Below are 57,671 nucleotides of genomic sequence, written 5' to 3' on the forward strand. Positions count from 1 at the left end.
CGGAGGGGTTTTTGCCAATAATCCAGCGGCTTGTGCATATGCAAGTGGTAAGAAATTGTTTCCAAATGATGATATTGTACTGTTATCGATAGGTACTGGTAGAACAGATAGAAGCATAGCTAATTCAAGGAGATTTGGAAAAATAGGATGGATCAAGCCACTACTACATGTGATGTTTGCTTCAAGTTTAGATGCAGTAAATTATCAGTTGGATCAAGTTATAGGTGATAAATATATACGAATACAATCGCAATTAAAAATAGCATCACCTGACATGGATAATATTACATCAAAAAATATCAAATCTCTTCAGCAAGAAGCAAATGCAATGATAGAGGAAAATCAAAAAGTAGTCGATAAATTCTGTGATGTTTTATCTTGATACGTAGAAATGCAAAAAAAATTCTGCAGAGCTAAATAAGGGTTTAGAATAGATAATATATTAACTATTTTTACTTATATCTTAAACACAATTCAATTTTCACACTCATCAGCAGTTAGGCCACTTGCTCGCACAATAACATCACTAGCAACACCTGCCTCTGCTAGATTTTTCGCAACTTTGATTTTTTCTATTTTTTTAACTTTTTCCTTACTATTCTTCATATCCCTAGATAAAAATTTCTTCACTAATTCTTGCTCTTCAGTTTTTCTGAGTAAATTGAGTAGTTCACTATCTTCATTTGTTTCAGGTAGCAAAACTTTAATATTCACTGATAATGCTTCTGCCATTTCATATAATTTATCAAATGTTATAGCAGTATACCCTCTTTCATAGTCGTGTATTTCCTTGAGTGTTAAACCAACTTTATCCGCCAAATCTTTTTGAGCATATCTCCTTATCAATCTCCATTCTCTTATTCTTTGTCCTATTCTGTAGTATATAGAATCAGTGCAGATTTCTCTCTCTGTATTATCATACTCGTAAATAGATAAGCCGGTTGCTTGGGAAATTATGTCAACTGAAACCCCTTCTTTCACTAGATTTTTTGCTATTTCCAACCTTGCCTCTTCTTGATTAATTTTTTCGCTAATATGAACAAACCTGACTAATGAAGGTACTATTTTGCCTAACTTTTGATTCTCGTATATTTTCGTTAGATAGAGTATTTCCTCGTCTTCATAGCTGTCTTCCCTTACTATTACTGGTTCAGGTAATAAATCTACAACGTCAACTGATAATACTCTTGCTATTACATATAGTACTTCAATTGGAATAGGAATATACCCATCTTCATAGCTGTTTACCTCTTGGTATGTTAAACCTATTTGACCTGCTAATCCTATTTGAGTATGACCTCGAATTAACCTGCTATTTTCCATTTTTTGCCCTATTTTGTAACTTATAGGACTAACATCTCTTACAGAAACAAACATATATACCTTATTTAGAAATAAATTTTCATCCAATTTGATCAGCAGATAAACCAACTATTTGCAAAATAATATCAATAGGAATTCCCCCTTTTACTAAATCCCTTCCAACTTTAATCCTTTCTACCTCTCTTACTTTCTCCTCACAAATCCGTATCTCTTCAAACAAAGACTTTATTAGTGCATACCGTAGTTCTTGGCTCTCAATTTCTTTGTATTCTTTTATCAAATCAGGTAGCTCATTTTTCACTTTACTCCCTTCCTCTATTAGTAGATCCGTAATATTAATCGATAACGCCTCTGCCATTTCATATAATTTATCAAGTGGAACAGCAACCCTTCCTTGCTCATAGTTACTTATTTCGTCACGGGTTGTACTCATTTTCTCTGCTAAATCCTTTTGAGTATACTCTCTCACTAGCCTCCATTCTTTTATCTTCTTCCCTATTTTGTAGTAGATAGAACCAACTTTTTCTTCAACACATTCATTAGCAGGAAGGCCAATTGTTTTTGCAACAATATCAACAGAAACTCCTGCTTTAACCAAACCCTTTGCAATTTTTATTTTTTCCGATTTTTTACTACTTTTCTCACTAACTTTGACAAATTTGGTTAATAAACAAAACATCCTACGTAACTCATGATCGTTAATCTTTTTATATTCTCTTACTAGATTTAATATTTCTCCTTCCTCATTTTTAAAGCCGATTTTCTCCTTTGATGCAGGAATGAGATCGGTAATACTTACTGATAATGCTTCTGCTATAGCGTACAACCTTTCAATTGGAACTCTACGATTCCCTTTCTCATATTGCAATATCACCCAGTATTTTACACCAATTTTCTCTGCTAAATCTTTCTGAGTGTACCCTCGCTCTAACCTCCAGCTTTTTAATTTTTCTCCCACTTTATAATCTAGACTTTTTTCCACAAAAAGAACCTTGCATATAATATTTTCTATTATAGCTCAAAGGCTCCAGATATAATAGCCAGACTCTGGAACCTTTAAATTAAAGTGCTCTACAAGTTTCTTTACTATTTTCACGTACTTTGTCTGCCCATGAAAACAATTTTTCACTTACTTCCTTCTGCTTTTCACTCCATATGCCACATCTAGTGAAATTACCTTTCTCTACTGCTTCTTGAAGTTTCACTCCTCCAAAAAGACAATTTTTTCCTATTTCTTCTCCTCTTTCTTGTAATTTAGACCACATTTCCTTATTTTCTACTCTCACTTGCACCTGATCTGCCTCTTGGTACAATACAATATTTAGCTTACCAATGCTCGTAGGAAACTCTAACATGACAGAGCTGCCATTTGACATATCAGTATAGTTTCTTATATCTCCTTTCTCGCTTTTAACCTCAACTGCATTATTGCCAATTTTTAAAATATTACTTCCTAACTCTCTCACTATTTTGGCTACTTCTATCTTGCTATCTTCGGAAAATTCTATATACGATGTTGTATTGTCTATCTCGATATCTATTAATTCTCCTTCTTGAACAGCACTTTCGCCAGCTTTTTCTAGTTCTTCTAGTTGCTTATCTATCTGTGGCTGAACTTCTGGCTGTAGCTCATTATAGATTTCACCTATCAATTTATTCTCCAATAAAGTATCATGAAACTCTGCACCGTTTAGCATTAATTTACGCATTATCTTTTTTCGATCAGTCTTATCAAATTTATGAAAATGTGTACCCAATACTGCATACTCTGCAATGCTCCATTCCCCATCGTTATATGCATTTATTCTTGCTCCTGAGGCTAGTACTTGGTCTATAGTTTTGTGCAATTCATTTACGTTTTTTGCCTCTACCACAGCACTCTTAAACCAACTCAACTTTTCGCTTTCGCTTATACTTGGCTTTATTTTTTGCAAAGCTGAAGCAAATGGATTTTTATCTTCTTGATCATTTAAAGGTTTTGTACCATATATGTAGTCAAGTCCTTTTCCATAGTTGATTTTGTTTTCGCGAACTTCTCTACCAGGGAAAGGTGCTATTTCTTGAGACTTTTTAGCCTTATTAATTTTGCTTACAAAAGTGGACTGCTCTTTAGTACGACCAATTCCTACAATAGCATTTGATATTTCACCCTTCGATAATCTATCAAGATCAATGTTTAATTCGTAAGTACCTCCCTTTTTATCATTAAAAGGTACAATTGTTTTATTAACCATATTATCCTCACTATTAAAAATACTTTTCAAAAACTTTGTTATTATACACTCTATTACTCATTATAAATTATAGTGAGTAGATTTGCAAATACTTTCTGCTATAACAATCCGTTTTCTCTAAAGCTAAAATAGCCTGCACTTGTGATAATAATATGATCAAACAATCTAACGCTTACAGTACTACATGCTGCTGCTAAGCTCTTCGTTACTGCTTGATCTTCTTCTGAAGGTTCTAAGCTTCCTCCAGGATGGTTATGTGACATTATTATTAATGCTGCATTTTTTATTAATGCTTTTCTTGTAATTTCCTTTATGTATACTGGTGCTTTTTCCATTTCACCAATATAGGATTCTTCTCCGATTAATTGGCGCCTCTTATTCAAGTACAGTATTTTTACACATTCCCTTTCTGAGTGGCCTATACTTACGTTTAAGTACTCTACTAGCCCTTGTAAGTCCATTATTGGCTCACTCTTAAGCTTTTCTCTCAGTACCCTTTCTAGTGTTTCCTTAACGCACATAATCATTGCTATTGAAGAATCAGTTACTCCTTCTATGACTTTCAGGTCATCCATTTCTCGGCCTAAAATCCTTCCTACTCCCGTATAAGTATTCACCAGATTTTTAGCAATTTCTTGAGCTTGTGGCCTTTCATGTACTGCACTTAAAAATGTTTCCATTATTTCACGATCAAGTAGTGCTTTGCCTTTGCTTTCTAATATTCTGAATTCGATTTCTTCTTTACTTTTATTCATATAATTTACCCTTCACTAACAACAAACTTTTTTTAAATATTTACTGCTGTTTTTTTATCAGCATTGGCATAGAGCCATAGCTTCCGAGTGAAGTCAAATCAATTTTTCAATCTTTTTTACTTATTTTTTCATTAAAAAGTAAAGATGTTAATAGATACTGATTTTTTTACTTAAATTTGTTGAATTTCGTCTAAAGAGATGCCTATTGTTTTTAAAATAATATTGATAGAAATTCCTTTTTTTACTAAGTCTTTTGCAATTTTGATCTTTTCTGCTCTTTTCACTTTTTCTTCGCAAATCCGTATGCCTTCAAATAGAGATCTTATTAATGCATTACGTAGTTCTTGACTTTCAATCTTTTTGTATTCTTCAATTAAATTTGGTAGTTCATTTTCTACTTTACTACCTTCCTCTATTAGAAGATCTGTAATACTAATCGATAATGTTTCTGCTATTGCATATAATTTATCAAGTGGAACAGCAACTCTTCCTTGCTCATAATTGCTTATTTCATCACGTGTTGTACTCATTTTTTCTGCTAAATCCTTCTGAGTATATTCCCGCACTAGTCTCCATTCTTTTATCTTTTTTCCTATTTGGTAGTAGATAGAACCCGTTTTTTCTTCAACACATTCATCAGCAGAGAGACCAATTGTTTTTGCAACAATATCAACAGAAACTCCTCCTTTAACCAGACCTTTTGCAATTTTTATTCTCTCCGTTTTTTTACTATTTTTCTCACTAACTTGAACAAATTTGGTTAGTAAACAAAACATTCTACGTAATTCCTGATCATTAATCTTTTTATATTTTCTTACTAATTTCCTCTCCCTCATCTTCAAAACAGATTTTTTCATTTGATACAGGAATTAGGTCTACAATACCAATCGACAATATCTCTGCTATAGCATACAACTTTTCAATCGAAATTTTACGTGTTCCTTTTTCATATTGTAGTACTACTTGATATGTTACGCCGATTTTTCCCGCTAAATCTTTTTGAGTATAGCCTCGCTTTAACCTCCAGCTTTTTACTTTTTGTGCTATCTGATACCTTATTGAGATATTTACCATAAATATTATATAGGTTAATACTACCAAATAAAGATATACAAAATGTTTGCATTTTAGTTGAATATTTCTTCAGAATTGTGTATAATTATTAATGCTTTTTTACTTACTTTCTCATGGCTCTTTCTAAGTTCCTCGATCCAAAATTAGATTTAACATTTAAGAAAATCTTTGGTACTGAAAAAAATAAGAACATCCTTATCCACTTTTTGAATGATATTTTGGGGTTTACTGAAATAAATACTATACAAGAAGTCGAATTCCTTAGCACCATTATGGATCCTGAAATTGCCTCTGATAAGCAGAGTATTGTTGATGTTCTGTGCAGGGATTTTACTGGGGCAAGGTACGTGATTGAGATGCAACTCGCTCGTGATAAAGGCTTCGAAAAACGGGCTCAATTATATGCTGCTAAGGCTTACTCAAGGCAGGCTGATAAAGGTGGTAAGTACATTGATTTAAAGAAGGTTTTCTTTATTGCTATTTCTAATTGTAATTTATTTCCTGATAAGCTTGATTATATATCTAGCCATACCATAAGAGATGAAAAAACTAATGAGCATGATTTGAAAGATTTTCAATTTATTTTCATTGAGTTACCAAAGTTTCCTAAGAGTAAAGAAGAGCAGCTAGAAAATGTAGTAGATCGTTGGCTATTTTTCTTCAAATACGCAGAAGAAACAACTGATGAAGATTTAAGAAAAATAGCAGAAAAGTCACCGATAATAAAGCTAGCATATGATGAGTTAGATAAGTTTCATTGGAATGAGAAGGATCTTGTAGCTTATGAAGAAAGGGTAATGGATTTACAGAAAGAAGCTGCTATCCTGGAACAAAAACTCGATGATGCTACTCAAAAAGGTAGACAAGAAGGTAGACAAGAAGAAAAAATCGAAGTTGCAAAAAACCTACTTAAGGCTGGCATTTCTATTGATGTCATTTCCCAGACAACTGGCCTTCCTCAGGCTAATATTACACAACTTAAGGAAGAAACTTTTTAGTCTACTACCTTCTTCCAGCGACTAATTCTATGGCATTGCCCGCAATTAACACATCATCTAACCTAGTTTTAGGTCCAGATAAACCTAAGCTTTGCGATTCTTTTATATTATCCATTTTTAATACGTTATTTTCATCATGTAGCATTTGATGTATTGATTGATTTAGTGATACATCTAGCTTATTATTAAATGTAGCCATAAACTTTTCAAATTTCTTCGGACTTAATTTACCAGCTTCTTCATCAGGACATGCTTTCTCTACATACGATTTTAAAATCCCTGAAATTTCATTGAATTTACCACTCATGACTTTTCTAATAATCTCTTTCTGCATTCCCATATAATCAATATTTAATCGATGCATTGATACACCACTTTTTAATCCAGCTTGCTCTACTACTTCCTCAAATTCCTTTGTAATATTGAGTGCATACCCCTGTGCCTCTAGTGGAGATATAGAATGATCTACTGTAGAAATATACTTTTGACCTGTAACTTTTCTAATAAACACGTCAAGTAACATTATCGTACCATTTACATCCACTCTTGCATCTACTTGTGAGATTGGACTTGGAGTGCTCTCAGGTTTAGAACTTAACAATCCACTCACAGAGCTTTTTACCCAGCCAAACAAATCATTTATCCACCCAGTTGGTCTTGTGCTGCTACTTTTTGTACTCCTACGATGACGAGCTTGCTCTCTATGTCTACTATGCCTATGTCTGTGCGTTACAGGTTGATCAGATAACATAATAACTTCTGGACTGCTTTTTGTATGATTGAAGACATCATTATAGACTTGATCCTCATGTTCTTTTTTCACAACATTCACGTTTCTTGCACTACTTATTTGTTCCTGATGCTCTTTTAGAATTATTTCCTTATCAGCAAACTTTATTGATAATGTTGCCATTTTAGGTTCTTCATAGAACTTACTCATTGTAATAGTGCAGAGATCATTCTTAGTAATACTAGAGTCAAAAGCATTTGTTATCATTAGATCATTACCATTACTACGAACAAACTTATAATTCCCTCCTTTTCTCGGTGTAATAATTTCATTACCTTCCTCCACATCTTGACCAATTACTAAAATAATTTCTTTATCCTTTTCAAACATCAAAGGCTGTGGTTTTAAACTCCACTCATTATTATCAAAGCTGATTCTCATCGGAACATTTTCTACTATTACATGCGTCTTATTATACCTCTCTACTCCATCTTTTAACCTCACAGTACAATACTCAGCTTGTTCTTTTATCGTTGCTCTCAATAACAAATCATTTTCGAATCTAATTACTTTTAATTCACAATTACCTTTTTTTACCACATTTCTTAAGTCAATCGTATCTATTGAATTCTCCTCATCAACATCATGAATAACAACCTCTCTAGTTTCAGAATCAATTACATATACATTTTCTCCTCCATTGCCTACTAAATGACTTCTATAAGCCGGATTGCTATGTATTACTTCACGATTTCCACTTCCTATTACTACCGTTTCATTACTTAAAAGTGATTGTATAAAAAATGACATTCTACTTATTCTATTCGCTACAGGTAAATAGTCTCTTATCACCTCTTCACTAGAATTATTAGTACTTTCTAGCATGTACATGTTACCTCCTCTTCCCATCTTTATTTGAGCTCCGTTACTAATTCTATAAGAGGCATCAACTGGAATATCTGAAATAGTTAAATTAAACCTTTCTCTGTTCGATTGATTATCAAACGAACTTTCTAACTTATCCTCAGCAGATAGGAAGCTAAAAGTAACACTCTTTACTGTGTGGTTGAAAACTTGACTAACATTTTGAACGTATATTCCAATAAGATCAGAAATCGTAGAATTAAAGAAGAAGTCATGTCTATCAGTTGGTGTACCATCTAACAAACTCGATATATTAACCACTGCTTCCCCCTTTCCAGGCAAGATAACATAATTAAACTCTCCTTTATGAGCTTGATTTCGAATATTAGTATTAGGTCTGACTACAATTTGTACCTTATGAGTGCAGACGTTATTTTCTACTTCATTTTTTATTATTATAACATCAGAACTATTTGCAGCGCTGCCTTGTCCATCTAAAAACTGTGTATCACATGAACTAAATATAAGTTCTGACTTAGCTTTTCTACCAAGAACCCTTTCTATTTTAACCATTCTAAGAACATCAGGTCCATTTCTAAGAGAATCCCCATATGTGATATATCCAATGCTCGCATTCAAATAAACGTTGACATTTACAGCCTCTTGAGCAAATTCACTCAGATCTAAGGTATCAATGCCACCTTCTCCGTATAACATTCCTTCAATGGTATTTCCCATTAGGATAAAAAGATCATCTTTATTACCCCCAGTAAATTTCTTATAGCCGTCATTCACCACAAAGATATTTGGACTGTTTAAAAATCCTTTTACATAATCCTTACCTTCTCCTAGATTAATTAAAGTATGATCTCCTGTTTTATTTGCGAATATACCAATTGCATTTTCACATAAATATGATCCATAATTCGGCGCAGGCTCATCATTTCCCTGTGGCAGACAAAACACTCGACCTTCATTTAAATCATCCGGTCTTGCTCTGCTCCATTTTATATCTGTTCTTTTTCTATCAAGTAGTACTATACTTTCTAAATCTATCTCAAACTTAGTTGTGCATTTTTCGGTATGACGTGTAAATGTAAGGTGTGCGCCTGTGAATCCTGCAATAGCATACGTATTTACCTCTTCTGGCACTTTACGACAAGAATCTACAACTGACTTACCAGTAGGGAACACATAGCTTTGAATATCAGCGTTGCCCTTTAAATACTCAAGTCCTTGCTTCACTAATTGGTTATAAAGCTGTTTTTTCTCCATGAGCTCCTCTATATATTGTTCAGGCTTAATACCTATAAACGCACGTAAACCTTCAACAAACTTTTCATTCCCAGTCAGATGAATAACCTGATCAATTTTATCAACCCTTTTCACCGCCATATAAATATCAGTACCAACAAATACTGTAGCGCCAATTGCGGCTCCAATAGGACCAGTAACACTTGATACTCCCTCCAGTACGCCAAAAGATTCAGCTACCTCCACACCGATCTCTGCAGCATCAACCCCCAAATAAATGCTATCTCCTACTACACCGACTAGTGCTTCTTCGGTACCATTTTTAAAAGCTTTTATCTGATTTACTAGATCATAGACAACAAAAGCAGAAGTACCGCGAGCAAGGAAAGGAGAAGCTGCTCTTAGAGATTGACCAATCAATAATTTTCCCTCTTCAGCTAGTTTTAGTCCTTTAAGAGACGCAGCTTCAGCAACTTTAGCAAACGCTTGACCACCAGCGATGAAACCAACATTGACTGCCACACCTTGATAATCAGCATTTAGAAAGTCAGCGAGAACATTTTTAGCCATCATTCCATGCATGGTCATACCTGAGATTTTTCCTACTCTAGAGAGATGATTCATGACTTTTTGATTACTAATGAGCTTATTAACCAAACTCTGAGATTCACCAGTAACTTTTACCCCACTTGCTAGCTGAATTAGCTGACTCTGCTTTTCTTCTGGTAAACCTTTAATGTAACTAACAAACCTTTCACCATCTATCTTAATCTTACTAAAATCTCTTTTTTCATCTTTCTCCTCATTAAATTCATCTACGTCTTTCCAGCTGAATAGACATTCTTCGCCACTAACTTCTCTTTTCCTCCTTTTTGCACTTGTGCTTGGTTCCCCCGATAAACATCCTCCTGCTGAAACCTCACCCCCTCCTTGCATAGTCTCTTGCCGTCCTCTCGTATATTTTTCTATTAAATCCACTATCTCTTTATAATCACTATCTCCAGTAACTTGAGTGGCATCAGCTCCATTTTCTAGTAGGAATTTCGTAATACGCTTATCCTTACCAATAGAATCCAGAGGAGTTTTTCCAGAGTTATCTTCAACATTAACCTTAGCACCATTGTTCAATAAAATCTCAACCACCTCCTTGTGACCATCTTGTGCTGCTACGTGTAATGGTGTCCAACCTTTATCAGTAGTCTCAGCATTAACATCAGCCTTGTTTTGCAATAAAATCTTAACAACCTCCTTGTGACCATTTTGTACTGCATAGTGTAATGGTGTCCAACCTTCATTCCAACCTTCATTCCAACCTTTATCAGTAGTCTCAGCATTAACCTCAGCCTTGTTTTGCAATAAAATCTCAACCACCTCCTTGTGACCATCTTGTGCTGCTACGTGTAATGGTGTCAAACCTTGATTAGTAGTCTCAGCATTAACATCAGCCTTGTTTTGCAATAAAATCTTAACAACCTCCTTGTGACCATTTTGTACTGCATAGTGTAATGGTGTCCAACCTTCATTCCAACCTTTATCAGTAGTCTCAGCATTAACCTCAGCCTTGTTTTGCAATAAAATCTTAACAACCTCCTTGTGACCATTTTTTGCTGCATAGTGTAATGGTGTCAAACCTTGATAGTCATGTTCCCAATCTTCATATTTCTGGGTTTCATCTGCAGTACTTAATAATATACCACTTCCTTGCATATTAAGATTAGGATTTGCTCCACTCTCTAAAAGGATTTTGGTCACTTGAACATCGCCTTTAAAAGCAGCATAGTGTAGTGGTGAGCCATATTCATCATCTTGACCATTAATGACTGCTTTTATGAAATCAGATTCTACATTTTGTAGTATATTATCTATCTCTTGATAGTTTTTATTTTCAATAGCCTTAGTAAGGGCTTTATATGAATCATCCAGTTTCTTTAATAATTCAAAAATTTTTGATGATTGACCAGCAAATTTGAACATCAATCCTAATATTCCCATTATTCTTTGCTGACCTATATTATTTAAATGCGACCAAGTTCGACTCAATAATTTAATACCACCACATTCATAGATTTTTGATATCAAATCTTGTAATTCTTCATTTGTATCTATGCTTTTTATAGCTAATATATCTAATATTTCTCCAGTCTCATATTTTTTATGACCTGAATTTTCTTTTAGCTTATTTATTATTTCTTTCAATCTTAATACTTCTTCTTCTACTTCTTTTAACGCATCATTAATTTCATAATCTTGTCTTATATACAATTTTAGAACCTTCTCCAGTAATTCTTTCACATGCAGATCAAGAAATTCAAATTTAAGTTCATCTTTTCTCTGTATATAACATTCAAGCATCTCTTTATAACCAATAAAAATTTTATTATGTGCCTTGCTATCAGGGTACTGTTTGAATGCCTCTATTTCTTCTTTAGCATTAGTTATATAATCACGTAATTTACCTAAGGCATTTTCTACTAGATTAACATTACTATCTTCATAAAACTTAAAAAGTAGTTCTGATATATTACTTAGTAGAAGAGTTATTCCTTTATTATATTTGGATGATTTATCCTTGTAATTAAGCAATAAAGATATTTCTTTTTTATTACTCCTAACAAATTCATAACCTTCGAAATCATTAGAACTACCTACATTATCAATAATTAGTTTTAGTATAGTGTCTAGTGGATTACTACTTTTATCAATCTTCTGAGTGTGGAATTTATGTACTCCATATAAAAGCTTATGTATGTAGTGTATTTGCTCAGCATATTGTAATGTTGATTTTGAATATTGAATATCTTTATGATTATATCCTACACCAGCTTTTAGTAACAGTTCGATTCTCTCAAATAAATTTAAAAACTCTTTATCAGAATGAAAAGAAGGCTGACTATAACTAGCATAATTCAGTTTATTTATAGGACTATCTAAGCTCTCGTAAGAATATTCAAAAAGCAATAAATTTATAACTTTAGAGAAATCAATACCCTTTTTTATAGCGAGCTCAGTTATTTCTTTATCATATTTAAGGGATTGTACGGCAATAAATTCGATAGGGGAGATCTCACCACTACTTTCAGGAAATTTAAATCTATTAACAAGGTTACTATCAGTCTTTTCTATTAACAATTTAATTACATCTGATGGAGCAACTTTACTAAAAACTTTAACTATCGGCAATTCTTGTCGATCATTATTTAAATCTTCATAAGGTTTACCATCAACTATATCTAGCTTTAAACAAGACCTAAGAACATCAAATTCACTCCTTTGAAATATACGTTGAACTAAAGTATTCCAATCCTTATCCTTCCAATTAGGATCATAAGAAAATTTTTTAACGAGAACTTCTAAAACATCTAGGTGAGCATTTTTAGCCGCTAACCATAAGGGACTATAGAACCATTTATCAGATTTTAGATCTTTCTGTAAAAATTCTTTATTAAGTTTTGTTTCTAAGATATTAACAAGTTTTATGTACCCCATTTCAGCAGATACGCATAATAATTTTAGTTGATCATTATTCTCAATAACGTCTACATTACTTTTTTCTTTTGTCGAAAACTCAACTATCCCAAATAACAGTTTGGTTGATTGTTTACCGTTACCATTATAAGCATATCGTTTTATTTGATCAAGAAGCTTTGTGAGTAGGGTTCTCAGCTTATTCTGTTTATCAGGAAAGTTGATGTTGCTTTCTAAATCTTTTTTTGCTTTTAATTGAAGAAACTTAGAAAGTTGTATACTATCATCCTCAATTAGGTTTTTAATTATAATATTCTCAACAAAGTCCTCAAATTTATCAAACTGAACTGACTTAAAACTTTCCCAAAAGTAACTGGCAACAAAATATTCAGCAAAAGTAAGATGAACGAATCTAGGCTTATCATTAATAATTCTATCAATTATTCCTGCCTTTTCTTTTGCTTGCTTTATCTTTTCAATTAATTCAGTTACTTCTACTATTTCCTCTTGAGAAAGCAATTCCTTTACTTCATCTTCGTTAAAGATTGCATATAAAGCTAATTTCATATGATCTTCTATAAATTTCTTGTGTTCTTCTTCAACTATCCCTTTCATATCTGGATCATCAATATTCATACCAGGCTTCTTCTCTCCAAAGCGAATTTCACGAAACTTTATGTTAATAAACCTCTCATATAAAGTAACCAAATCCTGCTCTTCAATTTTCCTTTTATGTTCATCAGAAAGCTCCTGCTTATTAGAGTCATAAAAACGCTTGAACATATCTTTGAAAACTCCAGCAACCATAAATGCATGTAGCGGTATACTCATAAAATCTTTATCACCTATGGATTTAGGAAGCTTATCTAGTAATTCATCAATAAAAACTCCTGAGCGTTGCTCATCTAATTCATTAAGTTTCAACTTTTCTTTCCAAAATTTCTTTAAAAAACCTTTCTGTTCTTCGAGAAGAAGTGGCTTTAATGAATATGAAAATACACTAAGTTGATCTTCTAGTTTTTCTTGAACATAATTATAAGGACGAGTAGTTATCCATAGCTTTCCTACTTTAGAATTTTCTAGAACTTGCAGTAACTCAATAACTTTTTCTGTATAATCAGGACTAATCTCATCAAGCCCATCAAACAGTAAAACAATCTTGTCCTGATTGTAAAAATTATTAAATAGTCTTATTTCTAATAGTTTAAGACCCTTAATTTCTTCCCCTGCACCTTCCAAACTGGCTTCACTGTCTTTTACAGTTATAGCACTGAGAACCTTTTCTATCGTTTGTTCCCTTTTTTCCTTCCTTTCTGTTGTTTCTTCTTTTTGCTCTTGAAAGAGTTGAAAACCTACAATCCTGTATAGGAATCTTATAGCTTCTGCCTCGTTAAGTTTTGTTTTCTTCTCTGTTTCTATTTTTAATTCAGTTGAATAATCTAACAATTTAATCCTTATAACCCATAAAGAATCTTTTGTCTTTAATGCTAAAGGATTCAGTACAGTAGACTTACCCATACCAGGTTCTGCAGAAATAATGACTACTCTGTCTTTTATATCTGTAATTTTCTCTGGTTTATACTCCTGAATAGCTTGTTCATTTGTATCTATAAAATCACGTAACTTAGATAAAGCACCATAAGATTGCTTCCATATCAAATCATCTCCCTCCTGTTTGAGCCAATGAATATTACGTTCTTTGTGATTCTCACATAAATTCTTAAAACCCTCAACTGCATCAGAAATTAATACTATATCTTTACCTTCTTTAAGGTTTTGATCATTTACTTGACTGCTATCAATCACAAGAAACTCAGATCTTTTTGCAAAATCTTGCCTAATTTTTACTTGGCGATTAAATGTTCGTGGAATATAATAATCCTTAATATCCTCATAATTTGAATCTATGAGTGCTTTGCCTATCTCTATCTTCTCCTTATTAATAAGCTTAGATAATACTTCTCCATCTATTAGATGTTTTGACACATCATCTACTAATGTACCTAAACTTACTTCTTTTCCTTGGAATATAACTTTTCCTCCTTCTAGAAGTTTTTGTTGCGAATCATCAGTAAGATCAATTAAGCTATTCTTTTCATCTCTTTTTTCAATGTATTTATCAGAACAATCTTTTTTAAATTTAGCAGCTAGCGGATCTTGCTCTCGAGTAATGAGAATAACTTTTTTGTTACTATTAGACTGCATTATTGAGGATAATTGATTGTATAATTCATCTTGGTTAGGTTCTGCTTTATTTGTATAGTCGCATTCAATTATCAGTAAGTCATTTGACTTAAAAGCTTCTATTGCACGATCTTGTATACACAAAAGAGAGCTTAAGCGTATGAAAATATGGCTATCATCTTTTTGGTAATGAGAAATGCCCTTTAAAGTTTGACATACCTTAATCGAACTTAATATAGTCTTATGCGGGTTAACTAAGTTAAAAATTTGTCTTTTGTTAAAAGCTAAGAAATTACTTAGCCCTGATGGTTCTTCGCTAAAGGCAATACCAAACTCTTCAATTTTAGCACGATATTCTAAGGTGGGACCGATTAACACTAATTTAGAAAGTTTTTGCTTTGCTTCTTTAAAAAAATTTTCACCATCTTTATAACTAAGAAAGCGTCCTCCCTTTTCTTTCATCCAATCTAGCATATCTTTCTGAAACTTACTTGCTATGATTTCACTATCAATTAAGTTAATATCCTTCTCTTCGCCCATCTCAGCTTCAATGATATTACCCAGTTCAACTTCATTAGGCTGGTTAACTGCAAATACTAATTTGTCTAGAAAGTCATCTATTTCTTCATCCCTTATTTTATCATTTGGTATAGGGAGTTCAAAGTAGTATTTATCTTTCTTATACTCTTCATAATCTTTTTCTGTGCAAGCACGAACATTGATTTCAAATTCATACTGACCAAGGTGACTAAATTGTATTCCTTTTAACAGACCTGTTTTTAATCCTTCTCTAAAATCATTGAGGTTTCCAGGTAATTCATCACCATTTAAAAACCCTTGTCTAAATTTCTTTTTACCACCATCTTCCGTTTCTACGAATATATGTCCTATTAATTTAGCAATATTTTCCTTGATAATATTAGCCCTTTGTTCAATTTTAATAGGAGTACCTATATTTCCATTAACTATCAAATTAGCAATATGTTCAGCAAGTTCTTGTGATGGATCAGGAGAGTTATTAGAAGTTTTTTTTCTGTTAATTTGAGGATTTTCTTCTATATTCAATACATTTCCAAACGTATCAGATATTTTAAGATTTTTAGTTTTTAGGTCTCTCTCAAAATCTTCTTCTGATAATCCACTTTTCTCCAATAAAACCTTTCTAAATTCCTTAACTTCTTTAGGTAAATTAGAGCTTCCACTTACAAAATCCTCTTTAAATTTTTTAGTTTGAATATCAATTACTCTCTCTGCTAATGCTCCATGGTATTTCTTGAAAAGATCATCTTTTAAACCTATAGTCTTATTGTTATTACCAAAAACATACTCAGCTAACTTTTTTGCTAATCTTTTTAAGTCTGAAACCTCTATGAATATAGAAGTCAAGCTTTCTTTTGTAAGAGAGCCACCTTTCCTGAATTTTAAGCGCTTAGGCTCTTTACTGTTATTTTCTACCTTTATATCTATAATGCCATCTTCATCTTGCACTCTTTCAAAACTATTTTGCAAATCATCGCCTAAGTCAATATTTGTACAAATAACAAAGTCTTTTAATTCATCACTTTGATCATAAAACTCTGGATTTTGCTTAATTTTACGATAAGAAATAAAATATTTTTGTAGACTAAATTCATCATCTTGTTCTGTGAGTAAATCATTAACAGTAATTTTTTTATTATCATCCTGTTTGTGCTTAGCTTGCAAAAAGCGATATACTTCTTCACCACCTTCGGTATATTGAAAGACTACATCATCAAACTTTTCGGCTGCATCCATTTCTGTTGCTAAATTAAAAGAATACCCTTGATCTAATCCACGCTTTAAAAAGAGCATCAATAGTTTTAGTTGGTAAACAGTACCATGAAAAGATGTTTTTAACCCTGAAGCACGATATCCTTCAGAAGTCTTTAGCTTCTTTACTTGACCAGCTCCTAATTCATTCTCTTCATTTTGCGTCCTTTTTCTTCCTCTAGACTCTTCTGCTGCTTGAAGAGAAGTTCTTGGCATTTTATGACTACTGTCTTCTGATTCAACTTCTTCAGAATCAGTTCTAGTTCTTTTGTGTTGTGTTGATGGTTGTCGAGCAGAAGCTTGTAGGTTTGACTGAATATGTGGTTTTAATATTTGCACAATATCTTGTCCATTAGGTGTATCATGCTTTTTAGCAATATCTAATGGAGTCTCATTATTATTATTTATGATATCAGTCTTTGCCTTTTTACTTACAAGCAATTGCACAAGTTCTTTATTACCTTTAGAAGTAGCAACATGTAGAGGAGTATCACCTTTATTGTTTTTAACATTAATATCTGCCTTCCACTCTTGCAGTAGTTTTTTAGCTATTTCTTCTTTTTCCCTTTCAATAGCATAGTGTAAAGGGGTATTATCTTTATTATTTTTATCAATAATGCTAACCTTTACTCCTGCTTTCAGCAGCTCCTGAACTTTTTGCATATTATCATTCTTTATAGCAGAAAATAGCTCCGTATTTTTTTATCTTTCATCATCACTATCAATGTCAGGAGAAGATCGCTGAGAAGAGGCTGCCTGATTAGGATCATTATCAGATCTCTTTAACCTATCACCTGACAAACCTGGTGACTGTTGTCTTGATACAGGCTGAGCATTATCTAGCTGATTACCTTGATTAGCATTTGAGGATCCTGGTTGAGTTTGACTATCAGACCTCTCAATTCTACTTTCTGATGGTCCTCGATCTGATTTAGCTGGATCCACAGGTTTTTCTCTGTTTTTCTGTTGTCCTAAGGTACTGCTTGATTGTTGTCTACTTGATGCAGATCTTTCTTCAACTTTCAGAAGATTTATGATTTCTTGATGATCTCGGGAAAATTGTTGATCATGCTTCTCCATATATTTTTTGAAATTTTCCTTTTCATCATTGCTAAGATTTTGAATGACATCATTACTAACTCCAATTTTTACAGCAAATGCCGCAATTCTTATGTAACCTTTGTCAATAGCTTTGCGGAATAATTGATCCAGCTCTTGACTGTTTTTTAAGTTTGATTGACTTGGCTGGTTAATATCACTATCACTTATTTCTCTAATATCTATATTATGACCTAATGCAAAATCTCTTATATTAGTTTTAAGTCTTTCAGAATCTTTCTTTAATTCCCCTGAAAAAGACCTACGCATACCCACCAAAAAATCACTGGGACTTTCTATTTCTCTTATAGCTCTATACACCTCGTCGAGAGGCTTGTTATCTTTTAATAATTCATTAATCTTATTAGCATTTAACAATGAGAATATTCCACAGTTATTACCATCTACCTGTTGCTTGATTTTTAAATCAAATATTTTAACGTTAGCACTAATTTTATTCCTAAGGGCTGATTCAACATTGTCCTGAATCTTATCTCCTAATGAGTTAGAGTAATATGCGTAGTAATGACCTAGTTTATGTTGAACAATTAATGTAACCCAATGTCCTGCGCTTAAATTGATAATTAAAGTTAGAGGCCTTGTTTCGCCATTAACTACGTAACCCTTAAATTGTCCTAGTTGATTATTTAAGGTGTTTAAATCACAGATTTCAAATATGGTTTCACTTTGAGTTTGTCTACCTTGCTCATCATATCCATGGTCTGTACTAGACACAACTTAATCTGACAGCAACGAATTAACTGACAGAAGAATTGAAAACTAATATCAGTCTCTTGTTTAACGTTACTAATATTTTTCTGAAAAGCAATGTGTTTGCTATCAAGAAAAGTCTGCATAGGCGTTTTACCATAGCAATATTTACCTGAGTGAGGCCTGGTCTCATTGTAAGAGCGTAACCAATGATCAACATCTATCTGCAAATCTTCTAAAGAACTGTAGATTTTCTTTCTAAAGATAATATTGTAACACTCATCTTGCATAGTTTTATGAAACCTTTCGCATATGCCATTAGTTTGTGGTGAATTGGCTTTAGTTCTTGAATGATCAATATTTTCAATTCCCAAATAAAGCTGATAAGCGTGATTTTCTGGTTTACCACAATATTCTGTACCTCTATCAGTCAAAATGCGCAATAATGGCACGTTTTGTACATCAAAAAATGGTATTACTCTATCATTCAGCAAGTCGGCAGCGGTAATAGCAGTTTTATCTGTATAAAGCTTAGCAAAAGCCACTCTCGAATATGTATCAATAAAAGTCTGCTGGTAAATGCGCCCAACGCCCTTGATATTGCCTACGTAATAAGTATCTTGAGACCCTAAATAACCTGAATGTTCTGTTTCAATTTCACCGTGAGCTTCTCTTTGCTCTTTAACTTTTTCCAATGCTGCAAGTTGCTCTTCAGTTAAAATTATGCCGTCTTGTGCAACCTTTGCTTCAAGGGCTTTAAGTCTTTTTTTGAACGTTTCAATGTCATTTCTTAGCCATACAGATCTTACGCCACCTTCGGAAATTATTACACCCCTTTTTCTCAGCTCATTTGCAGCTCTTTGTTGTCCATATGCTGGAAATTCTGTAGCTATGCCAATTATTGCCCTTTCTATATCTTCGGAAACTCTGTTTGCTAATAGGGGTTTTTTCTTACTTATTTCATGTAATGCTCCTTCTCCCCCACTTTCATATAACTCCTTAAATCGATAAAATGTATCACGCGAATAACCCATCACCTTACACGCTTGTGATACGTTACCTAATTGCTTTGCTAGTTCTAATAACCCTAACTTTGGTTTTAGTATTTTTGTTTGTATCGTACTCATATCTAACACTCCTTTCTTTTATTATTTTATAACTTACTTTTTTAAAGTGTCAGATCAAGTCTTGTTTAATACAGGTACAAGAAGATCGTTAGGTTCTGTCGCATCTATAAATCCTGGTATGTAACATTTGTAGGAAAGTAGAAAAGAAGTGATATGATCATCTAAAAAAAAAGCAAAGATGTTTCGTATTAGTTCAAAATTATTGCCATATTTCAAAGGATTTAGCTTTTCAGCAGAGATAATAATGTTATCTGTATATATGAAATGTAGATTCTCTTTGAGCTATCGAGATTTGGAAGAAATGCTGAGTATAAGGGGAGCAAAAATTGATCATGCTACGTTACAAAGGTGGGTTATCAGATTTGTGCCACTGATAGATGAAGCGGTAAGGAAAAGGAAGAAGCAGCTTGGCAGTAGCTGGAGAATGGACGAGATCTACGTTAAATTAAACGGCAAATGGGTTTATCTATACAGAGCACTATTGGTAATACTGTAGACTTTCTGTTGTGTGCTCGTAGAGACAAGTCTGCGGCACTTGCGTTCTTTCGTAAAGCCTTTAGAGAGAATAACCTTCCTGAGAAAGTAGTAATTGATAAAAGCGGCAGTAATACTGCTGCTCTTGATGATTTGAATACAGAAATTTCTGAAGATTGTAGAATCATGGTTTTTCAAATAAAATATCTAAATAATATTGTCGAACAAGATCATAGATTTATCAAAAAACGAATAAAGCCAATGCTTGGTTTTAAGAGCTTCCACTCCGCAAAGATTACCATTACCGGCATAGAAAATATTCGTATGATTCAAAAAAGACAAATTATCGGGGCTAATGATAATGTTTCTACTTTTGAGAATTTTGCTATGCTAATTGCTCTATAACTCCCATAATCCCAGTTTAACGATCTTCTTGTACCACAATTTATAGATGCGACAGAACCTTCAATTGTATTAAATAAGAGTCTGATATTAGTTTTCAATTCTTCTATCAGTTAATTCGTTGCTGTCAGATTAAGTTGTGTCTAGTACAGTTTAGCACAATCTGTTCCACTGTTCTTCATCTAAAATTTCCACACCCAATTCCATTGCTTTTTTATATTTTGAACCTGGATCTTCTCCTGCAATTAAATAGTCAGTTTTAGTAGAAAGGCTTGAACTGATCTTTGCCCCTAAAACTTTAGCTCTTACTTTTGCCTCCCCTCTACTCATAGCACGTAGCTTACCAGTAAACACTATAATTTTGTTATTCAAAAAAGAATCGCTAGAGTTGGAGCTCACGGGAAGAATTTGCAGATATGCAGTAAGATCATTTAACATTTTAATGTTACGTTCCTGAGAAAAAAACGATTTTAAAGATTCAGCTACTTTTTCTCCTATACCATCTATACCTACCAACTCAACATCATTTGATGACATCGAATTATACCAGTTATCATAAGATACATAATAATTTGCGAGCAATTCTGCTACAACTTGGCCGATAAATCTGATACCCAAAGAAAATATGAACCTATCTAGAGAGATTACTCTTCTGCTTTGTATAGCACTTAATAGATTAGCTATTGACTTCTCGCCCCAACCATGATGCTCTTTTAAGGAAAACTCTTTTAATCTTTCCTCTAAAATAAAAATGTCTGGAATTTGTCTTATTAGTTCCAGATCATAAAAAAACTTTATTTGTTTTTCACCAAGGCCAACAATGTCAAATGCATCTTTTGACACAAAATGTTTTAGTTTTTCTACTATTTGAGCCTTGCAATTAAATTCTTCAGGACATCTTACTGCAACTCCTTCAATCTGCACTTTACTACCACATTCAGGACATATGTCAGGAAACACAAATTCAGGCATATTTGCATGACGAGAACCTTCATCTACTTTGACAATTTGAGGAATTACATCTCCAGCTCTTTTAATTGTTACAACATCTCCTTCTCTTATATCTTTACGTTTTATCTCATCTTGGTTATGTAGACTTGCTCTGCTAACTAGCACTCCGCCAATATTAACTGGTACCAAATCTGCAACTGGAGTTAAAACCCCCGTTCTACCAACCTGTATAAATATTTTATTTAACTTTGTCTTCGCATAAATCGCAGAAAACTTATATGCAAGCGCTGAGCGTGGCGCTTTGTGTGTACTTCCCAGACGACTTTGTAGCACCAAATCATTCACTTTATAGACTATCCCATCGATATCATAATCCAAGTTATAACGACAATCATAGATCTCGTTATAGAACTTTAGCATTCCATTCAAACTACTTGTTAAGGAACGATGCTCATTTACGCAAAAACCAAGTTTCTCAAGTTTTTCTAGTACTTCACTTTGACTTTTCTCTATTCCACCAATTAAAGAATAAGCAAAATATCTAAGAGGCCTTTTTGCTGTAATGTTCGCATTCAATTGCTTTAAAGAACCAGCAGCTGCATTTCGAGGATTAGCGAATTCATTATTTTCATTTAACTTTAAAAAGTCGCTGTTACTGATATATATTTCACCCCTTACTTCTAGTCTTCCTTGCACATCTTGTAAAAACTTAGGAAAGCCTTTTATTGTTGCAACATTGTGAGTTACATCCTCTCCTACAAAACCGTCACCTCGAGTTGCAGCTTTAACAAATTTCCCATCTTCATAAATTGCAGAAAATGACAATCCATCAATTTTTGGCTCACATAATATCTCTATTTCATCTGCAATTAAAAATCTCTTTATTTTAGACAAAAATTTTTCTACACCTTGCTCATCATAAGCATTCTCAAGAGAAAGCATAGGTTCTTGATGTTCCACCTTAGAAAATCTCTCATCAGGCGGAGCACCAACACTATCTTGTGTTGCATAAGCTTCTGGCTCTATTGCAGCTAACTTTTTTTTCAGTTCATCATATTCAGCATCACTTATCTCTGGCTTACTTTTTTGATAATATAAGATATTATGATAATTAATTTGATTTTGCAGTTTTTCTCTCATCTTTTCCAAGTCAGTCATGATACCAATATAATGCTCTTTGCCGTCAAGTCATGAATTTTTTCAAAAGGTACTATAAATTTATACTACTGCCCTGAAAAGCAATACTAATATTAATATAATTTTTGTACTTGTATATTAATGTTAGTATAGTTTTTAAATTAAGGAGTACATTATGAAAGAATACAATTACAAAAATTTGGCTGACGAATCAAACTTCGGCTCTCAAGTGTATCGTGCAGGAATGTTTGATAAAATTCTTGGTATAAGCAAAACAGCAAAAGAAGCTGCGAATCAAGTAATATCTAAAATGGGTAACGATTTAAAACTAGAAGCTAGAAAAGCAGCTCAAGATGAAGTAAAAAAAATAGAAGGAAAAATGCTAACTTTAGCTGAAGAAAAAGCTAACAAAATAGCTAGCGAAAAAGCTAATCAAATAGAAAAAAAAATATCGACTTCAATTGATAAGACAGTAAAGTCAGTAGAAGCAAACGCTGAAAAAGCAGCAAAAAATGCAGCTGAAAAAGCAGTGAAAAAAGTAGGACCAGAAGTTGCAGATTTGCTAAAGCCAGAATTCAACCACTATGGATTAAAATCCAAAGATTGAGAGAGAGCATAGAATGCTAACTTTCGACTTGAAAGTCACCAAATTTATCTTCTTTTTTAGAGTGATTTTCAATATAATTTTTTATCATTTCGTCAGTTACATTTCCGCTAGTCCTGACAAACTAGCCTACTGCCCACAACCCAATATCTCTTTTTTAGCTCTGGAAAGTTTTGCTGGATTTTTCTGGAACTTTTTCCTTTTATTAACTGCACTAACTTACTAATACTTAAGTATGGGGGTACAGAAACGTATACGTGTACATGACTTGACGCAACTCTACCTCTGATAATTTCTACTTGATTATTTGCACATACTTCTTGTACAACTTCTTTAGCTTTCTGTCCAATATCTCCAACTAGTACTGGATATCGATATTTTGTTATCCACACTATGTGATATATATACAGAGTGACTGCTTTTTCTATAATATTCCACATTCTTTCAGATTTTTCACCTTTAAATTATATTCTTAAAAGGATGGACTTCAAGTCCAGGGTTTTTCTCCCAAATTTGGGACAATAAAAACTCAGGTAGAAGAAGCAGTAAAAAAATACACTGAAGAAAAAATTGAAAGTCTTATCAAACCTGAAATCACAAGCAAAATAGGTGATTTCCTCACTGAACAAAGTGAAAAATCAAGCAAATTTCTAGAATATGAAATGAATAAGTTAATCGAAAATGCACATAGGGATTTGGATACAAGAATAGACAAGATTGAATGCGAACTTATAGAAGCAAAATCTGAAGTTTTAAAGACTGCTGCAAATAGTTTGAATGAGAGTGCAGACTTATTGTTTTCTGCTGCACGAGATGAAACATGTGAAAACCAAGATTTAGTGTATTTTTAATCATGAAAGGGGTTTTATGGGCAAAATTTAAAAAACCCATAAAACCCTTAGCTAAACCAAGAGAAAATATACTATATAGAATTACTTTGTTAAATATTCTCTACTCCCAGGTTTCGTTATGGGTAATTGTTTTAACTCACTTGGCAGTTCTTTCTCGCTATAGTTTTGAATGTTCAGTTCAATCAAAGATATAATAGAAAAAGGTAGTTTTGTTTCACTACTTCTCTTTATCAAAGAAGCTTCAACAACAACTTTACCTCCCTTCTCTTCTGCACATTTTACTGCTTCAAGTGAAGATTTACCTGTGGTAATCACATCTTCAATTAGTAATATCTTCTCACCTTGTTTAATCTCAAATCCACGGCGTAATTCAAATTTACCATTAACACGTTCGCAAAATATTGTTCGGATTCCAAGCTGTCTACCAATCTCATAACCCACAATTATTCCACCAATTGCAGGAGATAGTATTAAGTCTATGGGTTCAACAAGCTCTTTTCTTATTTTATTTGCCAATAGCTCACAAACCTTCATTGCTCTGCTTGGATTTTCAAAAATTTTAGCGCATTGTATGTAAGTGTTGCTGTGCAGCCCTGACGAGAGTACAAAATGTCCGTGCAAAATCGCACCAGCCTCTTCAAACTCTTTTATTATCGGATTGTCTAGTATCATTCTAAGTTTTACATTCTTTATTAATTATCTGCGTTACACAGACATCAGACCAAACATTTATTGCAGTTTCAAACATATCAATGATTGTATAAATAGGTAAAATCAGCCCCATAATGTACAAAGGAACGTTCATTGATACCAAATAACTAGTTGCCATAAAATAGCACCCCATCGGCACTCCAGCGTTGCCAATTGCAGCTCCTGTAGCTAAGAAAATCCATATGAACATCTCACTTAAGGAAAATGTGTGCCCATTCATCTCCGCAACAAACATCACTGTGATTAAAATAAATGCAGCACACGCATTCATATTGATAGTTGTACATATTGGTAGAATAAAAGATGACAATTTCTTTGGCACTTTTAGCTGATTTTGCACACAGTCTATGGTTGTCGGTAGTGTCGCACTGGATGATTTAGAAAAAAATGCCAGTATGAGTGCCGGCATAACTCCCCTTAGCGTCTGAATTGGTGATATACCTTTATACCACATGAGTAGTGGTAAAATCACAAATGCTTGCACGAAATTTGCAGACATTATGCAAGCAAAATACCAAAAAAGACTATGGAATTCGCTGCCACCTTTTAACTCGTATAAAAAACATGTGATAAAAGACCATACAGCAAGAGGAATAAACTTTAACAACCCTTGAGCAATTTTAAGAAGTGTATCAAACAGTGCAGAGAATATTTGGTGTAATATATCCTGTTTTTCTTTTGAGAGCGAAATAATAGCTCCACCCATCAAAAAAGCAATCAATATGCTGCCAATAACGTTATTTTCAAGAAAAACTTGCACAAAATTTGATGGAATGAGTGATTTTAAGTATGAGAAGTAATTGTGGTTGCTGTCACTCACACTTTCTATTGTGTTACTTATGAAATTTTTTCTTACTGGATCTATGAATAAATAGAAAGATAGCGCAACAAATGCAGCTATAATGGTTGTAAGCAGCGTATAAAACAGCGTCTTCTTAAGTAATACTTTAATTTCAATTGAGTCTTTAAGCCCTGAAATTGTGGATACGATAGATAGAAAAACCAAAGGTAAACTGATTAATTTCAACAAACTGATGAATATATCACTAAATAGCTTTGCTACTTCAAATATCACTTCATTATTTAAATAGTAAGCGACAACTGCAAATAGTATAGAAAAGAATATTGCAAGTTTGCGCATCGAAAATCAAACCTCAAAATAATATTATACAATAATTTTTGGAATTAGGTTAAGATAATCAGCAGCAGCTATCTACCTAACACTCTTATCTCCCACTCAAGTTCAATGTTAAATTTATCTTTTACTGCATCTTGTACTCTGTTGCCAAGGTTTTCTAAGTCAAGTGCAGTTGCATTATTGTAATTGAGTAGAAAATTACAATGTTTCTTAGAAATTTTAGCTCTACCGTTACTTAATCCTCGGCAGCCAGACTCATCAATCAGTTTCCATGCCTTGCAGCCTATTGGATTTTTGAATATACAACCAGCAGTTTTTCCTCTTACTGGTTGACTTTTATTTTTTTTATCAATAACTTCTTTCAATCTTTGCAATATAAGCTCATACTCTGAACTTACTCCTTTAAATTCAGCTTCAATAAAAATCCACCTGCCTTTTAGACTATGTCCACGATAAAAATATCCCATTTCTTCGCTGGAGAATTCATATAAATTTCCATCTTCTAGATTCACTGCCCTTATAAATTTTACAACACTCGCAATATCACTACCATATGCACCTGCATTCATCTCTACCCCACCGCCAACTGTTCCTGGAATTCCAGCAAGAAACTCAAGCCCACTAATTTGCTGTTCTCCGGCAAAGTATGCAAGGTTACTAAGCAGTGCAGCACCACCTGCAACTATGGAGCTATTATCTTTACATTTAATATACGCAAATTCCTTACCTAATTTCACCGTTATTCCTCGAATGCCACTATCTTGCACTATTATGTTGGATGTTGCACCGATAACGCTAATTGGTAACTCCGCATCTTTTATCAAGCACATTAGATCTTCAATGTCACGTGGCTTAAATAGTACATCAGCTTGGCCACCAACATTTAACCAAGTCATTTTAGACATTAAAACATTATAACGGTAGATTCCACATACTTTAGGTAAGCTTATAAGCATTTTGATTTTAACTCTAATCCTGCATCCATACCCATTTTTTCTGCATCTTCTACAAACGAAGTGCGTTCAGTAAAGTATATAACTCTCTCGCCCGCTAACATACAATAAAGATGTAGCATGTTTTCACTCACATATTCTGCTAAAGCTGCAAGCGGCGTAAAGCATGAACCATTTACTGTCTTCATGAAACTGCGCTCTGATTTTGCCCTTATAAAAGACATATTATTATTAATTTTCTCTAAAAGATCGATAACTTTTATATCATTCTTTCGGCATTGAATGCAAATTGCCCCCTGCCCTACTGCGCTTAACATGACTTTTGGTGGCAATACCTCTGTAATTAAGTAATATTTTTTTAATCTTATCAGCCCTGCTTCAGCTAAAATCATTCCATCAAAATTCTGATTTTGCAGTCTAGTTGTCACATTTCCACGCAGTGGCACTACATTTAAGTCTGGCCTGAGATTTAACAGCTGAACTTTTCTTCTTATTGAAGAAGTTGCAATTGTAGCCTGCTGTGGCAAAGTTTTTAGGCTCTTATATTTATGAGAAATAAATACATCACATGGACTTAGCCTCTCTAAAACACAAGGAATTGTTAAGTCCTTCGAGAAAAACGCAGGTACATCTTTTAGCGAATGAACCGCCATATCTATATTATTTTTGAGTAATTCAGCCTCAATCTCCCTGAGGAACAGTCCTTTACCTCCTATTTCAGCAAGATTTACATTAACATACTTATCACCAGAAGTTTTGATTTTAATGATCTCAACGGATAGATTAGGAAAAGACTCTAATAATCTTTGTTTTGCTTCCAAAGCTTGGATGAGCGCAAGGTCGCTTCCTCTCGTACCTATTTTAACTAGCATATATCCTTCATATTATATGTCTATATTCTATGCCCATTTTTTATTATCTCCAATTTAGTTATTGAACATTTTACAATTAGCCCTTAGTATCACGAACATTTAGTAATCTAGGAGTATGTATGTTTGATATTTTAAAAGATTCTAATGGCAGATTTAATAAAAAGAATATTTTACCTCTTGTATGTACTACTGTCGCTATTATTCTAACAGCATTAAGTGCAGTAGTAGCAATTCCCAGATTTTCCTCTCATCCTTCTCTATCTAGTCCTCTCGGTTGGAAAGATTTAAGTTATAATAAATTTCTTGCTAATCACATACCACTTAGCATAGTTATTTTCTTAACACTTGGTTTATGCACTTACCTTGCAATTGACAAAATTAGACAAAACAAACAGAGAATCTGAGAGCCAACTCTGAACCTAATACATGTGTTTATACTGCTTCATTCAACCACTATGGATTAAAATCCAAAGATTGAGAGAGAGCATAGAATGCTAACTTTCGACTTGAAAGTCACCAAATTTATCTTCTTTTTTAGAGTGATTTTCAATATAATTTTTTATCATTTCGTCAGTTACATTTCCGCTAGTCCTGACAAACTAGCCTACTGCCCACAACCCAATATCTCTTTTTTAGCTCTGGAAAGTTTTTCTGGATTTTTCTGGAACTTTTTCCTTTTATTAACTGCACTAACTTACTAATACTTAAGTATGGGGGTACAGAAACGTATACGTGTACATGACTTGACGCAACTCTACCTCTGATAATTTCTACTTGATTATTTGCACATACTTCTTGTACAACTTCTTTAGCTTTCTGTCCAATATCTCCAACTAGTACTGGATATCGATATTTTGTTATCCACACTATGTGATATATATACAGAGTGACTGCTTTTTCTATAATATTCCACATTCTTTCAGATTTTTCACCTTTAAATTATATTCTTAAAAGGATGGACTTCAAGTCCAGGGTTTTTCTCCCAAATTTGGGACAATAAAAACTCAGGTAGAAGAACAAAATCAATTATAGAGATATTGGTTCTAGGCTTGTTTTTTATCTTTCACGGACCTTTTCATTTAGGTGCTTGTGATTAGCAACCATTCAGTTTACACTGTACCTAAGTATAGTTTAAATTTATGCTAAACAAGCTCACAGTTAAATCTCTTTCAGTGTTACTAATTTTTTTGCTGTCCTTATATATAATACTGCCAAATTTTATTGATAATAAGTTCTTTACCTCAAAAAAGAGAATAAATTTAGGGCTTGACCTGAAAGGTGGATCATCTCTGCTTCTAAATGTAGACTTAGATTTTTACTTCAAAGAGAAACTAAGCATGCTAACCGATGAAATAAAAGAAGGTCTGTTAACACAAAAGATTGAATTTAGCGCAAAAAACGATAAACAAGTGGTTGTAACTTTAAATAATATTGATGATTACAAAAAAGTTTCAACGTTAATACATAAAATAAACCCAAATTTAGAATTGAGTAGAAAAAATACTGCAATTTTCATTTCATATAAACCGCATTATAAGAATTCATTAATCAATGAAGTAGTTTCAGAGTCAATAGTTAATGTTCAAAGACGCTTAGATAAGCTTGGTACTAAGGAAGTAAGTGTGCAAAAACAAGGACAAAATAAGATATTAGTCCAAGTTCCTGGAGTAGAAGACACTCAGCAGATAAAATCTCTGCTTGGCAAAACAGCCAAGCTGGCCTTCCATTTGGCAAACACCAATGTAGCTAAAATGCAAGATATCGATCATGACACTACGATTATGCTCAAGGATTCTTTGGGTAATTCCTACCCGATATTCCGCAAAACTGAAATAGGCGGTGATTCATTAGTTAACGCATCAGTTAGATTTGGCAATTTAGGTAAACCAACAGTACATTTCAAATTCGACAGCATAGCAAGTAAAAAATTTGCAAAAATTACTAAAGAAAATGTAGGAAAGCCTTTTGCAATTGTTTTAGATAACACAGTCTTAACTGTACCAACAATACGTGAACCTATTCTGAATGGAGAGGGAGAAATTAGCGGTAATTTCACTGAAAAACAAGCGAGTGAACTTGCAATACTTTTAAAATCAGGTGCACTACCTGCACCACTTAAAATAATTGAAGAAAAAAACATTGGTCCAAGCCTTGGAGAAGAGTCAATAAAAGCAGGAGAAATTGCAGCAATAATCTCTATCATAGCCGTTGGTTTATCTATAATCATTACTTACGGCAAATTAGGCTTATTAGCGTCTGTTGCACTCGTTTTTAATGTAATCTCTATACTACTCATTCTTACCTTACTTGAAGCAACTCTTACTCTCCCTGGAATTGCTGGAATTGCGCTAACTGTTGGCATGTCAGTGGATGCAAATGTTTTAATATTTGAACGCATCCGCGAAGAAATAAGAGCAGGAAAAAGAACAGCTCGTGCCATTGAAGAAGGATTTAAAAACGCAATAAAAACAATTCTTGATTCAAACCTCACTACACTAATTGCTTCAGGAATAATGTTCATTATTGGTAGCGGAGCAATTAGAGGATTTTCTATCACTTTATCGATAGGAGTTTTATGCTCGATGTTTTCTGCAATTATAGTCACAAAACTTCTGATAGAATTGTGCATCAACCCACAAAAGCTAGTACTTTAGTATCTGTTCAGCAGAGTGACAAAATAAGATAGACGAGAAAAGACAACTAAATGGTTGTCATGAAAGTAGCTATCCAGTCTTTTCGTCGTCAAAAACGTTGTAACATGCTCACCAATTTAGTGAGCATAAAACCAATATATTTGTGGAAGAAAAGGAAAAAAGAAACAGAAACCATCTTCAGGCTATCACAAAGGATATGGCCATAAGATTAAAGATATGGATAGATTTATCAAATTTCTGAATGGAAATCAGGATATTAGAATTGAAAAGATATTATTACTAAAAATTAAACATCAAACCAACTTCAATATTATGAGTGGATATATCATCTGCAATAGGTATTGGGATACTAAAGTAACGATAGCCGAAAAAGGTTTTAACTTCTGGGATTATTGAGTAGTCAACACCAAGCTTTATTTGATAAGCAAACCAAGGAACATTCAGTGGCATTGAATTTTCTGGTGACCCATTAATCTTTTTTAATCTAAAAACTGTTGGCCCTATACCAAGACCAATATACGGAGCAAATTGTGTATCTTGAATGCTGGAGTTATAATAGAAGTTTAATAAAAATGCAAACACGCTTGCTGATTTCTCAAATACCGGAGGAGAATTACTATCTTTAATATTGGCTGTAGAATACATAGCTTCAAAATCAACTCGGCCATTTTCCCCAGCATAGTAACCTAAAGATACGCTCCTAAGCCACTGGAAATCAATTTTGCCGTTAAATTTCTCTATACTCTGAATTTCATCCACTAATCCCGCTTTGATAAACAATGATACTACTTTTTCTTGCAAAGAAAGATTAGGATTAGCTGTATTGATTAAATTAATAAACCTTTCTCCTATTGCCTTTATACCCTTTACAAATGTTTCTGAATTATCATTGTATATCTTACCACCGTTAGCACTAACATAGAAATCAAGTTTTTTTGATTTTGCCTTTGTAGGTTCAGCTTGATCTGTAATACGTGGCAACATATTTTTCTGACCAGCTGCTTGGAAAATAGAAGGTGAACTACTTTTAAGTTCTTGATATTTTATTGGTATTTCTCTTTCAGCAACCTCTTCAGAACGTATTACACTTTCATTATTATCTGTTTCTAATTTTAACGGTTGTACTTGCTCAATGTGTGTATTGTTACTGATATAAGTAATAAAAAAATAGACACACGGAATGAAGATGAAAAATAAAGCAATAGATATTCTAATTATCATAAATGAATTATCACTTATAGTATAACTACTATATCATATATTCCTTTAATGTACAAAAATTAAGAAATAATATTTCCAATTAAACAATTATTTTCTATTCCTTTAACATGAGCTTTCACAATACTTTTAGCTTGAACTCTTGATGTAAGTTTTATTAATGCAAAATTTTCTGTTCTACCAATATTATTCTGCTCAACCAAAACGCTTTGCTCAGTGCCGAGCAAAGATTGATAAAAACTGCTCATCATTTCTTTATTTATTTCTCTTAGATGCTTTACTCGTTCTTTACGTACATTCTCTGGTATTTGTGGCATCCGTGCAGCAGGTGTGTTTTTCCGCTCTGAATATGGAAAAGCATGTAGATAAACTACATTTATTTTTTTCAGTAAATCAACTGTATCCTGAAACATTTCATCAGTTTCTGTTGGAAATCCAGCAATAATATCAGCGCCAAATGCTATATTAGGTCTTAAGCTCTTCATTTTATGATAAAATTCTATCACTTGTTCTCTATTGTGACGACGTTTCATTCTCTTTAGTATTAAATTATTACCAGACTGTAGACTCAAGTGTAAGTGAGGCATAAGTCTTGACTCATTAGCTATTAAATCCATTAGTTCATCATCAACTTCAGCAACATCAATAGAGGAAAGTCTTAGTCTCTTTAACTGTGGTATATCCTTTAAAACTCTTCTAATCATTGAACTGAGTGATTGCTTACCAAACAAATCTGTACCAAAATCAGTAATATCAACACCTGTAAACACCACTTCTTGATACCCATTTTCTATAAAAATCTTAATTTGCTCTATAATATTGTTTACTGGCACAGATCGATTATTTCCTCTTGCCTCAGTAATTGAGCAAAATGTACAACTATGATTACAACCATTTTGAATTTCAATAAATGCCCTTGATTTATCTTCAAATCCATTAATGAGAATAGGTTCTACTTGGTTATCACTGACTAAGATTTCATCATTATTTAGTAGATAATTTTCAGCTCTTAGCTTGTCTTGATTACCTAGCACTTTACTTACACCAGGAATATCACTATATGATTTAGGATCTAATTGAACGGCACAGCCAACTACGATAATTTCTTTACTTGGGTCGTTTTTATAGATCTTACGTATTTTTTGCTTCACTTGGCGTTCTGCTTCGTTTGTCACTGCACAGCTATGCACTACAACAACATTTTCTCTCTTTGCTTTTTTTAATGCTTCTTTGATTAACTCACTCTCGTAGAAATTTAGACGACAACCAAATGTTATTACTTCATTCATGCTTTTGCTTTAATAGATCTAAATTATATCAAATATCCAAGCAAAATGACTATTTTTTTGGTAGATATTATAATTTAAGCATAACCTCTAGAGTTGAAAATCACAGGAAGAATTTGTAGATATACAGTAAGATCATTTAGCATTAAAAAAAGCTTAAGGCCAATGATGTTAACCTCAAGCGAATATAAACCAAAAAACATTTTGCTAAACCTTGAAGCTCTACCATGCAAATTCATCTATATCATTTGGTACATAAGTGTCAGAATAAGCTTCATCCAAACTTTCTGCTTTCCATGGAAGCCATGAAGAAGGTTTTATCTTCTCTAAAACTTTACCTGGTATTGATGTTATCTCTTGCTTTACGTCTTCTTTTAATTTTTCTATTTGTAACCGAGCAAAATCTTCCACGCGAACCATGAGTTTATCTGTTAGCTCTTTTATCATGTCTTGATTTTGTTCTGCAACTTTCTTTGTAATAGGTACGACAATTTTACTTATAATCTCCGTTCCTAATGGAACAACGATTTGCTTTGCAACCTGATCACTAACAGGTTTAATAAGGTAATCTGCTATACTCTTTGCTGTATCTCCAGTCAGATTTGTTACTTTTTTTAAACTATCACCAATAATACCATAGTTTTTTTGGTACATCATATCTTCATCAGCAACTTCATATCTTCCTAAATCATCATACATTCCCATTTGTTGGTGAGACAATCCATTTGCATCAGATACATATCCGTATTTATTAAGTGAATTGGAATTAGACCGCATAACATTCTCCTAATTATTTATATATGCCTATTTTAGTATGAAACAACTAACAAAACATTAACTTTTAAGAACTCTTCTCAATTAATACATCAATAAAGGTAAGACCATATAATTTTCTCCTTTCTTGATACTATTCTCCTCCGAACTTAGTTCACACAGTTATTCAGACACTTCTGAATTTACCACCCCAAATTCCACTGCTTTTTTATATTTTGACTAGGTCTTCTCCTACAATTAGATAATCAGTACTCTTATCTGAAATGTACCATATAACTACACCAAGCTACAAATATGACACAAGAGTTTAGATTATTTTAGTTATTCTCTTGTATAAGATACTCTTTATATCAAAAAGAGGACCATATGAGTGAAGCAACTTTTTCTGAAAAAAATCAGCTTTCTAGAGAAGACATAGCAGAGTTAACAGAACTTATGTGTCTTGAACGAAGTGAAGTAAGTGAAAGTGGAACAGGGCTATTAGAACTTATAGCTGAACAGGAGCAAATACTTGAGGATTTAGGAATAGAATCAAAAGAGCTTTTATGTTCTCAGCATACAGGAATGTATGAGAACCTTAGTCAGCCCTATTCTACGGATCTCGAGGTTTTATAGCAGATATATAGATTATCATTATTACTGATACCTACTCAAGAGTTGCTATGGCAAACAGAGAAAACTGCAATTACTGCCGCTAATCTTTTTAATATATCTTTCTTTGATGGTGCTATTATCGCGCATTTTGACTGATATGGGCTATGATAAACCAGAAAATCACAGCTATATTTAGGAATTGAGACAAGGCCTCATTTAGGTAAATATTGCTATGCAGACTTTTCTTGATAGCAAGCATATTGCTTTTTAGAAAAATATTAGTAGCATCAAACATAGAGATTGACATTAGTTTTTCTGTCAGATTAAGTTGCGTCTAGTACATATTATCAAGGTGAAATTTCACGTTTTTTATTAAGAGGATCCACATCTGGATCTTCTATATAGTTTTGAGGTTGTTCTTGAAACACAAGACGTTCTCCCTCAAAGTTATACTCCTCACCTTCATATAAAGAATCTTCTTCTTCAAAATTGTGTTCTATTTCTACTTCAAACTTGAATCCTAACTTCTCGCAGAATTTGTAGAAATATTCTTTAATGGTATCAAATAAACTTCTGCCATCAATTTTGTAATCTCTCAATTTTCTAGGCACAGTAAGTGACAATTTGCCATCTTTATATATCACATCATCTTTCCCATCTTGAGATTCAAGTGTAAATTCTAGTGAGCTGGATAGATCGCATACCTTGTCACCTAATTGAACATCACTCTCTTGGGAGAGTATTGGTAATGTCATATCAGATCTAACACTCACATTATTTTGGTCAACATAATAGATATTTATAACTTTTTTAGGTGAGAGTATTTTCAATGAATGTTGGCTAAGTGCAAATTGAGATTCTATAAATACACCAGCTTCATACCCTGCCTGATTACAATTGGTAACCAATTCCTCTAAGATAGAGTCACTTGGAACCTGAGCGTTGGCATATTCAAATATTTCCTTAAAAACTTCTTTTGCAAATGCACGATAACTCTTGTTTTTATCTCCTTCTTTCGGTAATAGATGCGTGTGTTCTTTGCCTAAATCGTAAAATCTTTTAATCTCTTCTTTATATTGATCAGTTTTTTTATCACTAGGGATTTCCGGATCTTCACAATATTCTTCCCAAATCTTATCAAATCCTTCCTTATTTCTGTTTACCAGCGCTTTAATTAAGATTTTGTCTATATTTCTGTCTTTAATAACAAAGTCCATTCTGTCAAAATCTTTATATATAGCTTCACCAGAATTTGCTGCTTTATTATCTCTTGGAGCTCTTAACTTACTGAAATCAAACTTTTCTGCCTGAGCTTTTAGTGTAACGACTGGATTTTCATTTTTTTCCTGTGTAGAGTTGTTCATTGTTAATACTTTGATATGAATTGCTGATAGTATAATAATACATAAAAATAGTTAATATGTCAATAATATACTTAACATAGACAGTCATAATAGGGTGACAGGATTTTAGTAAGGCTCTATTATGAATAAACGGTTTTACACAGTATGAATGTTGATGAGCAGTCAAGTGTGCTGACTTTTCTAAATAGTAAAATTGAGAATATACCAAAGTTTCATTCCGCAATATTGCCTAAACTTTGCGGTGGAGACAGAGTAATGGACTTGCTGTTTTATAGGCCGCTCAGTTATGTGGATAGAAGTAAATCACTACCTGATGCTCAAGTAGGAGAATTTACAACTTTTATGGCAAAAGTGTATGAGCACCAGCGCCCCACTGTTAGAGGTAGGCCATATAAAATAATCGTTGAAAGTGAAAGTCAGTATTTATTTATAGTTTTTTTTAATTACTCAGTTAAATATTTGTATAAATTATTTCCAGTTGGAACAGATATAGTAATCAGTGGTAAACTTGAAAAGTTTGCCGAACATTGGCAAATTACTCACCCAGATTATATGTTATCTGATATCAATCAATTTAAAGAAATAGCCTGCATAGAGCCAGTTTACCAATTATGTCGCGGTATTACTAACAAGAGCATTAGAAACATAATAAGTTCTAATCTAAAAGATTTGCCTGATTTGCCAGAGTGGATAGATGAAACATTAATCAAGCAAAAGAAATGGCTGAATTGGAAAGAAAGCATCATAAGATTGCACAGACCGAGCTCACTCGCAGAAGCAGAAGTTTGCAGAGAAAGACTTGCTTATGATGAGCTATTTGCGTACCAGTTGGCACTAAAGCTTGCAAGGGAAAATCATGTAAAAAAAGAGGGAAAAGAATTTATAATATTGAGTAAATACAAAGAGCAGGTCTTAAATGAATTACCGTTCCAATTAACAAATGATCAAATTCGAGCGATAGATGAAATCTCAGAAAGACAAAAATCCAGATACCGCATGGTAAGTCTGCTGCAAGGTGACGTTGGGAGTGGCAAAACTGTAGTTGCACTCTTTGCGATGCTGAATGTGGTAGAAAATAACATGCAAGCAGCTCTAATGGCACCAACTACTATCTTGGCTGAGCAACATTATAATTGGATCGAAGAAGCTCTATCTTGTACTGATATAAAAGTTGCTTTGCTTACCGGTAAAACTGCGCGCAAGGAAAGAAAGATTATTATGAACGAACTTGCAAGTGGTATTTTAAATATAGTAATTGGTACTCATGCATTATTTCAAGCTAACGTTACATTTAAAAATTTAGGACTCGCAGTCATAGACGAACAACAGCGATTTGGAGTGATACAGAGGAATCGGTTGGTAGGAAAAGGAGAAAATACCGATATACTTTTTGTTACTGCAACTCCCATTCCAAGAACCTTGCAGCAAGCTATGTATGGTGATGTTGAATGTTCTATTTTAAGGGAAAAACCAAAATCTAGATTGCCAATAAAAACCGTTATTATGAACGTTAAAAAAGTATCAGATATTATTCAAAGACTGAAAAATGCTATAAATAGAGGCGAAAAAGCATATTGGATTTGTCCATACATAGAAGAAAACGAAGAACTCAATATTGCCGCAGCAGAAATGCGCTTTCAGGAACTACAAAAGACATTTTTTGATAGAGTCGGAATAATACACGGAAAACTAACTCAAGAGCAGAAAGATCAAGTGATGTTTTCCTTCAAGAGAAATGAATTTTCTCTGCTTGTTGCAACCACTGTGATAGAAGTTGGCATAGATGTACCAGATGCAACTATTATGATTATAGAGAATGCAGAGCAGTTCGGGTTATCGCAATTACATCAGTTAAGAGGTAGAGTAGGACGAGGAAATAAACCGTCTTTTTGTGTACTGTTATATGACAATCTCAGTAAAAGTTCGTATTCAAAGTTAAAGATTATGTGTGAGTCACAAGATGGATTTTATATTGCTGAAAAGGATATGATGCTGAGGGGTAGCGGAGATATTCTAGGCACAAAACAATCAGGGTGCATGGAGTTTAAATTTGCTGATTTATATGAGGACAGAGAATTGCTCAACCTTGCATATAATAGTGCAAAAGGTACAATAGCTAATTTTGAATTACTGCTTGATATATTTGAATATAGAAGTAGACTACATTTTTCAAAATTTCAGTAATCTTCCAAGCCATAACCTTCATGAGTAGAAATTCCTTGACAGACGGGAGTATTTAACAAACCATATGCGTCAAGTTAAGGAAAAATAAGAGTGAAGAAGAAGTTTTTACCATAAGAATAAATTGTGCAGAGTTAATAGCAGGCCCTGTAAACAAAATGTTAGCAGGTCAAATTAATCAAGGGCAGGAAGTATAAAAATGGAAAAAAAGCGGTAACTTAGCCTAATGACAATAAATATATATATAGAAGGTACCGTTTTAAAGAGCACAAAAGGAATACACAGTAAAAGCGAGAAGAAGTTGAGAATATGTATGGAAGGAGTGTGGAGAAGTGGCTGCCAATGATCAAAAATTTACCACAATTACAGAAGTATACACAAGAGGTTTAAAAGGTGATGCAAAAAGGGAATTTTGGCAAAATGACTTAAGTATGCACAACAAGATTTGCATAATTGATGATCAGATGTCATTCATGCTCAGCCTATATATAGAAAAAATTCTCAAGCTCAAGAGGGCTTAGGGTGGAACTAAAATTCATGGACTTGTTGACGCACGTAATTAATTTCTTTTTTTTAAGTTAATTAATGTTAACAAGCCACGTCTGCCTGTAATCATGTTAATACCAAAATATAATGTAAGAGAAGAAATGGGCAGTGCTATGCAACAGTTTTTGTTTCTTTCTAACCATGCTTCCATATGAAAAACATATGACATAAAAAGGAAAACAAAAAGCTAAGAACCTTGACGCGCTTTACATCTTGGCTTTACCTTATTTATAATATAAACCTTACCACCCCTTTTCACAACTTTACAATTTTTATCTCTGTTACGATGAGATTTTAGCGATCCTTTAACTTTCATATCTACAGTAAGAATAGAATTACCTTACATTATTATCACTTACAGCGAGTTAGTCAATTGATTAAATTTTATTAAAATATTGTATAATTGTTGCTGATACTTCTTCGATCGACCTTTGCGTAACATCAATAATTGGCCAGTTATTTTGCTTAAAGAACTCCTCTGCTTCTTTAATTTCCTTTTCTACTTTTCTAGGGTCAGCATATATATTATTACCTTCATTATTAATTGAAGTCAGTCTATTTTTGCGTATTTCTATTAGCCTTCTTACGTCTATTGTTACTCCTATAGTCAGTTTATTTCTTAATTTTGCTAAGTCGACGTAAAAGGGTATCTCGCTAACAAAAGGAACATTTGCAACTTTATAGCCTCGGTAAGCTAAATACATACTAGTGGGAGATTTTGATGTGCGTGAAACTCCAACCAAAATTATATCGGCTTTATCAATATCTTGAATATTTTGTCCATCATCGTGATTGATGGTATAGTTTATTGCCTCAATACGCTGAAAATACTCGTTATTTATTTCAGTATACAGGTCAAGTTTTTCATCCTTTTCAATTTCAAGATAGGATGAGATTTCTCTAATAATATGTGATAATATTGCTCGATATGGAATTTTTAACTTGATACAATTATCTTTTAGATATTTTCTGAGCCCATCATCAGTAATAGTGCATATAACAAAGTTATGCTCATCACTTTTTCTCTCAATTTCCTCCAGAATTTTATCGATCTGCTCTTCTCCTTTTACAAAAGACCAAACATATTCGATAGTTTCTACAGAACGAAAATGTTTCAGGGCTGATTTTGCAACTGATATAACAGTTTCACCACTTGAATCTGACACTAAGTGTAGGTTAAGCTTTTTAAGGGTCATCAACGTTATACTAAAAATAATAGCAAGCAATCTGCTACTGAAATTGTGCTAATTTATTATACTACGTAAATATAGAAAAACTATCTTGTTGATAAAACTCAAACTAATTGATAAATTCTTAACACAATTATTCTCAAAACAAATGTTTTTATTAAAGCCTACAAATTTCACTTCTTTTACTAAAAAAGCTCTACCTTGGCTTGGGGTTATTTGTTTCGCATGTTTTTTAATTGGAATGTTCTTAGCATTATTCTTCTCCCCAGGAGATTATAAACAAGGAGAAATCGTACGAATTATGTATCTTCATGTGCCTTCTGCATGGCTTGCTCTTGGAATATACGGACTCATTGCATCACTCAGTTTCATTTCATTGGTGTGGAACAATAGCGTTGCTAGTGTTTTGGCACATGCTGCTGCTCCTGCAGGGACAGTCTTTTCGGCAATATGCTTAATCACAGGTAGCGTCTGGGGAAAAGGAACATGGGGTACTTGGTGGGTATGGGATGCAAGGCTTACTTCAATGCTGATTTTGTTTTTTCTGTATGTTGGTTATCTTTCATTGTGGAGCGCTTTTGATAATCAAGCAAGAGCAGAGAAATCATCAGCAGTATTTGCCATTTTTAGTGCTATAAATATTCCCATAGTAAAATTTTCTGTGAATTTATGGTCTACTCTTCATCAGCCAGCAAGTATTTTTAGAAAAGGTGGAGTAGCAATAGAAGGTTCTTTACTACTGCCACTCATTGCAATGTTTATATTTTGTACCACACTTTTTTTAGTAGTGTGGATACTTAATGCCCTTCATTTAATTAATTTGCAGAAGATAAAGAGAGAAATCAGCATGCGATATTAGGTATATAGTTCCAGAGTGTAATGTTGTGAACAGCTACGGAAATTAAAATGTAGAGCAATCATCAGCAGAGACTAAGTGGTATAAAAAATAGCTGAAGAATGTAAAAAAGGAAGTGGTATAGATAAACCTGTTACCGATAGAGAAGGTGAAATTGATACGGGCGAACCTGTTACTGATGAAGGAGAGAATGAAAATGGAGAAATTACATCTCGAAAAGTAACCTCAGATTGTTCCAAGTATGAAAATTGTGGGCCATATTCTCATTTTTATAAAGTTGATAATAAGATAGGTTGTCAAGGTTTTAGTGCATCTGATTTACTAAAGGAATTATATCCTGAGATGTACAGTAATCCTAAGATTGCAAAATATATAGAAGAGGGAGCAAATGGTAATTATGGTGCAGTAAATTTTAAATTTGCCTTTACAGAGGATCTTAATTCAATATCCTGGCTTGGTAATATAGAATGTGAAAAATGTGTGGATGATCAAATAGAGTTAGCGTGTCAAGAAGAAGAGATTAAGAGTTTCTGTTACCCGAACGTTTACCGTAGTAATCCAGAATTCAACAAGAGCTTTTTTTCCAGAGGAGCATGTCCTAATCTCTTTAGAGAGTCCAGTGAAACAAGTGTTGTAAAAGCAAAACAAGTTGCACCATTGATACTTGTTAATACCTTAGGACAAATGATAGATAAAGAGGGTAATAACACTAAAGTATACTATGATGCATTGAAGCGTTATCTAAATGATGATAGTAAAATCAAGGATTGTGGAGATAATCAAAAGTGTAAGGATTATATTCCAATTATGGAGAAAGTTGCATGGAATAGTGATAAGGAAGTACTATTAAAAACTGCTGTTAATAATACGCAAGAAGCAAATCCTTACTATTATGGAAATGAGGATAATTCTACTTCCGTTGAATTTGGTTCTATATAAGGCTGAATTTGTCTAATTTTTTCTACACTAGACACAATTTAGTCGTATCTGAACAAATACATAATCTATATAAAGAGGACGTAGGTACCATCTGTCCTTTTAAGGCATTTATGTCAATGATATGCGTAATCCATGATTTTAAACATGATGATCCTCCTAAGTAATACAAAAAAACTCAGAAAAATGTATATAGCTATGATAGAAGTTATCTATACATAAGTACAATATACTTTAACTAGAGATTATAAATTAATGAAGTTGAAAAGTCTGCAGACGAAGATAGATTTCGAGCTCTAGAATATCTTCACTATCAAAATAACAAAGCTGTCAAAATTTGTCAAGTAATTTTTATCGCAACTGTACAAACATTGCACAGGACAAATTTAAAATGCTGTAAAATGGTGTCTGTTCAGACGCATGTGAAACCAGTGCTTCTTTTCATCCCACTTCCATGCGGCTAAACCCTTTTCATAATCTCCTATCTATCATTTCTTAAACCACTCCCCTGAACGGATACAATTAAATACATTTTTAACATTTTTATAGAAAACTATTAGTATAGATTTGTATGCTGCCCTCATGGCTATTTTAAAATGTTTAATACTCCTTTTCATTATTTCTTGTACACATCTACCTAACAAGCAAAATTCTGTTAATATAGACAATTATAAGCACGATTATTCGTTGCAACAATATAATACTCCTTTGAAGAATAACGAACCAGCAATACCAGAAATGATACCTTTACCGGTAGAGTTTCCCGATCTTACAACCAGTAATCAGTTTCTTTCGATTAATGTTGATGAAAAAGTACCAGTAAAGGATTTACTGATTGAGATAGGAAAACTTTCTGACGTTAACTTAGACATAGATCCCAAAATATCAGGTAATATTATTTTAAAGCTAAAAGATAAGAACATAAACGAAGTAATTCAGAATATAGCCAACAGCGCCAAATTGCGTTACTCAATGAATAATGGTGTAATTAGAATTGAACAAGATTTGCCATATGCACAAAATTATTACGTAGACTTCATCAATATTCAACACTCTGCTCAAAGCAATTTTGTCGTTAGTGGCAATGTTACAAGCAGCGATGCTGACAGGAATGTTAGAAAGTCTCAATATAGCAGTGACTTATGGAGTTCATTAGAAAAAGGCTTAAATGCAATAATGGATGTTAATGGAGTGGATGATGGTGAATTTCTTTCATCCAACAGAGAAGCTGGTGTCATTATTCTAAATGCTAGAAAAGATATTCACAAAGCTGTTGAAGAATATATTAATAAAGTTAAGAAATTGGCGTCTTCTCAAGTAATGATCGAGGCCAAAATAGTTGAAGTTGTATTAGACGATAAATACCTTTCTGGTATCAACTTAAATGATTTGCATAATGAAACAAAATCTATAACAAATCAAGATAGTTCCATTACTAGCCTGGTAATGAACTCTGATTTAGAAAATTTAGTAAAAACTTTAGACAAGTTTGGCACTTCAACCGTAATTTCAAGCCCTAGAGTACATGCTATAAATAATCAGCAAGCAATGATTTCATTTACTAAAAACCATATCTATTTTACTTCCGATATACAGAAAGATACCGGAAACTCCAATCATGCCTTAATTACCAAGATGAATAGCACTCCAATAGGTGTGGTGTTAATAATCCACCCAAGCATTAACATTGATACTAATGAAATATTCATGGATATACATCCAACCTTATCAAGAATTAACGATTACACTAAAGACCCAAATATAGAATATGTCGCACAGCAGAATAAAATGAAATTAAATAGTGACATTCCAATTATTGAAACCAGAGAAATGCACTCTACGTTAAAAATTAAGAGCGGCGAAGTTATGGTAATTGGTGGGCTTATAGAGCATAGAAAAGATAACCAAAACTTATTGCATCAAAAGTCAAAAAAACTGGCTAAGACAGTAGAAACCGTCATCTTCCTGAAAGCAACAATCGTACCAACACTTGGTTTATTAGATATAAAAGATAGGAATTTATATATATATTAAACGTATCCGTTCAGGCAATGGCATCAACTTAAGGAAAGATGTTGGGGTTGCTATTATGATAAGAAGAGAGTATCAGAATGATAATTAAGACAGCTTAATCACAAATCTGTTGCAGTAAATTTAAGTTACTTTAGTCATATATTAAAGTTTTTAAACAGGTCTTAGTTTACTTACTTTACTGTTTTCTTTATTATCAAATATTGCTTTAAATAATATGGAGGAGCACATTGTCAGCAATTGCCGTTATTGATTTTGGTTCACAGTTTACACAGCTTATTGCAAGACAAATCAGGGAAATGGGCGTTTACTGTGAAATATTTCCAAGCAATATCGATTTCGAAACAGTATCAAAATTCAATGGATTTATTTTTTCTGGAGGACCGCAATCTGTAAATGACAATTGCTCTGAAGTAAGTGAAGTAGCACATAAAATTATAAAACTTAACGAAACAATAAACACTCCTATACTTGGAATATGTTATGGACAGCAACTCATTTGTCATTATTTCGGGGCAAAGGTAAGAAAAGAATTCAATCAGGAATTTGGCAAAACTAAAATCAAGATACTAAAAGAATCCCCAATTATAAAGGATACTTGGGACGTTAATTCCGAAGTCGATGTGCTAATGAACCATGCAGACAGTGTCGAAACTATACCGCAAGGATTTACTGCTATTGCCTCAGGTATAATAAATCAAACAATCGCAATAATTGCCAACGAACAGCGGAAGATTTACTGCACTCAGTTCCATCCTGAAGTTAAGCCTACGACAAATGGTAGTAAACTTCTCTCTAATTTCTTAGATATTGCAAATTGTGAGAGAGATTGGACAATGAAGTCATTCATTGAAAAACAGAAGGAAAAAATTCAAAACTTAGTAGGGGAGAAAAAAGTAATTGCTGCAGTAAGTGGGGGGGTTGATTCAAGTGTTGCAGCAGTTCTTACACACAAAGCTATAGGAAAACAATTAAACTGTATTTTTATCGATACTGGGTTATTGCGTAAGAGCCAGACCACTGCTATGTTAAAAGAAATTCCAATAAATTACGTTGATAAATCAAACTTGTTTTTAAGTAGGTTAAAGGGAATAACTGATCCGGAAGAAAAGCGAAAAATTATCGGCAATACTTTTATCGAAGTATTTGAAGAAGAGGCAAAAAAAATAGGTGATGTGGATTTTTTAATGCAAGGCACCATTTACTCTGATGTAGTTGAATCAGGGCACGCTTCAGGAAACACTAGTACAATTAAATCTCATCACAATGTTGGTGGGTTGCCAGAAAAAATGAATCTGAAATTAGTAGAACCTTTACGCTATCTCTTTAAAGATGAAGTAAGGCTGCTTGGCAAAGAAATTGGGCTTTCAGATGAGATAATATTTCAACATCCATTTCCTGGGCCTGGACTTGCAGTGAGGATCATAGGTGAGGTTGATGAAGAAAAGGTACGAATATTGCAAGAAGTAGATGAAATATATATCAACACAATGAAAAATTATGATCTGTATGATAAAATATGGCAGGCTTTTGCTGTACTGTTACCAGTAAAAACTGTGGGAGTTATGGGAGATAATCGTACATACGGATATGTTTGCGCTTTAAGGGCTGTGACTTCATCTGATGGCATGACAGCTGATGCATTTCCATTTGAAAATAAAGATCAACATTCGTTAGTATTTTGGAGGTTTTTGCAAGACGTCAGTAGTATAATTGTTAACAAAGTTTCCGGAGTAAATCGAGTTGTGTATGATTTAACTTCCAAGCCACCAGCAACTATTGAGTGGGAGTAGCAATAATTTCATTCCAGTTTCAGCTACTCGAATCACACCAAAGAGGCTGCTTGCATAACTCAAATTTTAAGGAAAACTATTTAATGTCATTCCAGCGCGTAACGCTGGAATGGCTTTGTTGCACCACTCAAGGAAAGAACAGGCAGTTACTGATGGAATTTGTTATAAAATAGATATTTAGCCGACAAAGGAAAAATATGCCAATAAGAATGAAAGTCAGTAACTGCAATGAATATAACAAATTTCTTCAAGAAAGGGGAAATGTTTTTCATTATATCAACGATGCCATTGAAAATTGGTACGAAAATAGTCCAAAAGTAGCAGGTGGCAACAATGTCTACAGCGACAAAGTAGTGATTCTAATTCACATAATAACCTATCTATTCAGGATTGGTCTTAGGCAAACAGTGGGATTTATAGAGAAATATCTTGAGCAAATAGGGAAAATTTTGCAAATTATCAGCTATTCGCAGGCTTCAAGAAGGTTTAAAAAGCTTAATATCAAAATCAACGACTGCAGAGTTGATAAGAACGATATGGAAGATATTGAAATTGCTATAGATAGTACAGGTATCAGCATCTACAATAATATTCCAGGCCATAGTAAGGCAAATGGTACAGATAGAAAGTATCGCCGCTATGAGCAAACAAGAAAGCTACATGTAATGCTAGAGATAGGTAGTAAAAAAGTTATAGCTGCAAAATACAGTAGTGGAGTTTATTCCGACCACTATGGAGCCTGTGATCTTATTGAAAGAGTGGATACCAAGTATAACATAAGCACGATATATGCAGATAGGGCATATAATCGAAAGAAGTTATACAAACTGTGCGATGAGCTTGACATAAAGACAAGGATTCCTCCGCAAAATAATGCAGTAGAGCATCCAAAGTTGGATTATATGAATGAGAGAAATTCTACAATCAAGCTCATAAAGTCATATGATGAAGATGGTATGAAGAGGTGGAAAAAAGAGATAAATTATTGGAAGAGATCTTATATAGAAAGTTTTTTCTCGCGACTGAAGCAAATATTTGGATTTAGTTTTAGGAATAAATCTGAGATTAATCGTGAGAAGGAACTGCTACTCAAGTGTTATTTGCTTAACAAATTTACTGAAATAGGCATGGCTAAGTTTGATATAGCTTCATGAATTTATTATACATTACCCACTATCCGAAGAGCTGTGCAACAAAGCCCGCTGGAATCCAGAAAAAAAGAACCAGTGTCAGCTACTCGGATGACATCGAAATGTTCGTACAGATATTCGTCACACACCGGAATAAAAATTAGACTTTTGCCTTGTGCAAAATAATTTCAAGGCCGCATTGTCTTTATTTTGCTTATAGCTTCCACAAGCACTGCAAACATAAATGAAGAATACAAATATGCTTTTGGTAGTTCTATGTGAAGCCCTTCAAGTGTTAGATATACACCGACGAGTAAAATAAATAGAATGGCAATTACTTTTAAGCTTGGGTTGGATTTTATTACCTGAGCGGTATAATTTGATGAAAATAGCATCGCTAATATGGAAAATGTAAATGCTATGGCAATGATTATCATATTGTGAGTTAATGCTATGGCAGTTAATATTGAATCAACCGAAAAAACTAAGTCTATTAATATAATTTGTAGCACAACTAAAAAAAATTGTGATTTAACATTTGCCTTTGTTTTGTTCTCCTTATGTACAAAAATTTCGCTCCATAACTCTATAGAACTTTTAACAATAAGGAATAACCCTCCTGCAATCATAAGTAAATCCTTTACTGAGATATCTAGCGATACAGCGTGAAATATAGGCTTTTGCATTGATAGTATATATGATGTAAAAAATAGTATTACAAAACGCATCAATAGCGCTAAGCCAAAACCTATAAGGCGGGCTCTTTCTCTCAGCAGATTTGGCACCTTATCTATTGCTAGAGAAATAAAGATTAAATTGTCTATACCAAGTATAGTTTCAAGTAGCGTAATTATCAATAAAGTCCAAGCATCAGCTAGCATTTTCATTCCAAAGTCAGATTTTGTACTTTACAATAGATGTGTAAAAATTAAGTAACTTCGACTAGGTAATTAAAAAATCAGCCTTACCCGGAAAAGAAAGAGGCAAAAGGGCATTTTTATAATAAAAGTACTTTTGTAAGAGAAATAATGAAATTAAAAATCTAACTCTCTTTACGAAAATTTTAAATAGATTGTAAAATAGTTGTACCATGAAAATATATGCCTTCTTTATAGACTAAGATTTTTCTTTAAATTAAGATAGATACACGATAAAAGGAACATATGACAAAAGAATCATTAGCAAAAACTGATATAGTAAAAGTTGAAGATAAGAAAGCAACAAAGGGATTTTTTAAAATATTAGGTGAAGTAGCAGATGCTGTAAGGTCATGGGTTGGCAATATTGGCCCTGATTTAAGTAGTAGTCGCGATGTCGATAGTTTAGTCTTGAAGATGAACGAATGCTTAAACCCAAAGGGGGGTGAAGTCTCAGCACGTAAGAACACCGTATCTCTTGGTAATTTGTACTTGAGTTTATCAGAGGCAGGTCAAATAAAATTTTTACAAACCCTGGCAGAAAAGTTCAATCCGGATAAAACGAAAATAGATGAAGAAATGAAAGTATATAAGAAAAATCAAGATTCTGAGTCGAGCTATAAGTTTGAACAAGACTTAATAAAAGTCCTTGAATCACCACGCTCTAAAATATTGAAGCAGTTTATCTCCTTACCGGAGGGCCTTAAGTTTATTGTTGATATGCGTTCTGATGTACTCAAGCTGAAGAATCAATATAAAAGTCTAAGTCCACTAGAAAACGAATTAAAAAGTATACTTTGTACTTTGGTTGATGTTGATCTACTTGATCTTCATCAAATCACCTGGGATTCACCTGCATCATTGTTGGAAAAACTTATAAAATATGAAGCTGTACATAAAATTTCCTCTTGGGGTGACTTAAAAAACAGACTAGATTCTGATCATCTCTGTTTTGCTTTCTTTCATTACAAAATACCAAATGAACCTTTAATTTTTGTAGAGGTTGCACTGATGAATGAGATTGCAGATAGTATTCAACACGTTTTGGACGAGTCAGTTCCTTCAAGTGACCCAAGCAGTGCAAGTACTGCTATATTCTATTCAATATCAAACACTCAAACTGGTTTATCTGGAATTAGCCTCGGTAACTTTTTAATAAAGAGAGTCGTAGAAAAACTATCGCAAGAATTTAAAAGCGTAAAAGTGTATGCAACTCTTTCTCCAGTTCCTGGATTTACAAAATGGCTAAAAAATCAAGACGTAGCTTTATTAGGTAAGCTTAATATAAAACAATCAGGTACAGAAATTTTAGAAAGCATAAAAACTAACATTGAATGCGAAAAACAGTCCCTACTGAAACTTTGTGCACATTATTTGCTAAAGGTTAAAAGCAGTGGTGGAGGTGCTTATGATCCAGTAGCACACTTTCATTTAAGCAATGGTGCATCAATCAAACAAATCAACTGGATGGCTGATACTTCTGAAAAAGGCATTAGTCAGTCAGCCGGAATAATGGTGAATTATCTGTATGAGCTGCCTAAAATAGATAACAATCATGAGAATTATATGATTAATAAAGTGATTTCTCATTCAAAAAAAGTGTCAGCTATGTTAAAGGAATAATAGGAAGTGCGCAAGCATATAGAAAGTGCTAACATTCCCTAATGTTTATGTATATAATATTAAATAGTTTTATGAGGTAAAATGTATGAATAGTGATGAATTAGAAGAATTAAAGAAACTAAAACAAAAGATACAAGATGCAGTAGCACATAAAAAATTGTATGGTGTATTATTTGCAGATTCTAAAGAGATAGAGTTATTCAATAATTGTATTAGCAGTATTAAAAGTAATGGAATAGGCAAAGAGGAATCAAATGAATTGATAACCATTTATAAAGGACTTAATTCAATATTTGATAACATTAGTTCTGACTGGGATGGCAATAAGGGTAGCCTAAATGCTCAAAAAATTATTGTACATTATCAAAACTTAGAGTCTATCTTAAAGATAGTAAACATAATTAAAGAATTGAAGACAAGATTGGGCCAAGCATTCGTGATCTTCGACTTTGATGAATCCGGGTTAATCCAGGATATCGAATCACTCCAAAAAAAAAATGAAAGAAGTGCTAGAAAACATGCAACAACAAGAACAAAGTGCAGCAAGGAAAAAAGAGTTAGAAGAGAAAGCTAAAGCAGAGTTTAGCAAGTATATAGAAAACGGCACTATTGATGCGATGTCAATCAAAAGGGATAGTAATTCAGATCTTCTTTATACAATAATTAAGCTAAAAGAAGACAATAAAAGCACAGATATTAAAGTAAGCGAATTTTTAAATAGTGATTTTTGTAAAGAAAACAATATTGCCGGTTTTCTTCTTTCAAGTGGAGATCAAAAAGAATTTATCAGTGGTAAAATACATGAGGGGATTAGATATTATCATATAGGTACCACAGTTCAATATGGAATAAAGTTTAACTGGTATGTAGACGGAAAGGAATGTAGCATTACATTAGGTGCTAACAGTGATGATAGTATTAGAATAATAAGTGATAGACCAACTGATGCGGATTTAGAAAAAAATAAAGATGTAAAGATTAAAGTTGGTGATGCTTACCTAAGCCTTGCTGATGCAGTAAAAACGTGTAGACAGCAAGAAGATCCAAGTAGCAGAGTGAAGCAAGCATCAGCTAATGAGCATTGCCGTCCATTGGCAAGGACAGCTTAATGTTTTTAGCAAAGAGAGATATAAGTAATTGCTCTTGTAATACTTAAAATGTAAAATAGATCTACTTAAATAAGTAGATCTATGAACAATATAAGAAATTTTGCAATAATAGCACATATAGATCATGGGAAGTCAACTCTTGCTGATCGTTTGATAGAAGAATGTAACGGTCTTGAGACAAGGGAAATGACCAATCAGGTACTTGACTCAATGGATATAGAGCGTGAACGCGGAATCACAATCAAAGCACAAACGGTAAGACTCAATTACACTGCAAATAATGGTAATAAATATTGCCTCAACCTCATGGACACACCAGGTCATGTTGACTTTTCATATGAAGTCAGCCGAAGCTTAGCTGCATGTGAAGGCTCACTTTTGGTGGTGGACAGCAGCCAAGGAGTTGAAGCTCAGACTCTGGCAAATGTGTACAAGGCAATTGACAATAATCATGAGATAATAGTTGTGCTCAATAAAGTTGACCTTCCTGCTGCAGATCCAGAAAAGGTAAAGCTTCAGATTGAAGAAGTAATTGGTATTGATGCAAGTGAGTCAATTTTGATATCGGCAAAAACTGGTCTTGGGATAAAGGATGTACTTGAAGCTATAGTGACAAAACTTCCCGCTCCTCAAGGTGATACAAATGCTCCACTGCAAGCAATTTTAGTTGATAGTTGGTATGATCCTTACCTAGGAGTAGTAATTTTAGTGCGAGTTAAAAATGGAGTACTAAAAAAAGGCATGAGAATCGTTATGATGTCTAATAATGCTACATATCAGGTCGATAATATCGGTATTTTCACTCCTAAAAAAGTTATGACTGGTGAACTTTCAGCAGGTGAAGTTGGTTTTATAACTGCTTCAATGAAAGAAGTAGCAGACTGCAAAGTAGGAGACACTATTACTGAAGAGAAAAGGCCGTGCAGCAAGGCATTACCTGGCTTTAAAGAAGTACATCCTGTAGTATTTTGCAGTATTTTTCCCAATAACACAGATGATTTTAAATATTTAAGGGAAGCACTAGAAAAATTACATTTAAATGATGCTAGTTTTACATTTGATGCTGAAACGTCAAATGCCCTAGGTTATGGATTTCGTTGCGGTTTCTTAGGAATGCTACATCTTGAAGTCATTCAAGAAAGACTCGAAAGAGAATTTGATTTAGATCTAACAGCAACTGCACCGAGTGTTATATATAAAGTTGAAACACAAAATGGTAAAGTTTTAAATATCCATAACCCAAGCGATATGCCAGACCCTACAAAAATTGAAATAGTGGAAGAACCGTGGATCACTGCAACTATAATGGTACCTGATCAATATTTAGGAGAGATTCTATCTCTGTGTGAAGAGAGGAGAGGAGAACAGCAGGATTTATCTTATGTTGGTAATACGACAACAGCACTACTGAAGTATAAATTACCGCTGTCTGAGGTTGTTTTTGATTTTTACGATAGACTAAAATCAATTTCCAAGGGATATGCAAGTTTAGATTGGGAAATATCCGATTATCAGGAAAGTCAGATAGATAAATTAAGTTTTTTAGTTAATGGAGAACCTGTGGATGCGTTAGCCTGCATTGTTCATAAAAGCAGGGCAGAAAAAAGAGGCCGTGAAATATGTGCACGTTTGAAAGACTTGATACCACGCCAGCAATATAAAATCGCGATTCAAGCGGCAGTAGGCGGAAAAATTATTGCTAGAGAAACGATTAACCCGTATAGAAAAGATGTAACAGCCAAGCTCTATGGTGGAGACGTTACACGAAGGATGAAGCTGCTTGAAAAGCAGAAGAAAGGTAAGAAAAGATTGCATTCTGTAGGAAACATAAACATCCCACAAAATGCTTTTATTGAGGCTTTGAAAATAAATGATTAATATATATTCAAAAACATAAATTTAAAGAACTAAGTGATATTTTCTCAATAAATTTACTGACATTGATATGGGTAAATTTGAAATAGCTATGTGAATTTGTAAAACACTATATAAGATACCATACAACGAAATCATCCCAGTGTTAAACGCTGGGATGACAGAGAGCAGCTCAATTGCTCCACTCAATCAGTAAAAATCAGATATATGTAGACATTGGCTAAAACCATTCCAACAACATTTTAGTGAAACTTAACAAGCTTATCTATAGTTTTAGTGATGATTCTTGGAGTATTTGGAGAGACTTCTGAGCCCAGTCTATTTAACCGCTCTATAGCAAACCCGCTGTTCTCATTTATTATGAAATCACATAAAATATTTTCTATATCTTTAATAACACTTTCATGCTTTCTCAGAGGATGGTTATTCGGATATCTATGAATGGTTTTGATGCTAGAATACTCAACGAAAGCTTGATCTTTAAAAGCAAGTTGTCTCAATTTCTCTTTGAATTTTTCTTCTTCATCTCTTGCTAAAAGGCAAGACTTTATCAGTGATTTTATAATCGAGTTTATAGCCTGATGTATTTCAGAATGCACTATAACTTTGATGATATTTTCTTCCACTATGCAATCATAAGTGCTTTTTTCGCTCTTTAATGACTCTATAAGCATTTTGCTATTTTGCGAATTCAATTCCAGATTCTCTTCACTTATAGGAGTCATTATAAAGGTATTCTTATTTACCCTGATGTAAAATTGTGGCAACCCTTTAGAACAGGCAAATGCTACATCCTTAGACTCAAGTGCGTGATTGTATGAAGAAGAAAGGGTGCTTGCTATAACGCTACTTGGTACTTTCATTCCATGATTACTTAGGTGATTTAACACATTCTCAACATCATGATATGTAAAACCTGTATCTTTTATCAATTCAACAACTTCTATGCAATTGTGTTGTTTATACTCTATTGTCACTTCTTCTGTAAAAAGAGTTTTAGCTGCTATATGCTTATCAAGCACTGTGAAAATCTTGATGAAACTCTCTAAATCTTGTTTGTTAATTAATTCAATACTAATTAAGTTTTTGCTAACAATTATAATATTTTTTATCATTTTTTCCCACTAAAAAAACTCACTAGATGAATTGTATTTTTAATTCATTAAAAATTGTTTAAAGTGGGTATGCCAGCAACAGTAAGACAAAAAAATCACATAAAATCTTCATTATGTATTATATTACATCCCTCGTGTTCATCACTGCCGCTTGTGTAAGCTGTTGCATTAATGCTATCTTCATTGTTATTTAACATATTATCCAACTTTCCTTCTTTTTCAAGATCCATCAATTTGTCACATCCAGCAATATGATGTACATAATCACCATTTTCATCAGTAATAAAAATTTGTGGAACTGTCCTGACGTTATATTTTGATTTTATACCGTCAAACAAATCCGAGTTTCTAAGTACATCAATTTCTTCGTATTTCACACCTTTTTCATCCAATAACTCTTTTGCTTTCTTGCAGAATGGGCAGTACTTCTTCACATATATTACAACTTTTCCTTTAGTGTTTTTCACGATTTATCTCCATAGTTCATAAAATACAACTATTATATATAAAAAATATATATAAAATATCAAATTGTATGAAAATTATTTACAACTGTGAGCAAGGGATAAAAGATAATGTGGCACTAACTTTCGGAAATTTCGATGGCGTTCATTTAGGACATAAGTTTGCAATTTCCAATCTAAAGAAGGTAGCACAAGAAAGAGGATTACCCTCTGCAGTTTTAACTTTTGAGCCTCACCCATCAACTGTTTTATTTAGTAGGAACAATTTTAGGTTAATAGACCAAGAACAAAAAAAGGAACTAATCAGCAGCTATGGTATAGATTACTTGTATATTATTAATTTTAATAGAGGTTTTTCTGAGGTTAGCTGCGATGACTTCATTGGTAAGATTTTGGTAAAGAAGTATGGTGCTAAACATATAACTGTTGGAGAAAGTTGTACTTTTGGTCACAAACGATTGGGTAACATATTAACTCTAGAAAAATATTCTCAGATGTATGAATATTCTTTAACTAAATTAGAGCCATTGATAATCGATAGAAAAATTTGCTCTTCTTCCTCAATCAGAGAGTGTTTACAAAAAGGCGAAATAGAAATTGCTAATAAATTGCTTGGTAGGTCTTATCAAGTTTCTGGTATTGTAACAAAAGGTGCATGTAGAGGTAGAGAAATAGGGTTTCCAACCATAAACATTCCGATAGAAGATTACATGATAAAACCTAAGCTTGGTACATATTACGCCAAAGTTGCATTTTCTGAAAATAGTTCAAGTTGGCTATATGGAGTAGTCAACATTGGTATGAGACCTACATTTAAGGACTTAAAAAAACCTATAGTAGAAATGCATATATTTGACTTCAACGAAAATGTATACAATTTTAAGGTTGACATACAACTTTTAAAATTTATTAGGGCAGAAAAAAAATTCCATAGTATTAACGAGTTAACAAAACAGATAGACCGTGATATAATGAAGGCTTACCAGTTAAAGATAAACTTATGAAAAGGATATGTTTAGTTATTATATTGATTATAGTATCATTCGATCAAACAAGTAAATTGTATATAAACTCTTTGATTGATGAGGGGGAGTCAATCGAGATTACTAGTTTTATGAAATTAGTTGAAGTTTGGAATTCAGGAATTAGCTTTGGAATGTGTAGTACTCTGCCGCATGGCAGCTTCTTTTTTTCAGCATGTTCAATATTAATAATTGGTATACTTGCATACTTGATATATAAATCTAATGATAAGTCAATTTACCTTAGTTTTTCTCTGATGATTGGTGGAGCGATCGGAAATGTAATTGATAGAATCTATTGGGGAGCTGTATATGACTTCATATATTTTCATATCAATGATTGGTATTGGCCAGCCTTTAATTTAGCAGATCTATCTATAGTTTGTGGAATGTGTACATTGTTATATAAGTGGTATATATATGATAGGTCTATCTCTAAGCAAAATGAGGAATGAAATAATGCTTCGCAAATTCTTTAGTTTTTTTATACTATCTGTGTTTTTTTTCATTTGTCCGATTTCTTTGGAAGCTGAAATCATAAAGCATGCTAAGCTCAGTAACGGATTGGATGTTTATGTAGTACATAATCACCGAATTCCAGCTGTTTTTCATGCAATAATATATAAAGTTGGGGGAATGGATGACCCAATTGGCAAAGCAGGATTGGCTCACTACTTTGAACACTTAATGTTTGAAACTACAGGAAAATTTAAAGACATAGAATCCACTTTGGGCAGCATTGGGGCCCAATTTAATGCTTTTACCACTAAAGAATACACCTGCTACTACGAATTAGTTCTCAAAAAAGATTTACCACTAGCAATGGAAATTGAAGCAGATAGAATGGGCAATTTTGATGTTACTCAAGACAAAATAGATAGAGAAAAAAATATCGTATTAGAAGAAAGAAAGATGAGATTTGATAATAATCCTGAAGCTTTACTATGGGAGGAAATGAACAGTGCATTTTATCGTAATGGTTATGGTAGGTCTGTTATTGGTTGGGAGAGCGATATTAAAACTTACAATCAAGATGACATAACAAGGTTTCATGATAACTATTATCATCCAGGTAATGCTATACTGCTCGTTGTTGGTGATGTAGAATTTGAAGAAGTAGTGGGATTAGCAAAGGAAAAATATGGTGCAATTAAAGCTGAGCCTGTAGTGAAGCATTATCCGAACCAAGATTCAATACATAATGCAGATATATCGGTAATTTTAGAAAGCACTGAAGTAAAAGAGCCAGTTTTATACTTTCGCTATAGTGTTCCTTTATTTGAGCAAATAAGTGAAACTTTTCCTGTTGATTTGGCAGTTGATGTTTTGGGGAATGGCAAGTCTAGTAAGCTATATAAAGATTTAGTTCTAGATAAGAATGTAGCAGTAGAAGTGTTTGCTTATTATAATAGCTTAGCTTTTAGTAATGGTTACATTGAGATTCGGGTAACTCCAAAAAGCGGGGTGAATTTGGATGCTGTTGCAAGAGAGTTAGAAAATTCTATTAATCACTTTAACTCTGAAGGAATAACAAGTGAAGAGTTGCAAAGTACAAAGTCTAAATACAAAGCAGCACAGCTTGATAATCTATCTGATTTAACTAATATAGCAATGTTTTATATACCACGTCTAGCACTAGGTATTCCACTTGATGAAATAGACATTTCATATAGCAAAATTAATGATGTCAATCTAGAGGATGTAAATAATAAAGTTCACGCTATCTTTTCTACTAATAAATTAGTTGGTCGTTTGCTACCAAAAGGAGGTAATAATGAAGATAAGTAAATATGTATTTCTATTTTTTTTCTGTCTAGGCTTTAATTTGCAAGCAAGCAGTCACTTAAATATAGAGGAGGTTACTACTAATAAAGGATTTAAGTTTTTATTTGTTGAAAACCATGATCTACCAAAAGTTTCACTTAATATATCATTCAAAGATGCAGGTTGTGTGTATGAAAGTGCAGAAAAGCAGGGGCTTGCTTGGTTTACTTCTCTTGTAATTCAAGAAGGAGCAGGAAAAAATGATGCCAAAGATTTTGCGAAAAAGCTTGAGGATAAAGGAATTAGTTTAAATTTTACTGCTGGTTTAGAAGCATTTAGGGTTTCATTAAACACTTTATCTGAGAATCTAGAGGATGCAATTTCACTACTGAGTGATGCTATAATGCGCCCTAAAGTTGATCCTGAGGGGTTAAATAGAGTATTCGAAAAAGCCAAAGTAAACTTTAATAATTTTGAAAAAGACCCTTATTTTATTGCTGCAAAAGAGTTAGATACATTGTTGTTCAAAAAACATCCTTACTCAAGAGATCCATATGGAACTCTAGACACTATAATGAACATTACTAGAGACGATGTTTTAACATACATAAAGCGTAGTTTTACTAAGGATAATATCGTTATTAGTATTGTTGGTTGTGCAACAAAAGAAGAAGTTAGTACGCTGCTCGATAAATATTTATCTAAGTTACCATCAAAAAGATCGAAAGTTAGGAAGGTATCTGTAAAAAATGAATTTGGGCCTGCAGAAAGTAAGAGCGTTTTTATGGATATACCACAGAGTGTAATACTTTTTGCTCAAAAAGGCATAGCATATGAAGACCCTAATTACTATAATGCTAGTGTTTTGATTAATGCGCTTGGTGGTATGAGTCTAAACTCAATACTGATGAAAGAGTTGAGACAAAATCTAGGTATTACTTATGGTGTTAGTGCACGTAATGTTCCTAATAAGCATGGAAATATTATATCTGGATTTATGAGTACTGATAGTTCCACTGCTAGCAAAGCTATATCAGCAGTAAAAGATACATTTAGCAGAATAAAAGAGGAAGGAATTGACGAACAATTATTCAAGGATGCAAAAACCAGTTTAGTAAATAACCTTATCTTCTCTTTTCTATCCAATAATGCGAATACAGCAACGTTACTGGATAGTATGCAGATAGATGATCGTGATATTAACCATATAAATAATTATGCAAATATCATTAATGATGTTCAATTGGAAAAAGTAAACAAGCTGGCAAGTTCTTTACTGAATCCTGAAAATTTATTTTTTGTTGAAGTTGGAAGAAACGCTCAAGGTCAATAGTTAATACCTTCTACTATTGATCTTACTGCTTTTACATAACACTTATGCTCTTCAGCTAGAATGCGCTCTGAGAGACTGTGAACATCATCATTTGGTAACACTGGAACAGTAGCTTGAGCGATTATGGCTCCAGCATCAATTTCAGGAGTAACATAATGCACAGTACATCCTGTAATTTTTACACCCGCTTTCAGA

At 33.3% G+C, this 57,671-nt stretch carries 43 protein-coding genes and 5 pseudogenes (2 of these 48 cut by a window edge); 23 read left to right on the top strand and 25 right to left on the bottom strand.

The genetic code is table 11. From position 1 onward, the window contains the following. Nucleotides 1–382, top strand: partial view of a patatin-like phospholipase family protein gene (locus tag ACQ4M0_RS02345; protein WP_438456611.1) — the 3' end only. 524 nt of this gene lie to the left of the window's left edge; only the last 382 of its 906 coding nucleotides appear in the window; the start codon falls outside the window, past its left edge; its stop codon occupies nt 380–382. Nucleotides 383–474: 92 nt separating this feature from the next. On the opposite strand, the gene wmk (ACQ4M0_RS02350) is transcribed toward ACQ4M0_RS02345, so the two are convergent. The 5 genes and pseudogenes from wmk (ACQ4M0_RS02350) to wmk (ACQ4M0_RS02370) all read right to left on the bottom strand — a co-directional run bounded on the left by wmk (ACQ4M0_RS02350) (nt 475) and on the right by wmk (ACQ4M0_RS02370) (nt 5,386). Further along, on the bottom strand, nt 475–1,377 hold the full coding sequence (gene wmk / locus ACQ4M0_RS02350) for a WO male-killing family protein Wmk (RefSeq protein WP_438456612.1): 903 nt from the start codon (nt 1,375–1,377) through the stop codon (nt 475–477). A 25-nt stretch (nt 1,378–1,402) separates the two neighbouring features. Then, nucleotides 1,403–2,305: a WO male-killing family protein Wmk gene (wmk, locus tag ACQ4M0_RS02355; RefSeq protein ID WP_438456613.1), complete on the bottom strand. Its 903-nt coding sequence runs from the start codon at nt 2,303–2,305 to the stop codon at nt 1,403–1,405. A 79-nt stretch (nt 2,306–2,384) separates the two neighbouring features. Continuing rightward, nucleotides 2,385–3,557, bottom strand: a complete 1,173-nt coding sequence (locus ACQ4M0_RS02360; protein ID WP_438456614.1) for a hypothetical protein — start codon at nt 3,555–3,557, stop codon at nt 2,385–2,387. Between the two features lie 98 nt (nt 3,558–3,655). After that, entirely contained in the window at nt 3,656–4,312 is a 657-nt protein-coding gene (locus ACQ4M0_RS02365) for a JAB domain-containing protein (protein WP_438456615.1), read from the bottom strand. A gap of 170 nt (nt 4,313–4,482) precedes the next feature. Continuing rightward, nucleotides 4,483–5,386: pseudogene (gene wmk / locus ACQ4M0_RS02370) on the bottom strand (WO male-killing family protein Wmk). Nucleotides 5,387–5,499: 113 nt separating this feature from the next. Between wmk (ACQ4M0_RS02370) and ACQ4M0_RS02375 the strand changes: the two are divergent. Further along, nucleotides 5,500–6,384 carry an Rpn family recombination-promoting nuclease/putative transposase gene (locus ACQ4M0_RS02375; RefSeq protein WP_438456616.1) on the top strand — a complete coding sequence of 295 codons (885 nt, stop codon included), beginning with the start codon at nt 5,500–5,502 and terminating at the stop codon, nt 6,382–6,384. A 4-nt stretch (nt 6,385–6,388) separates the two neighbouring features. Here the strand turns inward: ACQ4M0_RS02375 and ACQ4M0_RS02380 are convergent, their stop codons facing one another. The 3 genes and pseudogenes from ACQ4M0_RS02380 to ACQ4M0_RS02390 all read right to left on the bottom strand — a co-directional run. Then, a complete protein-coding gene (locus ACQ4M0_RS02380) occupies nt 6,389–17,335 on the bottom strand; it encodes an ankyrin repeat domain-containing protein (RefSeq protein WP_438456617.1) in 10,947 nt (3,648 codons plus the stop codon). A 39-nt stretch (nt 17,336–17,374) separates the two neighbouring features. Next, nucleotides 17,375–18,505 carry a hypothetical protein gene (locus tag ACQ4M0_RS02385; protein WP_438456618.1) on the bottom strand — a complete coding sequence of 377 codons (1,131 nt, stop codon included), beginning with the start codon at nt 18,503–18,505 and terminating at the stop codon, nt 17,375–17,377. 65 nt (nt 18,506–18,570) lie between these two features. After that, nucleotides 18,571–19,608: pseudogene (locus ACQ4M0_RS02390) on the bottom strand (IS481 family transposase); the annotation flags it as partial. A gap of 178 nt (nt 19,609–19,786) precedes the next feature. Between ACQ4M0_RS02390 and ACQ4M0_RS02395 the strand changes: the two are divergent. Then, nucleotides 19,787–20,487: pseudogene (locus ACQ4M0_RS02395) on the top strand (IS6 family transposase). A gap of 150 nt (nt 20,488–20,637) precedes the next feature. Here ACQ4M0_RS02395 and ligA read toward each other — a convergent pair. After that, entirely contained in the window at nt 20,638–22,593 is a 1,956-nt protein-coding gene (gene ligA / locus ACQ4M0_RS02400) for an NAD-dependent DNA ligase LigA (RefSeq protein ID WP_213863763.1), read from the bottom strand. A 154-nt stretch (nt 22,594–22,747) separates the two neighbouring features. Here ligA and ACQ4M0_RS02405 point away from each other — a divergent pair, with 154 nt between their 5' ends. Then, nucleotides 22,748–23,179 carry a hypothetical protein gene (locus ACQ4M0_RS02405; RefSeq protein WP_250147183.1) on the top strand — a complete coding sequence of 144 codons (432 nt, stop codon included), beginning with the start codon at nt 22,748–22,750 and terminating at the stop codon, nt 23,177–23,179. Between the two features lie 16 nt (nt 23,180–23,195). Here ACQ4M0_RS02405 and tnpA (ACQ4M0_RS02410) read toward each other — a convergent pair. Then, nucleotides 23,196–23,614: pseudogene (gene tnpA / locus ACQ4M0_RS02410) on the bottom strand (IS200/IS605 family transposase). A 224-nt stretch (nt 23,615–23,838) separates the two neighbouring features. Between tnpA (ACQ4M0_RS02410) and ACQ4M0_RS02415 the strand changes: the two are divergent. Continuing rightward, a complete protein-coding gene (locus tag ACQ4M0_RS02415; protein WP_017531751.1) occupies nt 23,839–24,027 on the top strand; it encodes a hypothetical protein in 189 nt (62 codons plus the stop codon). 81 nt (nt 24,028–24,108) lie between these two features. On the opposite strand, the gene pyrE is transcribed toward ACQ4M0_RS02415, so the two are convergent. The 4 genes from pyrE to hemC form a co-directional block, all read right to left on the bottom strand. Further along, nucleotides 24,109–24,699, bottom strand: coding sequence for an orotate phosphoribosyltransferase (gene pyrE, locus ACQ4M0_RS02420; protein ID WP_213863764.1), 591 nt, complete (start codon nt 24,697–24,699; stop codon nt 24,109–24,111). Between the two features lies 1 nt (nt 24,700). Then, a complete protein-coding gene (locus ACQ4M0_RS02425) occupies nt 24,701–25,879 on the bottom strand; it encodes a dicarboxylate/amino acid:cation symporter (protein WP_213863765.1) in 1,179 nt (392 codons plus the stop codon). A gap of 68 nt (nt 25,880–25,947) precedes the next feature. After that, nucleotides 25,948–26,832 (bottom strand): UDP-N-acetylmuramate dehydrogenase, encoded by an 885-nt coding sequence (murB, locus tag ACQ4M0_RS02430; protein ID WP_213863766.1) that lies wholly within the window; start codon nt 26,830–26,832, stop codon nt 25,948–25,950. Beyond that, entirely contained in the window at nt 26,823–27,701 is an 879-nt protein-coding gene (gene hemC / locus ACQ4M0_RS02435; protein ID WP_213863767.1) for a hydroxymethylbilane synthase, read from the bottom strand. The genes murB and hemC overlap by 10 nt, the downstream gene beginning before the upstream one ends. 119 nt (nt 27,702–27,820) lie before the next feature. Between hemC and ACQ4M0_RS02440 the strand changes: the two genes are divergently transcribed. After that, complete coding sequence (locus tag ACQ4M0_RS02440; protein WP_250147184.1) at nt 27,821–28,105, top strand: hypothetical protein; 285 nt, start codon at nt 27,821–27,823, stop codon at nt 28,103–28,105. 90 nt (nt 28,106–28,195) lie between these two features. On the opposite strand, the pseudogene tnpA (ACQ4M0_RS02445) reads toward ACQ4M0_RS02440, so the two are convergent. Then, nucleotides 28,196–28,614, bottom strand: a pseudogene (gene tnpA / locus ACQ4M0_RS02445) (IS200/IS605 family transposase). A gap of 226 nt (nt 28,615–28,840) precedes the next feature. On the opposite strand from tnpA (ACQ4M0_RS02445), the gene secD reads away from it, so the two are divergent. Continuing rightward, nucleotides 28,841–30,355, top strand: coding sequence for a protein translocase subunit SecD (gene secD / locus ACQ4M0_RS02450; protein ID WP_213863768.1), 1,515 nt, complete (start codon nt 28,841–28,843; stop codon nt 30,353–30,355). Nucleotides 30,356–30,634: 279 nt separating this feature from the next. On the opposite strand, the gene ACQ4M0_RS02455 is transcribed toward secD, so the two are convergent. The 3 genes from ACQ4M0_RS02455 to ACQ4M0_RS02465 form a co-directional block, all read right to left on the bottom strand. After that, on the bottom strand, nt 30,635–31,576 hold the full coding sequence (locus ACQ4M0_RS02455) for a P44/Msp2 family outer membrane protein (RefSeq protein ID WP_213863769.1): 942 nt from the start codon (nt 31,574–31,576) through the stop codon (nt 30,635–30,637). A gap of 59 nt (nt 31,577–31,635) precedes the next feature. Then, complete coding sequence (mtaB, locus tag ACQ4M0_RS02460; RefSeq protein ID WP_010402133.1) at nt 31,636–32,862, bottom strand: tRNA (N(6)-L-threonylcarbamoyladenosine(37)-C(2))-methylthiotransferase MtaB; 1,227 nt, start codon at nt 32,860–32,862, stop codon at nt 31,636–31,638. Nucleotides 32,863–33,081: 219 nt separating this feature from the next. Further along, nucleotides 33,082–33,636, bottom strand: a complete 555-nt coding sequence (locus tag ACQ4M0_RS02465) for a hypothetical protein (RefSeq protein ID WP_007301922.1) — start codon at nt 33,634–33,636, stop codon at nt 33,082–33,084. Nucleotides 33,637–33,999: 363 nt separating this feature from the next. On the opposite strand from ACQ4M0_RS02465, the gene ACQ4M0_RS02470 reads away from it, so the two are divergent. Then, nucleotides 34,000–34,248 (top strand): hypothetical protein, encoded by a 249-nt coding sequence (locus tag ACQ4M0_RS02470; RefSeq protein ID WP_007301923.1) that lies wholly within the window; start codon nt 34,000–34,002, stop codon nt 34,246–34,248. A 326-nt stretch (nt 34,249–34,574) separates the two neighbouring features. Here ACQ4M0_RS02470 and ACQ4M0_RS02475 read toward each other — a convergent pair whose 3' ends face one another. Then, nucleotides 34,575–35,591 (bottom strand): hypothetical protein, encoded by a 1,017-nt coding sequence (locus tag ACQ4M0_RS02475; protein WP_438456619.1) that lies wholly within the window; start codon nt 35,589–35,591, stop codon nt 34,575–34,577. Nucleotides 35,592–35,735: 144 nt separating this feature from the next. Between ACQ4M0_RS02475 and recG the strand changes: the two genes are divergently transcribed. Continuing rightward, a complete protein-coding gene (gene recG / locus ACQ4M0_RS02480) occupies nt 35,736–37,775 on the top strand; it encodes an ATP-dependent DNA helicase RecG (RefSeq protein ID WP_052265032.1) in 2,040 nt (679 codons plus the stop codon). Nucleotides 37,776–38,104: 329 nt separating this feature from the next. Then, nucleotides 38,105–38,293: a hypothetical protein gene (locus ACQ4M0_RS02485; protein WP_007301926.1), complete on the top strand. Its 189-nt coding sequence runs from the start codon at nt 38,105–38,107 to the stop codon at nt 38,291–38,293. 212 nt (nt 38,294–38,505) lie between these two features. On the opposite strand, the gene ykgO is transcribed toward ACQ4M0_RS02485, so the two are convergent. Beyond that, nucleotides 38,506–38,634, bottom strand: coding sequence for a type B 50S ribosomal protein L36 (gene ykgO / locus ACQ4M0_RS02490; RefSeq protein WP_006015378.1), 129 nt, complete (start codon nt 38,632–38,634; stop codon nt 38,506–38,508). A gap of 61 nt (nt 38,635–38,695) precedes the next feature. Beyond that, on the bottom strand, nt 38,696–39,514 hold the full coding sequence (locus ACQ4M0_RS02495) for a pyruvate, water dikinase regulatory protein (protein ID WP_019236612.1): 819 nt from the start codon (nt 39,512–39,514) through the stop codon (nt 38,696–38,698). Nucleotides 39,515–39,656: 142 nt separating this feature from the next. On the opposite strand from ACQ4M0_RS02495, the gene ccmC reads away from it, so the two are divergent. The 5 genes from ccmC to ACQ4M0_RS02520 all read left to right on the top strand — a co-directional run bounded on the left by ccmC (nt 39,657) and on the right by ACQ4M0_RS02520 (nt 46,278). Continuing rightward, nucleotides 39,657–40,367, top strand: a complete 711-nt coding sequence (gene ccmC, locus ACQ4M0_RS02500) for a heme ABC transporter permease CcmC (RefSeq protein ID WP_007301928.1) — start codon at nt 39,657–39,659, stop codon at nt 40,365–40,367. Nucleotides 40,368–40,706: 339 nt separating this feature from the next. Beyond that, nucleotides 40,707–41,303: a hypothetical protein gene (locus ACQ4M0_RS02505; RefSeq protein WP_241653902.1), complete on the top strand. Its 597-nt coding sequence runs from the start codon at nt 40,707–40,709 to the stop codon at nt 41,301–41,303. Between the two features lie 564 nt (nt 41,304–41,867). After that, entirely contained in the window at nt 41,868–43,334 is a 1,467-nt protein-coding gene (locus ACQ4M0_RS02510; RefSeq protein ID WP_213863770.1) for a type II secretion system protein GspD, read from the top strand. A gap of 227 nt (nt 43,335–43,561) precedes the next feature. Then, complete coding sequence (guaA, locus tag ACQ4M0_RS02515; RefSeq protein WP_052265035.1) at nt 43,562–45,124, top strand: glutamine-hydrolyzing GMP synthase; 1,563 nt, start codon at nt 43,562–43,564, stop codon at nt 45,122–45,124. Nucleotides 45,125–45,321: 197 nt separating this feature from the next. Further along, nucleotides 45,322–46,278 (top strand): IS5 family transposase, encoded by a 957-nt coding sequence (locus tag ACQ4M0_RS02520; RefSeq protein ID WP_213863789.1) that lies wholly within the window; start codon nt 45,322–45,324, stop codon nt 46,276–46,278. Between the two features lie 164 nt (nt 46,279–46,442). Here ACQ4M0_RS02520 and ACQ4M0_RS02525 read toward each other — a convergent pair whose 3' ends face one another. Then, nucleotides 46,443–47,135, bottom strand: coding sequence for a TerC family protein (locus tag ACQ4M0_RS02525; RefSeq protein ID WP_026097226.1), 693 nt, complete (start codon nt 47,133–47,135; stop codon nt 46,443–46,445). Nucleotides 47,136–47,417: 282 nt separating this feature from the next. Here ACQ4M0_RS02525 and ACQ4M0_RS02530 point away from each other — a divergent pair, with 282 nt between their 5' ends. The 4 genes from ACQ4M0_RS02530 to lepA all read left to right on the top strand — a co-directional run bounded on the left by ACQ4M0_RS02530 (nt 47,418) and on the right by lepA (nt 51,781). Next, a complete protein-coding gene (locus tag ACQ4M0_RS02530) occupies nt 47,418–48,794 on the top strand; it encodes a malonyl-CoA decarboxylase (RefSeq protein WP_019236618.1) in 1,377 nt (458 codons plus the stop codon). 85 nt (nt 48,795–48,879) lie between these two features. Next, nucleotides 48,880–49,368: a hypothetical protein gene (locus ACQ4M0_RS02535; protein ID WP_438456620.1), complete on the top strand. Its 489-nt coding sequence runs from the start codon at nt 48,880–48,882 to the stop codon at nt 49,366–49,368. Further along, entirely contained in the window at nt 49,292–49,903 is a 612-nt protein-coding gene (locus tag ACQ4M0_RS02540; RefSeq protein ID WP_438456621.1) for a hypothetical protein, read from the top strand. The genes ACQ4M0_RS02535 and ACQ4M0_RS02540 overlap by 77 nt, the downstream gene beginning before the upstream one ends. 81 nt (nt 49,904–49,984) lie before the next feature. Further along, complete coding sequence (lepA, locus tag ACQ4M0_RS02545; protein WP_213863771.1) at nt 49,985–51,781, top strand: translation elongation factor 4; 1,797 nt, start codon at nt 49,985–49,987, stop codon at nt 51,779–51,781. Between the two features lie 239 nt (nt 51,782–52,020). Here lepA and ACQ4M0_RS02550 read toward each other — a convergent pair whose 3' ends face one another. Next, nucleotides 52,021–52,893, bottom strand: coding sequence for a hypothetical protein (locus tag ACQ4M0_RS02550; protein ID WP_007301937.1), 873 nt, complete (start codon nt 52,891–52,893; stop codon nt 52,021–52,023). Nucleotides 52,894–52,988: 95 nt separating this feature from the next. Further along, a complete protein-coding gene (locus ACQ4M0_RS02555; RefSeq protein WP_006015443.1) occupies nt 52,989–53,360 on the bottom strand; it encodes a glutaredoxin in 372 nt (123 codons plus the stop codon). A 68-nt stretch (nt 53,361–53,428) separates the two neighbouring features. Between ACQ4M0_RS02555 and ribF the strand changes: the two genes are divergently transcribed. From ribF to ACQ4M0_RS02575, 4 genes are read left to right on the top strand one after another with little or no spacing between them, the layout of a single operon-like run. Next, nucleotides 53,429–54,361: a riboflavin biosynthesis protein RibF gene (ribF, locus tag ACQ4M0_RS02560; RefSeq protein WP_019236620.1), complete on the top strand. Its 933-nt coding sequence runs from the start codon at nt 53,429–53,431 to the stop codon at nt 54,359–54,361. Continuing rightward, on the top strand, nt 54,358–54,834 hold the full coding sequence (gene lspA, locus ACQ4M0_RS02565; RefSeq protein ID WP_007301940.1) for a signal peptidase II: 477 nt from the start codon (nt 54,358–54,360) through the stop codon (nt 54,832–54,834). Before ribF ends, lspA begins: the two co-directional genes overlap by 4 nt. 4 nt (nt 54,835–54,838) lie before the next feature. Beyond that, the gene (locus ACQ4M0_RS02570) at nt 54,839–56,167 is read left to right on the top strand and encodes a M16 family metallopeptidase (RefSeq protein WP_026097227.1); all 1,329 of its coding nucleotides are present in this window, start codon (nt 54,839–54,841) and stop codon (nt 56,165–56,167) included. Continuing rightward, a complete protein-coding gene (locus ACQ4M0_RS02575) occupies nt 56,154–57,476 on the top strand; it encodes a M16 family metallopeptidase (RefSeq protein ID WP_213863774.1) in 1,323 nt (440 codons plus the stop codon). The genes ACQ4M0_RS02570 and ACQ4M0_RS02575 overlap by 14 nt, the downstream gene beginning before the upstream one ends. Here the strand turns inward: ACQ4M0_RS02575 and purN are convergent. Further along, nucleotides 57,470–57,671, bottom strand: partial view of a phosphoribosylglycinamide formyltransferase gene (gene purN, locus ACQ4M0_RS02580; protein WP_007301943.1) — the 3' portion only. Its footprint extends 365 nt past the window's final position; 202 of the gene's 567 nt are visible here — the last part of the coding sequence; its start codon lies off the right edge, out of view; its stop codon occupies nt 57,470–57,472. The genes ACQ4M0_RS02575 and purN overlap by 7 nt on opposite strands.

Source organism: Wolbachia endosymbiont of Kerria lacca, assembly GCF_051602725.1.
Taxonomy (GTDB): domain Bacteria; phylum Pseudomonadota; class Alphaproteobacteria; order Rickettsiales; family Anaplasmataceae; genus Wolbachia.

What these genes read in the sequence shown, in the direction of transcription:
- ACQ4M0_RS02530 (WP_019236618.1), top strand. Translation starts at nt 47,418, where the DNA reads ATGACAAAAGAATCATTAGCAAAAACTGATATAGTAAAAGTTGAAGAT.
- lepA (WP_213863771.1), top strand. Translation starts at nt 49,985, where the DNA reads ATGAACAATATAAGAAATTTTGCAATAATAGCACATATAGATCATGGG.
- ACQ4M0_RS02415 (WP_017531751.1), top strand. Translation starts at nt 23,839, where the DNA reads ATGAATAAGTTAATCGAAAATGCACATAGGGATTTGGATACAAGAATA.
- ACQ4M0_RS02520 (WP_213863789.1), top strand. Translation starts at nt 45,322, where the DNA reads ATGCCAATAAGAATGAAAGTCAGTAACTGCAATGAATATAACAAATTT.
- hemC (WP_213863767.1), bottom strand. Translation starts at nt 27,701, where the DNA reads ATGCTAGTTAAAATAGGTACGAGAGGAAGCGACCTTGCGCTCATCCAA.
- recG (WP_052265032.1), top strand. Translation starts at nt 35,736, where the DNA reads ATGAATGTTGATGAGCAGTCAAGTGTGCTGACTTTTCTAAATAGTAAA.
- ACQ4M0_RS02375 (WP_438456616.1), top strand. Translation starts at nt 5,500, where the DNA reads ATGGCTCTTTCTAAGTTCCTCGATCCAAAATTAGATTTAACATTTAAG.
- secD (WP_213863768.1), top strand. Translation starts at nt 28,841, where the DNA reads ATGCTAAACAAGCTCACAGTTAAATCTCTTTCAGTGTTACTAATTTTT.
- ACQ4M0_RS02535 (WP_438456620.1), top strand. Translation starts at nt 48,880, where the DNA reads ATGAATAGTGATGAATTAGAAGAATTAAAGAAACTAAAACAAAAGATA.
- pyrE (WP_213863764.1), bottom strand. Translation starts at nt 24,699, where the DNA reads ATGATACTAGACAATCCGATAATAAAAGAGTTTGAAGAGGCTGGTGCG.
- mtaB (WP_010402133.1), bottom strand. Translation starts at nt 32,862, where the DNA reads ATGAATGAAGTAATAACATTTGGTTGTCGTCTAAATTTCTACGAGAGT.
- ykgO (WP_006015378.1), bottom strand. Translation starts at nt 38,634, where the DNA reads ATGAAAGTTAAAGGATCGCTAAAATCTCATCGTAACAGAGATAAAAAT.
- murB (WP_213863766.1), bottom strand. Translation starts at nt 26,832, where the DNA reads ATGCTTATAAGCTTACCTAAAGTATGTGGAATCTACCGTTATAATGTT.
- ACQ4M0_RS02465 (WP_007301922.1), bottom strand. Translation starts at nt 33,636, where the DNA reads ATGCGGTCTAATTCCAATTCACTTAATAAATACGGATATGTATCTGAT.
- ccmC (WP_007301928.1), top strand. Translation starts at nt 39,657, where the DNA reads ATGTTTTTATTAAAGCCTACAAATTTCACTTCTTTTACTAAAAAAGCT.
- ribF (WP_019236620.1), top strand. Translation starts at nt 53,429, where the DNA reads ATGAAAATTATTTACAACTGTGAGCAAGGGATAAAAGATAATGTGGCA.
- ACQ4M0_RS02470 (WP_007301923.1), top strand. Translation starts at nt 34,000, where the DNA reads ATGAGTGAAGCAACTTTTTCTGAAAAAAATCAGCTTTCTAGAGAAGAC.
- ACQ4M0_RS02405 (WP_250147183.1), top strand. Translation starts at nt 22,748, where the DNA reads ATGAAAGAATACAATTACAAAAATTTGGCTGACGAATCAAACTTCGGC.
- ACQ4M0_RS02475 (WP_438456619.1), bottom strand. Translation starts at nt 35,591, where the DNA reads ATGAACAACTCTACACAGGAAAAAAATGAAAATCCAGTCGTTACACTA.
- wmk (WP_438456612.1), bottom strand. Translation starts at nt 1,377, where the DNA reads ATGTTTGTTTCTGTAAGAGATGTTAGTCCTATAAGTTACAAAATAGGG.
- ACQ4M0_RS02570 (WP_026097227.1), top strand. Translation starts at nt 54,839, where the DNA reads ATGCTTCGCAAATTCTTTAGTTTTTTTATACTATCTGTGTTTTTTTTC.
- ACQ4M0_RS02550 (WP_007301937.1), bottom strand. Translation starts at nt 52,893, where the DNA reads ATGATAAAAAATATTATAATTGTTAGCAAAAACTTAATTAGTATTGAA.
- lspA (WP_007301940.1), top strand. Translation starts at nt 54,358, where the DNA reads ATGAAAAGGATATGTTTAGTTATTATATTGATTATAGTATCATTCGAT.
- ACQ4M0_RS02365 (WP_438456615.1), bottom strand. Translation starts at nt 4,312, where the DNA reads ATGAATAAAAGTAAAGAAGAAATCGAATTCAGAATATTAGAAAGCAAA.
- ACQ4M0_RS02380 (WP_438456617.1), bottom strand. Translation starts at nt 17,335, where the DNA reads ATGCAAAAAGTTCAGGAGCTGCTGAAAGCAGGAGTAAAGGTTAGCATT.
- ACQ4M0_RS02505 (WP_241653902.1), top strand. Translation starts at nt 40,707, where the DNA reads ATGTACAGTAATCCTAAGATTGCAAAATATATAGAAGAGGGAGCAAAT.
- ligA (WP_213863763.1), bottom strand. Translation starts at nt 22,593, where the DNA reads ATGACTGACTTGGAAAAGATGAGAGAAAAACTGCAAAATCAAATTAAT.
- ACQ4M0_RS02540 (WP_438456621.1), top strand. Translation starts at nt 49,292, where the DNA reads ATGAAAGAAGTGCTAGAAAACATGCAACAACAAGAACAAAGTGCAGCA.
- ACQ4M0_RS02440 (WP_250147184.1), top strand. Translation starts at nt 27,821, where the DNA reads ATGTTTGATATTTTAAAAGATTCTAATGGCAGATTTAATAAAAAGAAT.
- ACQ4M0_RS02495 (WP_019236612.1), bottom strand. Translation starts at nt 39,514, where the DNA reads ATGACCCTTAAAAAGCTTAACCTACACTTAGTGTCAGATTCAAGTGGT.
- ACQ4M0_RS02360 (WP_438456614.1), bottom strand. Translation starts at nt 3,557, where the DNA reads ATGGTTAATAAAACAATTGTACCTTTTAATGATAAAAAGGGAGGTACT.
- ACQ4M0_RS02455 (WP_213863769.1), bottom strand. Translation starts at nt 31,576, where the DNA reads ATGATAATTAGAATATCTATTGCTTTATTTTTCATCTTCATTCCGTGT.
- ACQ4M0_RS02425 (WP_213863765.1), bottom strand. Translation starts at nt 25,879, where the DNA reads ATGCGCAAACTTGCAATATTCTTTTCTATACTATTTGCAGTTGTCGCT.
- ACQ4M0_RS02575 (WP_213863774.1), top strand. Translation starts at nt 56,154, where the DNA reads ATGAAGATAAGTAAATATGTATTTCTATTTTTTTTCTGTCTAGGCTTT.
- ACQ4M0_RS02525 (WP_026097226.1), bottom strand. Translation starts at nt 47,135, where the DNA reads ATGCTAGCTGATGCTTGGACTTTATTGATAATTACGCTACTTGAAACT.